This window comes from Pseudomonas sp. BN505, from assembly GCF_029873175.1.
In the GTDB taxonomy this organism is placed as follows: domain Bacteria; phylum Pseudomonadota; class Gammaproteobacteria; order Pseudomonadales; family Pseudomonadaceae; genus Aquipseudomonas; species Aquipseudomonas putida.
Genome location: NZ_SSOI01000068.1, coordinates 1 through 57671 on the forward strand (window position 1 = coordinate 1; position 57671 = coordinate 57671).

Below are 57671 nucleotides of genomic sequence, written 5' to 3' on the forward strand. Positions count from 1 at the left end.
TGTAGATACTCTGTTGGCGGTCAAGCTTTTCTAAGGTGTTCAGAGCTGAAAAGCTTGGCCGTATCAAATGGTTCATCGCCGCGCATGCATGCCCATATGCCTGTCAGGTACTTGCGCATGACAGCGGCGATCGCTTGCATTTTTTTCTTCCCCCTGCTGACCAGCGATTCATAAAAGGCCTTCGCGTAAGGATCGCAGCGCACCGCCGTCAGCGCCGGCATGTACATGGCCGCCCGTAAATAGGCATTCCCGCTTTTGCCGAGCCGACCAGGTTTATCAATGCTTGTCCCCGACTGTGTCTGTCGAACATCTAGACCAGCATGACGAGCGACCTGAGAGGACTTGAGCATTTGAGGAAGGGTGGTCAGCTCAGCCAAGGCAGCAAGTGCCGAGACTTCTCCCATTCCCGGGCCCGCTAGTAACTGCTTGTACTGCCGGTTAAGCGTCGGACACTGAGCGATCAACTCACGTCCGGCTTTGCGGAAACGCTCAATGCGATTGTCCAAAGTGGCAATCGCTTCCTCTTGATCTTCGATCAGCATCGACACGGTCGTAGCGGTCGCCTGCAATGCATGCAGCTCATTCTTCGCCCTGGTGCGGTGCCCGACCAGACGATTGATGTGCCGGCCAAGAGCCCTCAGCTCAAGCTGTACGGAGCTTGGCGGTGTCCACAAGCGCGGTGTCATACGTTCACCGTACTCGGACAGCAACTGAGCATCTATCGAGTCAGTTTTACTGTTCACCAGCATCAGCTTGGCGAAATTATGGAAGCTCTTGGGGTTGATCACCGAAACAGGAAGGTCCGCAGCATGCAGCTCAAGGGCCAGGTCCAGGTAATAGATTCCGGTCGCCTCCATCACGATCGACTTGGGCTTGAGCGCCTGCAGCTTTTTCACCGCTGCCTTACGACCAGCAGGGGTTTGAGCGATATCCCACTGTCCAGCGGGACGCCCATCTTTACGCACCCCAACGATCGACGTACGAGAACCAATATCCAGGCCCACACAGACATTCATTCTTCCCACTCCCAAGCGAGTTAGGTAACAATGGCCTCCGGTTCCCCGACCTCGAACTTCATGCCGCTGCAACCTTGTAATGCGAAGTCCGACTTGTCGGCTTCTCGATACTCTTCGTAGTGGGCAATGAGGCGGGGGGCCTCTCTACAGACAAGGTCAGGGGCAAACCCTGCCTTCAGGAGCGATCGGCCTCCCCGGAAGTGCTTCTATAGCCTGACGAGAATAACCTCTCTCATCAGGCTAGGCACAACATACAAGGAGCAGCCTTGTGCTGCGAAGAGGCCGGCACTGGCAACACACATCCAAATGAAAAACAAAAGCGCCAGATGGCCCGGTGGCGCGATCGGGCATGCCATTCGCGACATCTGGCGGTAATGGAACTGCCCTGTCGTGATCGAACAGTTCCGGGGCGTTCTCGTGTAATTTCCCGCAGCCCTGCGAGGCTTAAATGAAGCCCGAACCGCACGGACTCGTTGCTCTGTGATGCGCGCCAAAGATCAACAACAGCGCGCGAGCAACCTGTCGACTAACTGATTTGAAAGGAGATATTTTCGCCTACGCCTGCCCGTCCATCCTTGTGTCAGCAAAAAGAGAACAACATCAATGAGCACCGTGGGATCTGATGGCAACCTTGCACAAGGTTTCAAGCCTCGTCATGTAACGATGCTGTCCATCGCCGGCATCATCGGCGCTGGACTTTTCGTAGGCTCTGGTCACGCCATCGCGGCGGCCGGGCCAGCAACCATAGTTTCGTATTTCGTGGCCGGAACCCTGGTGGTACTGGTCATGCGCATGCTCGGCGAAATGGCCGTGGCACACCCTGATACCGGATCGTTTTCCACCTACGCCGACCAGGCCATCGGCCGCTGGGCCGGCTACACCATCGGCTGGCTGTACTGGTGGTTCTGGGTACTGGTAATCCCTATCGAAGCACTGGCTGCCGGGCATGTGCTGAACGCCTGGTTCCCGCAGGTGGACAGCTGGATCTTCGCCCTGGCCTCGGTACTGCTGCTGGCCTGCACCAACCTGTTCAGCGTGGCCAAGTACGGTGAGTTCGAGTTCTGGTTCGCCATCCTGAAAGTTACGGCGATTCTGGGTTTCATCGGCCTGGGCTTTGCCGCACTGATGGGCTGGCTGCCCAACCGCGAGGTCAGCGGCCTGAGCGGGCTGATGGCCGAGTACGGCGGCTTTGCGCCGAAGGGCTGGTCGGCAGTGGTCGGTGCGTTCATCACCGTGATGTTCAGCTTCATCGGCACCGAGGCGGTGACTATCGCCGCGTCCGAATCCAGCGACCCTTCGCGCAACATCGCCAAAGCCACCCGCTCAGTGATCTGGCGAATCAGCACCTTCTACATCCTGTCGATCTTCGTGATCATTTCGGTGGTGCCGTGGAACGACCCGCAGTTGGCGGTGGTGGGCTCGTACCAGCGTGCGCTGGAAATCATGAACATCCCCAACGCGGCGTTCATGGTCGACCTGGTGGTGCTGGTGGCTGTGACCAGCTGCATGAACTCGTCGATCTACATTGCTTCGCGGATGATGTATTCGCTGGCCAAGCGCGGTGACGCCCCGGCCTTCCTCAACAAGACCTCCAAGGTTGGCGTACCGCGCGCTGCAGTGTTTGGCAGCACCCTGATCGGCGCAGCCATCGCCGTGCTCAACTACTTCGCACCGAAGGGCGTGTTCGAGTTCCTGCTGGCCAGCTCCGGGGCCATCGCCCTGCTGGTGTACATGGTCATCGCCATTTCGCAGCTGCGCATGCGCCGCCGGCTGGAGCGCGAGAACACCGAGCTGAAGTTCCGCATGTGGCTGTTCCCGTACCTTACCTGGGCGGTGATCATCTTCATTGCCGGGGCGCTGGCAGTGATGATGTACACGCCCGAGCACCGGGTGGAAGTCAGCTCTACATTGGGCCTGGCGATCGTGATTTCCTTCCTGGGGATCGTGACCTCGCGCGGCCATGCGCAACCGGTGGGGGCGCGGTCGATGGGGTGACTGAGTTCACCTGGCGGTAGGGCGAAGGGCACCCGAGGAGGGTGCCCTTTGTTTTTCAGGGCGACTGTCAGGCCTTCATCATCTCGATGTACCTCATCACTGCCGGCGCTTTTTCGAACCGCCGGTGGATCAGGCTTAGCCACGAGCTGGCCTGGCAATCGACGACCCGCCGGTAATTCACCTGCGGCAGGTTGATGCGCTGCACCACCGATGCCGGGACTACGGCAATGCCTTGCCCAAGTGAGACCAGGGTAATCACGGCCACCAGGCTGCCGGGTTGTGGGCCAAGCCTGGGCACGAAACCACCTTGCGCGGCCACTTCCAGCGTGCCGGAAATCTGCTCGGGCAGGATGAAGGTTTCGTTGGCCAGGCGCGAGGCCGGGATGTGCGGTACTTCGTTGATCCGCGAGCTGGCGGGCAGGGCGAGGACGAAACCTTCCTGGTGCAGGGCGATGGTTTGCAGTTCGTCAGGCAGCTCCATCGGTGAGCGCACGTAGGCAAGGTCGAGCAAGCCGTCGCGGAGCATGCCGGGGAGTTCGGCCATGGGCAGTTCACGGATATTCAGGCGCACGCCAGGGCAGGTTTCGCTGTAGCGGCTGACGTGCTGCTGGAGCATGCCCGAGTAGGCGGCCGAGGCCACGTAGCCCAATTCGATACGCCCGCTTTCGCCACGGGCGGCCCTTTGTGCGCCCAGTTGCGCCGCATCGAACTGGCGCACGGCGTGCTCCGCCTCGATCAACAGTGCCTGGCCGGCGGCGGTGAGGTTGACTTCGCGCTGGCTGCGCTCGAACAAGCGCACACCCAGTTCGCGTTCCATGTCCTGGATCTGCCGGCTGAGGGTGGGCGGGGCGATGCCCAACTGCTCGGCGGCCCGGGTGAAATGGCCGTGGCGGGCGACGCAGAGAAAATAGCGGAAATGGCGGATTTCCATCAGGTGTTACCTGCAGGGTAATGACGCGAGCCGCCGGGGCTAACAAGCCTTGGCGCAGGCGGCGGTATGGTAAGGCCAACACTACAAGGCTGGTGGCTTGGCGGCAAAGCCTGCCTGTGCAATTGCAGGGTACCGCTTTGCACAGGGGCTGCAGCGCTTTCGAAGGTTACGCAAAACCTGTGGGAGCTGGCTTGCCTGCGATGGGCTGCAAAGCAGCCCCGGCGATGCAGCAAGCTGACAGTACCTCCGAGCCAGCCCGCTCAGCTTCCGGAGCCCCATCATGCCCTCTGCACGTTTCACCCTGCTCACTGCCTCCCTGGTCTGTGCCCTGATCATTCTCGACACCAACATCGTCGCGGTCAGCCTGCCCAGCATCGCCCGCGACCTGTCCGGCTCGTTCGCCGATATCGAGTGGGTGGTCAGCGCCTACCTGCTGGCCTTCGCCGCCTGCCTGTTGCCCGCCGGCAGCCTGGCCGACCGTTTTGGCCGGCGGCGCATGCTGCTGCTCGGCCTGGTGCTGTTCGGTTTGGCCTCGCTGGCGTGTGGTGCCGCGCCCAACCTGCTGTTCCTTGACCTGGCCAGGGCCGCCAAGGGTGTTGGGGCTGCGTTGTTGCTGACCTCGGCCCTGGCCGCGATCGGCAACCGCTTTCATGAGCCGCAGGAGCGCATGCGCGCGTGGGCTTTCTGGGGTGCCTGCATGGGCGCCACCATCACCTTTGCGCCGTTACTGGGCGGGGTGATCGCCAGCACCCTGGGCTGGCGCTGGATCTTCTACATCAACCTGCCGTTGGTGGGGCTGCTTGCCGTGATGGTAATGCGCAGTGTCGAAGAATCTCGCGACACCGACGCCGCCCGGCTCGACCCATGGGGCAGCCTGACCTTCGCCGGCAGCCTGGGCTACCTGATCTGGGCGATGATCGATGCCAACCAGGTGGGCTGGGACAGCGCGCAAACCCTTGGGCGGCTGGTGATCAGCGCCTTCCTGTTCGGCCTTTTCGTAATGGTGGAGCGCAGCCAGGCACGGCCGATGATCGACCTGCGGCTGATGCGCAGCGGGCGTTTCGTCGGCGCCCTGTTGGGCATGTTCGCGTACGCCGCTTGCGCCCAGGTGATGATGACCCTGCTACCGCTGTACCTGCAGAACGGCCTGCAGCTTTCGGCCCTGGCCGCTGGCGCAGGCATGTTGCCGTTCGCTATCGCCATGTTGGTGACGCCGCGCCTGGGCATGCGCCTGGCCACCCGCTTGAGCCCGGCGCAGGTGTTTGCGTTGGGCCTGGTGCTGGTGGGGGTGGGCAACCTGCTGTGTGCCTGGGCCGCCGGGTTTGGCGGCTATGCAGCCTTTGCCCTGGCTAGCCTGGTGCTGGGGGCGGGTGCCGGGCTGCTAAATGGCGACACCCAGAAAAACATCATGGCGTGTGTGCCACGCCAACGTACCGGGATGGCTTCCGGGTTAAGTACAACTACGCGCTTCGGGGCCATCGTCCTGGCTATCGGTTTACTGGGTGGCGTACTGGCCGCCCGCAGCGGGCAATTGCTTCACGAAGCCCTGGTTGCCGTAGCGCCATCGCAAGTGGGCCAGGTTGCTGCGATGGCCACGCGGGTAGCGGCGGGCGACCTGCAGGCGGCCCTGGCGCTGCTTGAGCCGGGCTTGCGTGAAGCGGTGGCACCCTTGGCCCGCCAGGCGTTCATGGGTGGCTTCGAGGCCGTGTTGCAGGTTGCGGGCCTTGCAGCGCTGGTGTTCGCGGTGGTGGTTGGCGTGCTGCTGAGCCGCCCGCTGCCCGCTACGCAGGAAACGCTACTGGCGCAAAGCCAACCCCTGTAAAAGGCCTGTATCCATACCGGCAAAACCGCTTTGAAACCGCACTCGGATGAGTAGGTAGCTGACCGCGGTTATTTCAGCCTTGCGCGCAACTAATACAACCGGAAAATGTCATTTCACTGCGCGCCAGCAATGGCGCGTGGATGATGCTGGCGCTGGCCAGTAAAACTACACCGAGGCAAGGAGCTTCCCGTGCACAACGACGACTATTCCGACCAGCTATCAATTCCGGCGGACCAACTACCGCCAGGCGTTTTTCCGCCGATGCCGGGCTTCACCATCGCCGACCTGCTTTATGTTGCTTATCAACCCACTGAAACGCTACTTGAAAAGCGCGATATCGACCCAGGCCTGATTCGCGAAACCAGCATCGCGTTTGCCAGCCATCTGTATCAGGCGCTGGAAAGAGAAGATATCCAGTATCAGATCGCGAGCTGGTACCAGAAGCCCTATGACCACCCTGAAAAGCGTGTGCACAGTGTGGAAATCATCGCTGAACAATCCGGGATCATAACGTTAAAAGCTGTCGCTGACTCATTGAAGGGCTCACCGCTGCGGCAACTGGGTAAAGACTTCTATATGGAATACATCGAGCTGGCCGGTTATGCCATCAAGAACCACATCCTGAAGTTGAACGACCCCGAGTTTGACCCGTTTGCGAGCCGCGATAGTGAATAAGGTTTAAGTGCTGGAGGCACCCGCGATGTGGTGCCTCCAGCTACCCGAAAAATAAATGAGGTGTTTTCTCATTCTCGTTCGGCTTGTAGAGAAGGCCGGAATACAGGCCAGCCCGCCGACCCCTCTACGGAGCGAGAAAATGAGTTTGACCCCGGTTTCACAGCGCCATCCATTGAGCCGTGCTGTGCACGCTGCTTTTCTGGGCCTGGTTGTCAGCAGCGCTGCGCTGCCTGCGCTTGCGCAAGCTGCAACCGCTGAGCACAACAACCAGGTCCAGCAATGGAATATTCCTGGGGGCCCGCTGGCGCCGGCGCTTGACCACTTTGCGCGCCAGGCCGGTATCAGCCTGTCCTTCGACGCACAGAGCGTAGCCAACCGCAACACGGCGGGCGTGCAGGGCGCGTTGGGCACGTCGGCTGCACTGTCGTCGTTGCTGCAGGGGACCGAGCTTCAAGCTGAGCAGCAAGGCCCGAGTGCTTACCTGGTGGTACCTCAGCCAAAGCCGACCGGCCCGCTGGAACTGGGCGCGACCGAGGACTACCGCCTGGCGCCCGTCATCATCAACGCCAAGGTCAAGGCCAGTGCCGACGACGACACCAACTCGGTGGTTGCCAAGGAACTGTGGGTGGGTGGCAAGGTGGCGACCAGCATCCTCAACACGCCAGCCTCCGTGTCGGTAGTGACCAACAAGGAAATGCAGCAGCGCAGCGTCAGCACCACGGAAGAGGCGCTGCAATACACCCCAGGTGTGGTCAGCGACTTCTACGGCTCGGACGACCGCAACGACTACTTCCAGATCCGCGGCTTCCAGGCCACCACTTACCGTGACGGCCTGACCTTGAGCTCGATGCGTGGTGTGCGCGAAGACCCGTTCGCCTATGAGCGCATCGAAATTCTGCGCGGCGCCAACTCCACCCTGTTCGGCCCGGCAGACCCAGGCGGCTCGGTCAACTTCGTGACCAAGCAGCCGCGCTTCGAAAAATTTGGCCAGGGCTATGTCACCTACGGCTCGTATGACCATGCCGAAACCGGTATCGATGTAGGCGACGCCCTGAACGACGAACAGACGCTGGCCGGCCGCTTTACTGCCAAGATGCAGAACAGCGACCGTGAGTACGACCACTCGCAGGACGATAACCGGTTCGTGATGGGCGGCCTGACCTGGGCGCCTACCGACTTCACTTCGGCTACCGTGATCCTCGACTACCTGAAGACCAACAGCTCGCCAAACAGCGGTGGCTACCCACTGGACAAGGAATACGACCGCAGCGATTTCTACGGCGAGCCCGGCTACAACTTCCACGATGTCGAGCGCACCAGCCTCAGCGGCAACATCACCCACGACTTCGACAACGGCTTCACGCTGCGCGGCAACCTGCGCTACAGCGAGCTGAGCGATGACTTTGGCTATGTCTACCTGAGCGACAGCGCTTCGCGGGTTGGCACCACCATACCGCGCTACGTGTTCGGCACCGACAGCGATGCCGATCAGCTCAACGGCAACCTGATGCTGCAATACGATGCCCAGTTCGAGCACATCGACAGCAGCACCCTGGTGGGTGTGGAATACCTCGACTCCACCACCAAACAGAGCTCCGTATATAGCCTGGCGCCCTCCATCGATATCGCCAACCCAGTGTTCACCGGCGTGCCTGGCGGCATCACGCCCTATACCCGCAAGAAGAACGACGCCACCACCAAGGCCGTGTTCCTGCAGCAGAACCTGTCCTTCCATGACCGGCTGATCGCTACAGCGGGTGTGCGTAATGACTCCATGGACCTGTCCAGCACGGAGTACGTCGGCGGGGTGAGCAAGCAAAGCGACAACTTCTCTGAAACGTCCTACCGTGGCGCGCTGACTTACATCGTCAACGATGAAGTCTCAACTTACGTCAGCATGGTGGAATCGGTTTCGCCTCCGCAGGTTGGCGTAACGCCGCAGACCGGGAGGCAGTACGAAGTGGGTGTGAAGTACTCGCCACTGGGCATGGATGCGTTGTTCTCTGCTGCCGTTTATGACCTGACCCAGGAAAACGTCACCATCGCCGTCGTGCTGCCGAGCGGCATCATCGAGCAGCAGACGGTGGGCGAGTCCCGTGCCCGCGGCCTGGACCTGGAAGCCAAGGCGCAAGTCACGCAAAACCTCAGCCTGATCGGTGCCTATTCCTACATGGAAACCGAGGTGCTGCGCGGCGCGCTGTATGACGGCAGTTCGCTCAAGGGCAAGGAATTCACTGTGGCGCCGAAGCATACGGCTTCGCTGTGGAGCTACTACGACATTGCCAACACTGATGTGAGCGTTGGTCTGGGTGCCAGGTACGTTGGTGGTTATTACATGGATGCTGCCAACACCAAGAAGAGCGACGGCACCACGCTGTTTGACGCGGCGCTGAACTACAAGATTGCCAAAGGGACTGACCTTGCCCTGAATGTCAGCAACCTGTTTGACGAGCAGCATGTGGTGGGGTCGGGGACGGCGAATTACTACAACCCGGGGCGTGAGGTTACGGCGAAGGTGAGTTACAGCTGGTAATACGGCTAGGGGATGGCACGGGTTGCGCCCTGTTCACGGGCAAACCCGTGCCCACAGGTGCGCAAATCCTGAAGTTTGCAAAGGCCCCGGTGTTTGTCAGGCGTTCAAATCGGCACTACTGAAACCGTTGCGCTGATAAAAGCGCTCCAGCTCACGGGCCTCCGGCTCCCGGCCGGTGAAAATCTTCAGGTACTCGGGGATATAGCGCATGCGCTGCGCCAACGGCTCCCGGGTTTTCATGCTGATGTAACCGATTTGCGTAAGGTAGATCGAACGGGCGCGGGTGATCGCAGCATCGTCTTCAAAGCCGAAACGGTCAAACATCTGCCGCAATGCCTCGACGCGCTGCGCGTCTGCCTCGCCGATTTCCTGCGCCACTTCCGGTGACTGCAGCGCCCAGCTGCGCATGGCGAACTCGAATTGCGAGTCGAACAATTCGCTGTTCAGCCAGCAGTCGAAGACGTTGAGAATCGCCTCGGTGATGGACTCGGCATAGGCCTGGGACTGGGTCACCAGATTGAAGGTGTTCTTGTTTTTCCACTGCTCGATCAAGGCTACGAGCAGTGCATCGCGGTCTTCGAAAAACCAGTAAAAGCTGGTGCGCGACAAATTCAGTTTTTTTGCCAGCGGCATCACGCGCACGGCATCGACACCTGACTCGGTCAGGCTTTCATAGGCCGCATTCAGCCAGCCTTCCAGTGAGCCTCGGCCTGCGGGTTCCGCCTTTGAGGTGGCGCCTTTCATGGGCATTTCTCCCTTTTCAATCTGCTATTTTTGCCAACTGTACACCATCGTCAAGAGTATTGACACCTGTGTACAGAGGGGCATATTGTCGGCTTGCCTGATGACCTGTTTGCGAGACCGATATGAAAAACGATCCGCTACTTCAGCCTTATCGCCTCAAGCATCTGACCCTGCGCAACCGCATCATCACCACTTCCCACGAACCGGCTTACCCGGAAGACGGGATGCCGAAAAAACTCTACCGGGCTTACCACGTCGAGCGTGCCAAAGCGGGCGTGGCCATGACCATGACCGCAGGCTCCGCCGCGATCTCCCGTGACAGCCCGCCCGTGTTCAACAACATTCTGGCCTACAAGGACGAAGTGGTCGGCTGGATGAAAGACCTGACCGATGAGTGCCACGAACATGGCGCGGCGGTGATGATCCAGCTCACCCATCTGGGCCGGCGTACCCGCTGGGACAAAGGCGACTGGCTACCGGTGGTGTCGCCCTCCCATAATCAGGAACCGGCACACCGCGCCTTCCCCAAGCAGCTTGAACATTGGGACATCGACCGCATCATTGGCGACTACGCTGATGCCGCCGAACGCATGAAGGCCGCCGGTCTGGATGGCATCGAGCTGCAAGCCTACGGCCACTTGATGGACCAGTTCTGGTCGCCCCTGACCAACGAACTGGAAGGGCCGTACGGCGGCTCGCTGCAAAACCGCCTGCGTTTCACCTTCGATGTGCTCACGGCCATTCGCAAACGTGTGGGCCCCGAATTTATTGTCGGCATCCGCTACACCGGGGACGAAGTGCTTGCCGGTGGCCTGCAAAAAGAGGAGGGCTTGCAGATCTCTCAACTGTTGAAAGACTGTGGCATGATCGACTTCCTCAATGTGATCCGCGGCAATATCGCCACCGACGCCGGGCTGACCGACATCATCCCGATCCAGGGCATGCGCAATGCGCCACACCTGGACTTTGCCGGTGAAATCAGGGCGCTGACCGGCTTCCCTACCTTCCATGCAGCGAAGATTCCCGACGTGGCCACAGCGCGTCATGCCATTGCCTCGGGGTTGGTGGACATGGTCGGCATGACCCGCGCGCACATGACCGACCCGCACATCGTGCGCAAGATCATCGAAGGCCGTGAAGACGATATCCGCCCATGCGTGGGCGCCAACTATTGCCTGGACCGCATTTACAACGCTGGCGCTGCGTACTGCATTCACAACGCTGCGACCGGGCGTGAAACCACCATGCCCCACGAAATACCCAAGGCGGTGCACAAGCGCAAAGTGGTAATTGTGGGCGCCGGCCCTGGTGGCCTGGAGGCGGCACGTGTGGCAGGGGAGCGCGGCCACGAGGTGGTGGTGTACGAGCTGGCGGACAAACCCGGCGGGCAGATTCGCCTGACCGCGCAGTCCGAGCGGCGCAAAGAAATGATCAGCATCATCGATTGGCGCATGGCGCAATGCGAGCGCCTTGGCGTGACGTTCCACTTCAACACCTGGGCAGACACCGCGGTTGTGCTTGATGAAAATGCCGACGTGGTGATTGTGGCCACCGGGGGCATGCCGCACATCGAAGTGCTGGCACACGGCAACCAGTTTCTGGTTTCAAGCTGGGACATCATTTCTGGCGACGTGAAGCCTGGGCGCAATGTGCTGGTGTACGACGATGCGGGCGACCACGCCGGCCTGCAAGCCGCCGAATTCATAGCCCGCAGTGGTGCCAAGACCGAAATCATGACCCCCGACCGCTCGTTCGCGCCAGAAGTCATGGGCATGAACCTGGTGCCCTACATGCGCTCGTTACAGCAACTGGACACCACCTTCACCGTCACCTACCGGCTCAAGGCTGTGGAAAAACAAGGCGACCAGTTGCTGGCCACGATCGGCACCGATTACAGCGACCTGACCAAAACGCGCCTGGTGGACCAGGTGGTGGTCAACCACGGCACCCGGCCGCTGGACGAGCTGTATTTCGAACTCAAACCCTTGGCCAGCAACGAAGGCGCCGTGGAGTACATGGACCTGATTGTCGGCAAGCCGCAAACCGTTGTCAGCAACCCCGAAGGGCGTTTCCAATTGTTCCGAATTGGTGATGCAGTGGCGTCGCGCAATACCCATGCGGCTATCTACGATGCCCTGCGGCTGGTCAAGGACCTGTAGCTACCGTGTGTTGCCCACAACAATAAAGACAGCCGTCACCCGATTTAGAAACCTTAAGTTACTGCCCCGAAGTTTGGTCTGACTGAATTTGATGAACATCAAACTCTTCCCAGCGGAGGTTGTTGCATGCAAACGGGTTCTGATTCCATTGAGCTGCTCACTGCGTTAACCGAACGCGACCTGCGTTTTCGCAGCGATGCCAAGGTCACTGAACATGCCATCGCGCCGGTCGACACGGCGTTACTCGATGCGTATGCCGCCATCGACCGCAAAGCCTTGCGCCATTACCGCCTGGAGCGCATTCGCGAGCAACTGCGCGCCCAGGATTACGCCGGCATTCTGCTGGCCGACCCGATCAATATTCGCTATGCCACCGACACCAATAACCTTGGTTTGTGGGTGATGCACTCGCCCAGCCGCTATGTGTTCGTGGCCACCGACGGCCCGGTGGTGCTGTTCGAGTTCACCAGCAGCCGACACAACAGCGAGCATGTAGAAACCATCGATGAAATTCGCCCGGCGATTCCCTGGCTGTATTTTCTTGCCGGCCCCCGCGTGCAGGAAAAAGCCGAGCGCTGGGCACAGGATGTGGCAGACCTGATGGCCCGCCACGGTGGCGGCAACCGCCGCTTGGCGGTGGACCGCTGCGACCCTTGGGGGGCGCAGCGCCTGACGCAACAGGGCATTGAGCTGTTCGATGCGCAGCCCTTGATGGAGCAGGCACGCCTGATCAAATCGGCCGAAGAAGTGGCCAGCCACCGGGTGTCCATGGGCGTGTGCGACCTGGCCATTGCCCGCATGCGCACAAGCCTGGTGCCGGGGGTTACCGAAAACCAGCTGTGGAGCATCATGCACGGCACCAACGTCGCGCACGGCGGCGAGTGGGCCGAAAGCCGCTTGCTCAGCTCCGGGCCGCGCACCAATCCGTGGTTTCAGGACGCCACCGACAAGGTCATCAAGGCAGGTGAAATGGTCTGCTTCGACACCGACATGGTCGGCCCTGGCGGTTACCTTTCAGACATCTCGCGCAGCTTCATCTGCCCCGGCAAGGCGCCGACCATGGCCCAACGCGACTTGCTCGACATCGCCTCGCAGCAGATCAACCACAACGTCGAGCTGCTGCGCCCGGGCCTGTCCTTTCGCGAGTTTGCCGAACACTGCTGGCCGGTGCCCAAGCGCTTTGAGCACAACCGCTACATGATGATGCTGCACGGCGTCGGCCTGGTGGACGAGTACCCCAGCGTCGCCTACGCCGTGGATTTCGCCGAGTGGGGCTACGACGGCCTGTTCCAGGAAAACATGGTGGTGTCGGTGGAAAGTTACATTGGTGAGCAAGGCGGTGGGGAAGGGGTGAAGCTCGAGGAACAGGTGCTGATCACCGCCAACGGGCCGATCAAACTCTCGCGCACGCCCTTAGTCGACGGCGATCGATAGCTGGAGCAAAACCATGAGCAGCATGACCGTGATTGAAACCGCACCCACCTTGGCGCCGCGGCCGGTGGCCAGCACCGAACCGTTCTTGCGCCTGGAGGGCATTCATAAACAGTTTGGCCCTTACCCCGTGTTGCACGACGTGTGTTTTGAAATGAACAAGGGGGAGGTGGTGGCCATTATCGGCCCCAGTGGGTCGGGCAAAAGTACCTTGCTGCGCTGCATCAACCAACTGGAGCCGCCGACCAAGGGGCGGGTCAGCATGGATGGCGTGCACATCGAAGCGGGCAAGGCGTTACCCCGTACCGAGCTGCTCAAGTTGCGCCGGCGCATTGGCATGGTGTTCCAGTCGTTCAATCTGTTCCCGCACCTGACAGTGCTGCGCAACGTCAGCCTGGCGCAAATCCGCACCCTGGGCCGCAGCGCCAAAGACGCCGACGCCCGCTCCTTGCAACTGCTCGAACGCGTCGGGCTGGCTGACAAGGCCCAGCATTATCCGGCGCGCTGCTCCGGTGGCCAGCAGCAACGCATCGCTATCGCCCGCGCCCTGGCACTGGACCCTGAGCTGATGCTGTTCGATGAGCCGACCTCGGCGCTGGACCCCGAGCTGGGCCTGGAGGTGCTGGCGGTGATGAAAGAGCTGGCCGGCGAAGGCATGTCGATGATTGTGGTAACCCACGAGATGCACTTCGCCGAAACCGTGTCTGACCGTGTGGTGGTGATGGCTGACGGGCGCATCATCGAGCACGGGCCAAGCCAGCAGGTGATGCGCGACCCCCAGCATGAACGGGTGGTGCAGTTTCTCCAGGCTGTGAGGAATCGCTGATGCAAGACATCCTGATGATGCTGTTGAACGGCGTACCCTGGACCATTGCCGTTACCGTGCTGGCATTCTGTGTCGGCGTAGTGCTGGGGTTTCCGATCTGTGCCTTGCGCATGTCCAGGGTCAAGGTGCTGAGTGTGCTGGCTGCCATGCTGGTACTGACCCTGCGCTCGATCCCCCCGATTGTCTGGCTGTTTTTCATCTTCTTCGGCATAGGTGGCGGCTATGTCAGCCTGTCGCCGTTTACCGCAGCGGTGGTTGGCTTGGGGCTGATTACGGCGGCGCACATGTCCGAGGTGTACCGCGGTGCGTTCGCGGCAATTCCCGCCGGCCAGTTCGAAGCCGCCTACGCGCTTAACCTGTCGGCGCCGCAACGGTTTTTCGATGTGGTGTTGCCGCAGTTGGTGCGTATCGCCATTCCCACCTCAGCCACCTACGCCATTGGCCTGCTGAAGGATTCGGCCGTGGCCTCGACCATTGGCGTGGGTGATATCAGCTTTCAGGCTTATCAGGTTTCACAGCAAACCTTTCAGGGCCTGAGCGTCTACAGCGCGGCGGCGGTGGTGTACCTGGTGCTCAGCGTGCCAGTGGCCCTGTGCTCACGTTGGCTGTCGGCCACGTTGAAACAGAGGATTGCCCGATGAGCGAACTGCTGACGATGTGGGCGCAATGGTTGCCGGAGTTGTGGAAGGGCTTTGTGCTGTCTATGCAGGTGACAGCGGTGAGCCTGGGCCTGGGCGTTGTACTGGGCCTGCTGCTGGCCCTGGGCGTTTCGGCGCCGAGCCGCTGGTTGCGTTACCCCTCCCTGGTTGTGGTGGAACTGGGGCGTGGTGCACCGGCGCTGATCCTGCTGCAGTACTTCTACTTTGGCCTGCCCAGCGTCAACCTGACCCTGACCTCGTTCTGGGCCGCTGCGCTGGCCATGGCGTACTGCACGGCGGCCTACACCAGTGAAATCATTCGCGGTGGCATCGAGTCGGTGGCCGCAGGGCAAACCGAGGCCGCCGAAGTGATCGGCCTCAACCGGTTCGACGCGCTGCGCTTTGTGATTCTGCCTCAGGCCTTGCGGGTGGCGCTGCCATCGCTGCTGGGGTTCTCGATCATGATGTTCCAGGCCTCGTCGCTGTGTTTCACCATCGCCCTGCCAGAAATTGTCAGCCGGGCATCGTCCATTGGCTCCTCCACGTTCGAGTACATGCCGGTGCTGATACTGGCCGGTTTGATGTATGCCGCTGTCTGTGCCCCGGCGACCCTGGGTGTGGCAGCGCTGGAAAAAAGACTGGCACCCAGCCAGCCATAACAACAAATGCCACTCGCGCCGATTTCGGCTGCTGCTCTCTTATTGCAAAGGTGACGTCATGACCCGCTCATTCAAACGTTTTACCCGTTGGATGTTGTTGTGCTCGACCCTGGCCGGCGCCCCTTACGCCCTGGCCGAATGCACCCCCGCGAACCAGTTTGAAACCATCACCCCGGGTGTGCTGACCGTGGCGGCGTACGTGTTCCCGCCCTACTCGATACCGGGGCCCAACAACCAGTTGAGCGGCGTGGATGGCGAGATCATCAAGCGCATCGCCGAGCGCGAATGCCTGAAAGTCAAAACCATGGTGGTGGACACTGCCGCCGTCGTGCAGGCGGTGGTGGCCAAGCGCGCCGATGTCGGCATTGGCGATTGGTACCGCACGGCAGAGCGCAGCAAGGCGTTGGGCTTGTCGGCACCGTTGTACCTGGACGTGATGGGCATTATTTCGGATGAGGGTTACACCAAGATCTCCGAACTGGATGGCAAGCGTATCGGCACCGTGCAGGGCTACCTGTGGGTGGACGATTTGAAGAAGGCTTTTGGCGATAACCTGGTGCTTTACCCAAACCCCGTGGCTATGGCCCAGGACTTGGCGTCCAGGCGCATCCAGGTTGGCGCGGATAGCTTCGCGGTGGCCGTTTCTTCGCAGCAAAAGGGCGGCTACCCCGGCAAGAGCATCAAGGTGTCCGAGCCCGATCAACGGGTCAAGGCCACGCTTGAGCCCGGGCAGAGCGCCTTCCCGTACACCAAGGCCAACGCAGCCTTGGGCGAGGCGCTGGGCAAGAACATCCAGGCCTTGCACGCCTCTGGCGAAATCGCAGAAATCCTCGCCACGTTTGGCCTGGACCGCGAGGCTGCAAAAGTGGGTGAGCCGAGGATGATTCAGTAAAGGTCATCAAATCCTGCAGGAGCGGCTAACGCCGCCCCTGCAGGTTCTCAGGCTGCGGCACACCTACAATCCGAGAACACCGAAGCCACCATGGACAACGACAAACCCGAAAAGCGCCTGTCTCTGGCCGATGCCACCGCCTTTGCCCACCAGCTCTGCCTCGCCCACGGCGCCAGCCACGCGGTGGCCTCGGCGCTTGCTGATGCCACGGTATCAGCCCAAGCCCATGGCCAACACGAACTCGGTTTCGGCCATTTGCCTGATTACCTCAGCGGCTTTGCCACCGGCCGAATCGCCCCGGCTGCCGAGCCCATCGTGACCCAGGTCGCGCCGGCCATGATCCGCTGCGACGCGGGCCGAGGGATCGCGCAACTGGGGTTTGATCGCGCTTTCCCAGCGCTGTGCAGCAATGCGCATCAACTGGGTATTGCCCTGTTTGCGCAGTTCAACGCTTTTACCTGTGGCGAGTTGGGTTATTACACCCGTCGCCTGGCGCGCGAGGGGCTGGTCGCGTTGGCGTTTACCAATGGCCCTCCGCTGCTCACCGTGGCGGGCCAGAGTCGGCCGCTGTATTCCACCAACCCCATCGCATTTGCCGCCGCCAGTGCAGCGGGGCGGTTATTGGCGATTGACCAAGCTAGCAGCGCCACGGCCTACGTGAACCTGTTGCGGGCGGCTGAGGCGGGGGAGGCGATACCGGCAGGCTGGGCGGTTGATGCACAAGGCAATGAAATGTGTAGTGCGCGGGAGGCATTGCGTGGGACGTTGCTGGCGTTTGGGGGCGGTCGGGGGGCTAACATTGCGTTGATGGTTGAGGTGCTTGCGGCGGGGGTGACGGGGGCCAATTGGTCGTTGGATGCAGCGGATTTCCGTGCTGGTAGCGAATCCCCTGGGGCTGGGATGCTGGTGCTTGGTATTGCCCCCAGGTTGCTGGATGAGTGCTTTGCTTTAAGGCTGGGCGAGCAGATGGCTCGGCTTGAGGCCTTGGGGGTTTACTTGCCGGGGAAGGGTAAAGAGCAAGCTTATGCTCGTGCGGTTCGTGAGGGGATTAGCTTGCCGTTAGCGGCGTACGATGCGTTTGAGGTGCAGGTGGGATAAAAAACCGAAATGGAGATCAACCATTGAGTGTTTGAAAGAACACTTTCCGCATTTTGATGATGTGGCCGCTACCTAGGTCGTGTGGTTGCGGCCACGTAACATGAGAGTTAGGCCTCAACGCATCATGCCGAGTTCGGCATCATCCAACAGGGCTTTGCCCAACGCACAGAGGTACTGCGCCGCCCAGATCAGTTTGGGCTTGTCTTCCATCAGGCCATCGATGGTCAGGTCCCGCGCGTAGCCCATCAGTTCCGAGGCCTGTTCGCGCGCGTTCTGGCAAGGGATGCCGGGTTCGATGCGGAACAGTGGGTGGGTCTGGTTTTCGCCTTGGAAGAAAATGGTTTTGCCGACTGTGCAGTTCGTGTCTTCGGTGGTCATTGATCAATCTCCCTGGTCTGGTGGTTGCCTGGGCTGGCCCTATCGCCGGCAAGCCGGGCTCCCACAGGTTTTTCGCTCGGTATGCGAATCAGTGCATCGGTTGGGGGTTGGCTGGCTGCTGTATTTGCGTCAGCGCTGATTCGAGTAATCGGCGTAGGGTTTCGAGCTCGTGCATCGAGGCCATGATCAACACCGATGCGGGCGACCTGGGCTGCATCAGCTCGCCTGCTGGGCTACGGCTTCTGCACAGAGCGCGTAGTCCGAGGCCATCATGATCGTGTCTTCCAGGGAGTGGAGGTGGTGGGGTGGGTCAGGAACGATCTTTAGCATTTTACTGTGTTCTCGGTAGGGGCCACCTCCAAACCGCTGTCAAACGGAATGGTGGCAGCTGTGCATGGGTTGACAGACCGGCGAACACAGAAACCGGCGCACGCGAGCGTGCCCCATGCACAACCGCCATGAACGGTTATGCGCGCTGTGTATCGTTGCGGCCTGTCAAAGCCGGTCGTTGATGAGCAACGACCCCACGAGACTAAAACCCTGAAAATGACCGCAACGGAAAACAGGCGCTGGGAGTATCTTTGGGAAACGCCCTACAAGAAAGGGGGTAAATCCGATTTTTCGGCCCGCAGGTCCCAAAATCCAGACACAAAAAAAGACGCCCGAGGGCGTCTTCTTCTTTGGATTTGGTGGAGCCGGGGGGATTTGAACCCCCGTCCGCCAGTACTCCGCTGTCGGTACTACATGCGTAGCCGTGTCTACTGATTTAATCCGCAGCCGCCCGACGGGCAGGGTGCTTTGGATGAGTTGTGTAAGTTTTAGTCACTTCGCCCACAACGTGCTACGCGACGATCCTGTTCTGTATGACAATCAGTTCGGGTTTACAGGCATCCCCTAGTGATTGCTGGAGCCGAAGCTACCAGAAGCAAAGGTCACTTACGCTGCGAGAGCGTAGGTTTCCTCGCCGTAGGTTTCGTCATTGGCAACTATAGAAAGTTGCAACAGTGGATTTACGAGTTCTGTTACCAACTCGGCATGCACCTAGAGTTTCGCTACCGGCGTCGAATCCTAATCGGCCCCACACTAGCGTTACGCTAACGCACCTTACGGCACGTGGGACGGAGTATACGCCATTGAGCGGGCGACGTCGACAGCTGGTCCTGTCGCCCGCGTCAAGGCTCACGCGCCGCCGCCGCCGCTGCCGGAGCTGCTGCCTTTTTCGGTTTTTTCCAGGCGCTCCAGCACTTTGCTGGTGATGGCGATGCATTCCTTGGTGTCGCCCGAAGCCTGGGCGGCCTTGGCTTTGTCGACGTGCTCGGTGAGGGCCTTGTCCAGGCCTTCGGAGGTGGCGCCGGCGGTGGCCATGCTGTCGTCGATCTTTTGCAGGTTGGTGGTGCAGAGGTCATCGACGGCAAACACCGGCGAAGCCAGCAGGGTGGCGGCCGCGAACAGGGCCGAAAGCGCGGTACCTTTCATGGGTGTCTCCTCTGGGGCCTCTGGAAGGTGGGCCTGTAGGGTGGACTGTGGGGGATTGGCGGGGTTCAATCGGGATGGTGGCGGGGCGATATTGAGGTGGGGGATGGCACCGGCTTTGCCGGTGTTCGCGGCTGAAGCCGCTCCCACAGGGATCGTGCTTGGCATCGGGGATGCGCGGTAGCGGGGGCTTTAGGGGGTTGTGGGGATTGGTCTGTCGGGGTGGCGGCGGGGCGGTATGGGGGGGATGGCACCGGCTTTGCCGGTGTTCGCGGCTGAAGCCGCTCCCACAGGGATCGTGCTTGGCTCGGGGATGCGCTGTACCTGTGGGAGCGGCCTTGTGTCGCGAAAGGGCTGCAGGGCAGCCCCCGATCTATGCAGCGCTGCTGAGGACCTGGGGCCGCTTTGCGGCCCGATCGCGACACAGGGCCGCTCCTGCAAAGGTGAAGGTGTCTGCCTTTAGATGCTGCGTGGGCGGGTGACGCGGTCTACCAGGTAGACCAGGCCGTGGTAGTCGATGCCGCTGTGGCTCGACAGGCCTATCTCGCAGGTGCGGCTGGTGGAGATGCCTTCGCTGCAATACTGCACCGCGTCCTTCAGGCTGCGCAGCGAGTGGGCGTTGAGTTCGGGGGTGGTGAAGCCTTTGTCACCTGCAAACCCGCAGCAATGGATGCCTTCGGGGATTACCACCTGTTTGCTGCAGCGCCGCGCCAGGTCGATCAGCGCCTGGCTTTCGCCCAGGTGCTGGGTGCTGCAGGTCACGTGCACGGCCACCGGCTCGTCCTGGGGGGTGAACTCCAGGCGGTCGAGCAGGTGGGTGCGGATGAAGCGCACCGGGTCGTACAGGTCGAGGCGGGTTTCGCCCAGGTCTTGCACCAGGCGCAGGGTGCAGGGGCTGGTGTCGCAGTAGATCGGGTCCAGGCCGCCGCGGCTGGCGTGCAGCAGGGCGGCGATCAGTTCCTGGCGCTTGTGCTCGGCCTGTTCGGGGTAACCCTTGGAGGCGAAGGGCTGGCCGCAGCACAGGCTGTCGGCGTTGTCGGGGAACACCACCTGGTAGCCGGCCTTTTCCAGCAGACTGCGGGTTTTGTCCAGCAGCGAACTTTGTTCGCGGTCGGCGTAGGCCGGGCCCATGACACGTGAAACGCAGGCGGCCAGGTACACCACGCGGGGGCGGGCGTCGTTGCTGGCCGGGCCGAAGCTGATCGGGCGCAGGGGTTGTGGCATGGCCGGTGTCCACTGCGGCAGGCGGCCTTTGCTGGCATTGCTCAGCGAGGTGCTCAGGCGGCCCAGGCGCGGGGCGCCGAGCAGCTTGCGTGCAGTGTTGGCGGCCGTGAGGGTAAGGCGGGCGCCACCCAGTGCCGTGTGGAAGTGCTCGGCTAGCCAGTCGGCGGTCTTGGTGTGTTCGGCGGCCTGGCTGCGCAGTTTCTTCACCAGCTCGCCGGTGTTGATACCGACCGGGCAGCGCTGGGCACACAGACCGGTGGCGGCGCAGGTGTCGAGGCCTTGGTACTGGTAGGTCTGCATCAGTTCGCGGGTATCGATGCCGGCGCGTTGCTTGGCCTGGATGTCCCGCCACATGACGATGCGCTGGCGCGGGCTGAGGGTAAGCCCTTTGGACGGGCACACCGGTTCGCAGAAGCCGCATTCGATGCACTTGTCGACGATTTCGTCGGCGGCTGGCAGCGGCTTCAGGTTTTTCAGGTGGATGTCGGGGTCTTCGCTCAGCACCACGTCGGGGTTGAGGATGCCGTTGGGGTCGAGCAGGCGCTTGAGCTTCCACATCAACTGGTAGGCGTCATGGCCCCATTCCAGTTCCACGAACGGTGCCATGTTGCGGCCGGTGCCGTGCTCGGCTTTCAACGAGCCGCCAAACTCCACCGCCACCAGTTGCGCCACGTCGTCCATGAAGGCCTGGTAACGGGCGACTTCCGCAGCGCTGTTGAAGCCTTGGGTGAAGACGAAATGCAGGTTGCCTTCCAGCGCGTGGCCAAAAATGATCGCTTCGTCGTAGCGGTGCTTGTCGAACAGCAGGATCAGGCGGTTGACTCCTTCGGCCAGTTGCTCGACGGGGAAGGTCACGTCTTCGATGATCACCGTGGTGCCAGTCTGGCGCACGGCGCCGACGGCAGGGAAGGTGTCCTTGCGGATTTTCCACAGCTGGTTGTACACGGCTGGGTCTTCGCTGAAGTCCACTTGCTGTTCCAGCGGGAAGTCGGCAATCGAGGCCATCACCTGGCGCAGTTGCTCGTGCAGCAGGCTCTGGCTGGCGGCGCGGGACTCGATCAGCAGGGCGCAGGCATTGTCCGACAGGCCTTTTACCCAAAGCGGCATGCCGGGCATGTTCTGCACCGAGCGCAGGCTGCGGCGGTCGAGCAGTTCCACGGCCGAGACTGGCTGCTGCTTGAGCACGGGCACCGCGCGGCAGCAGCTTTCGACGCTGGGGAACACCAGCAAGGCGCTGGCCTTGTGCGGGTGGTCGGGCACGGTATCGTAGGTGACGGCGCTGATGAAGCCCAGCGTGCCTTCGGAACCGACCAGCAGGTGCTGCAGGATGTCCAGCGGCTGGTCGTAGTCCACCAGTGCGTTCAGCGACAGGCCGGTGGTGTTCTTCAGCCGGTATTTGTGCCGGATGCGCTCGGCCAGCGCGGTGTTGGCGCGGGTCTCGCGGGCCAGGCGGGCCAGCGATTCCAGCAGCTCGGCGTGGCTGCGTTCAAAGGCGGCAACGCTGGCCGGGTCTTCGCTGTCGAGGCGGGTGCCGTCGGCCAGCACCAGGCGCAGGCCGGCCAGGGTGTGGTAGGTGTTCTGCGCGGTGCCGCAGCACATGCCGCTGGCGTTGTTGGCAACGATGCCGCCAATCTTGCAGGCGTTGATCGACGCAGGGTCGGGCCCGATCTTGCGCTCGAAGGGGGCCAGCCAGGCGTTGGCCTGGGCGCCGATCACGCCAGGTTGCAGGCGGATCTGCTCGCCCTGGCCACGGATTTCGCGGCCGTTCCAGTTATCGCCGAGCACTATCAGCACCGAGTCGGTGATGGCCTGGCCAGACAGGCTGGTGCCGGCTGCGCGGAAGGTGACCGGCACCCGCTCGCGCTGGGCCAGTTTGATCAGGCCGACCACTTCGTCCTCGGACTCGACGCGCACCACCAGCTTTGGGATCAGCCGGTAGAAGCTGGCGTCTGTGCCGAAGGCCAGGGTGGACGTGGGGTCGTCGAAGCGGCGTTCGGCGGGTATCAGGCGCTCGGCATCACGCAGGAACGCGGCGGGCAAGCTCATGCAGTCTCCTCGCGGGGCCGTGGCGTCTTTGCGCCACATGCCCCGGGTCAATCAGGCGGTGTTTCTGGCAGGCGGTCAGGCGCCCAGTTCGCGTACCAGCGAGTCGCGGGTGATCTCGCTGATCGACTTGGCGCCGGTCAGCACCATCGCCACGCGCATTTCCTTCTCGAACAGCTCCAGCAGGTTCTTCACCCCAGCCTCGCCGTGCACGGCAAGGGCGTAGAGGAAGGCGCGGCCGATCAGTACGGTGTCGGCGCCCAGGGCGATCATGCGCACCACGTCGAGGCCACTGCGGATGCCGGAGTCGGCCAGAATTTTCAGGTCGCCTTTGACGGCGTCGGCAATGGCCGGCAGGGCGCGGGCGCTGGACAGCACGCCATCGAGCTGGCGGCCGCCGTGGTTGGACACCACGATGCCGTCGGCGCCGAACTTGACCGCGTCGCGGGCGTCATCGGCATCGAGAATGCCCTTGATGATCATCGGGCCGTCCCAGTACTCGCGGATCCACTCCAGGTCTTTCCAGGAGATGGACGGGTCGAAGTTGTTGCCCAGCCAGCCGATGTAGTCGGCCAGGCCGGTGGGGTTGCCGCGGTACTTGGAGATGTTGCCCAGGTCGTGCGGGCGGCCCATCACGCCGACATCCCACGCCCACTCGGGGTGGGTCATGGCTTGCAACACACGGCGCAGCGGGCCGTTGCGGCCGCTCATGCCCGAGTGGGCATCGCGGTAGCGGGCGCCGGGTACGGGCATGTCGACGGTGAACACCAGGGTCTTGACCCCTGCGGCCTTGGCCCGCTCCAGGGCGTTGCGCATGAAGCCGCGGTCCTTGAGCACGTACAGCTGGAACCACATCGGCCGGTTGATCGCCGGGGCCACTTCTTCGATCGGGCACACCGACACGGTAGACATGGTGAACGGGATGCCATGGGCCGCGGCTGCACGCGCCGCCTGCACTTCGCCGCGGCGCGCGTACATGCCGGTGAGGCCGACCGGGGCCAAGGCCACCGGCATGCTCAGAGTTTCGTCGAACAGCTTTGTTTCCAGGCTGAGTTCGGACATGTTGTTCAGCACGCGCTGGCGCAGGGCAATGCCGGCCAGGTCCGACACGTTGTGGCGCAGGGTGTGCTCGGCGTAGGCGCCGCCGTCGGCGTAGTGGAACAGGAAGGGAGGCAGCTTGCGTTGGGCCGCGGCGCGATAGTCGGTAGAGGCAGAAATGATCATGGATTCTCGCAGCGTTGCTTGTGGGGAGTGCCGGGCGCGCAATGGCGCCCGGCCCCTTTCACTTTAGTGATGAACCAGCATGCCGGTCAGCCAGTAAGCCTGCACCAAGGTGATCAGGCCGACGATGGTGGCAAAGAACAGGCTGTGCTTGACGGTGAAGCGGAATAGGTCGGATTCCTTGCCCACCAGGCCGGTGGCAGCGCAGGCCACGGCGATGGACTGTGGCGAGATCATCTTGCCGGTCACGCCGCCGCTGGTGTTGGCCGCTACCAGCAGGGTGTCGTTTACCCCGATCTGGTGAGCAGTGGTGGCCTGCAGCGAGCTGAACAGGGCGTTGGACGAAGTGTCCGAGCCGGTCAGGAATACGCCCAGCCAGCCAAGGAACGGCGAGAAGAACGGGAACGCGGCACCGGTGCCGGCCAGTACCAGGGCCATGGTCGAGGACATGCCCGAGTAGTTGGTGACGAAGGCGAAGGCCAGCACCATGCCGATCGACAGGATGGGCCAGCGAAGCTCCCAGAAGGTCTCTTTGAAAGTGGTCAGACCAGTTTTGAAGTTGATCTTCAGCACTGCCATGGAAATCAGCGCCGAGAGGAAGATCGCGGTGCCGGTGGCGGAGATCGGGTCGAGCTTGAACACCGCTGGCATGGCAGTGGGCGCGGCAACGATCGGTGCGGTCTTGATCACCAACTGGTCGAGGTGCGGGATGGCGAAGTTGAAGACGAAGTTGTACATGGCACCGCCCGGGGCAAACGCTGCCTTGAACGGCTTCAGGGTCCAGATGGTGACCAGTACGGTCAGGATCAGGAACGGCGACCAGGCCTTGAAGATTTCGCCAAAGCTGTAAGGGCTAGGCTGGCTGCCACTTGGCTGCACAACGGCTGCGCCGACGCTACCTTTGGCTTCGCTGAACGAACGCTTTGGCTGCCAGACTTTCAGGAACAGGGTGAGGCAGATAAGGCTGGCCAGTGCCGAGGTGATGTCGGGCAGTTCCGGGCCGATGAAGTTCGACGTGAAGTACTGGGTAACGGCGAAGCTCAGGCCGGCGACCAGGGCGGCAGGCCAGGTTTCCTTCACGCCACGCAGGCCGTCCATCATGAACACCAGCCAGAACGGTACGAACAGCGACAGCAGCGGCAGCTGGCGGCCGGTCATGGCGCCGATGTGGAAGGCGTCGATGCCGGTGACCTGGCCGGCCACGATGATCGGGATGCCCAGGGCACCGAATGCCACCGGTGCGGTGTTGGCGATCAGGCAAAGGCCGGCGGCGTATAGCGGGTTGAAGCCCAGGCCCACCAGCAGCGCGGCAGTGATTGCCACGGGGGCGCCGAAGCCCGCCGCGCCTTCGAGGAAGGCACCGAAGCAGAAGCCGATCAGCAGCACTTGCAGGCGCTGGTCGTCGGTAATCGACAGCACCGAGCTGCGGATCACTTCGAACTGGCCACTCTTGACCGTGAGTTTGTACAGGAACACCGCGGCAACGATGATCCAGGCGATAGGCCAGAGGCCGTAGAGGAAGCCATAACCCGCGGCAGCGAGGGCCATGTCGACAGGCATCTGGAAGGCGAAGATCGCCACCAGGATCGACAGCGCGAGGGTGATGCTGCCCGCTACGTGGCCTTTCAGGCGGAACACGGCGAGGGCAAGGAAGAAGAACACGATAGGGATGACTGCCGCCAGTGCGGACAGGCCAAGACTACCAAGCGGGCTATAGAGTTGTTGCCAGGTTTGCATATGGGGTGGCCCCTAATTGTTGTTGGTCAGCACTGGCATTGGATAATTGGTAAGACCAATTTACAATGACTGGCCGCTAGGTTAAAAGCGCTGTCGTGGGTGTGTCAATTTGTCCTGTGCAAAACTTTGGTCGTGTGCCGATGAGCGGGCGCCTGATGCGCAGGCAAAATCGTGGCTTGATGGGTGTTTGCGCGGCCTGGATCGGCGAGAATAGGCGCCCCTGAAATTTGCCGGGGGTTTGTGGAGAGCATGTGATGGTTTTTGATCAGGTCCGCCAACGGCGCCTGTCCGACGACATCGTCGATCGGTTGGAAGGGATGATTCTGGAAGGCACGCTGACCTCGGGGCAGCGGCTGCCGGCCGAACGCGCCCTCGCCGAGCAGTTCGGCGTGTCCCGCCCGTCACTGCGTGAGGCGATCCAGAAGCTGGTGGCCAAAGGGCTGCTGGTCAGCCGCCAGGGCGGCGGCAATTTTGTTGCCGAGTCACTGGGCTCTACATTCAGCGACCCATTGCTGCAGTTGCTCGAGCACAGTGCCGAGGCGCAGCGCGACCTGCTTGAATTTCGCCATACCCTGGAGGCGTCGTGTGCCTATTACGCCGCCCAGCGTGCCACCGAGCCGGACCGGGCACGCCTGAAGGCGGCCTTCGATGCGTTGCAGGACTGCTACACCCGGGTCGATGAAGTCACTCGGGCGGAGGAGGGGGTGGCCGATGCGCGTTTCCACCTGGCGATTGCCGAGGCCAGCCATAACGCGGTGCTGCTGCACACCATTCGTGGTTTGTTCGACCTGCTCAAGCGCAACGTGGTGACCAATATTGGTGGCATGTACCAGCAACGGACCGAGACCCGGGACATGCTGATCAGCCAGCACCGGGAGCTGTACCTGGCGATTGTCGAGGGCAGGGCGGAGGATGCGCGGGAGGTGTCCAGCCGGCACATTCTGTATGTGCAGGAGGTGCTGCAAGAGGCACACGAAGAAGCGCAGCGGGTGGCGCGTGCAGAGCGGCGCAGCGGGCGCTGAGATCGGTGCTGGATTCTTCGCGGGCACGCCCGCTCCCACAGGATGGGCGCCGGGTTTGAACCTGGCGCCGGTCCCTATGGGAACAGGCTAAAGACCGATTAGTCTTCCTTGCCCTTGTTCCGCACGACCCGCTGCAGCTCGCGGTTGGAATCGCGTTCGCGCACGGTGTCGCGCTTGTCGTATTCCTTCTTGCCCTTGCCCAGCGCAATTTCGCACTTGATCAGGTGCTTGCTCCAGTACAGCGACAACGCCACGCAGGTGTAGCCCTTTTGCGCTACAGCCGCTTCCAGCCGCTCGAGCTCGCGCTTGTTCAGCAGCAGCTTGCGGGTGCGGATGGGGTCGGCGATGACGTGGGTGCTGGCAGTGGTCAGCGGGGTGATGTGGCTGCCGAACAGCCAGGCTTCACCGTCCTTGAGCAGCACGTAACTGTCAACGAGGTGAGCCTTGCCAGCTCGCAGGCTTTTTACTTCCCAGCCGGACAGGACCAGCCCGGCCTCGAACTTGTGTTCGATGAAGTAATCGTGTCGCGCTTTTTTATTTTGCGCGATGGTCCCGGTCGGATGTTTTTTTTGCTTAGCCATAGGGGCGGCATTATAGGCAAGTCCGTGCGTCGTCCGCTATGGGATTTCGGTGTGCTTGAGCCACCGGAATGAATACCGGACAATACCAACCCTGTCATACGCACAGAACCTGTTTTCGGCACGCTGCGAAGCGTCGCCACCCAGCCTTGGAAGTGACGCCTGGATGACTACCCATATTCAACGCTCCGCCCTGCTGCCATACCCCGCCCAGGCGCTCTACGATCTGGTCAACGATGTGGCCAGCTACCCAGAGTTTTTGCCGTGGTGCTCGGCCTCGACGGTGATCGACGCCAGCGACACGCACATGCACGCCAAGCTGGAGGTGGCCAAGGGCGGCATGAGCCAGTACTTCGTCACGCGTAACGTGCTGGTGCCGGGGCAGTCTATCGAGATGAACCTGGAGGAAGGGCCGTTCACGCAGCTGCATGGCGTGTGGGTGTTCAAGCCGCTGGGTGAAAAGGCCTGCAAGATCAGCCTGGACCTGTCCTTCGATTATGCCGGGCCGATTGTGCGCGCCACGTTGGGCCCGCTGTTCAATCAGGCGGCCAACACACTGGTCGATGCCTTCTGCCAGCGTGCCAAGCAATTGCATGCCTGACGAATAGCCCGCAAACAAAAAGCCCGGACCAGGTCCGGGCTTTTTTGTGACTGCTGTTCCCGCCTAGCGGGTTTCCAGCGGAGCCGGCGTCGGGACCGGGGTGGTCTCGATGGTGTCGATTTCGCGCTGGATGGATTCTTCCACCGAGCCTGGCTTCGCTGGTTTTTCTTCAGGCTGAGCCGCTGGCTGCGCTGTCTGGCCTGGCTCGGTGGCCGGGCTGATCGTGGTGTCGCTGCTGCCCCCCAGGATTTCCTGGTCGCGGCTGACGCCTGGCATGAAGTCGCCCGACAAGCTGACCAGTTGGTCGCTCTCGTTGAAGAAGATGCTCATGCGCTCTTGCTGGCGTTTACCACCACCAGGCTGCAGGCTGTACAGGTAATCCCAACGATTGGTGTGGAAGGTATCCTGAATTAGCGGGTTGCCCATGATAAACCTTACTTGCCGGCGGGTCATTCCCGGGCGTAATTGGTCTATCATGTCCTGCGTGACGACATTGCCCTGCTGGATGTCGATTTTGTAAACCCCGGGAAACGAGCAACCGGCGAGTGCGAGCAGTCCCACTAGGGTGAGGCTGGTTAGCAAGAGCTTGGTGTTTTGCATCGGTGGGCGACTTCCACTATCTTGGCTGGACAACGTAAACCCCGATCATACCCGTATTAAGAGAAGCTGCGAAGCAGCATCGGCGAGAAAGCTGACCATGGTTGAAAATAGCGAATTACGCAAAGCCGGTCTCAAGGTGACCCTGCCTCGAGTCAAGATCCTTCAGATGCTCGATTCCACCGAGCAGCGTCACATGAGTGCCGAGGATGTTTACAAGGCACTGATGGAAGCAGGCGAGGACGTAGGCCTGGCCACCGTCTATCGCGTACTGACCCAGTTCGAAGCAGCGGGTCTGGTGGTTCGCCACAACTTCGACGGCGGCCACGCAGTGTTTGAGCTGGCCGATGGCGGTCACCACGACCATATGGTGAACGTGGATACCAGTGAAGTCATCGAATTCATGGATGCCGAAATCGAGAAGCGCCAGCGCGAAATCGTAGCCGAGCATGGCTTCGAGCTGGTAGACCACAATCTGGTCCTGTATGTGCGTAAGAAGAAGTAACGATTTTTCATCGTTATGAATGACAAAGGCGACCTTCGGGTCGCCTTTGTGCTTTCTGCTTCGGCAGATTAATTGGGTTGTCTGCACTGGCCCTATCGCCGGCAAGCCAGCTCCCACAGGTACACCACATATTTCAGGGCCTGTGATCACCTTGTGGGAGCTGGCTTGCCGGCGATAGGGCCAGTACCGGTAGCATCAGGCCTTGCCAGAAACCACCATCTTGCGCGCATGCGCCAGGGATTCCTTGGTCAGGTCAATGCCGCCCAGCATCCGCGCCACTTCTTCTACCCGCTCACGCTTGCCCAGGCTGGCCACGGCGGTGTGGGTGGTGTCGCTGTTGCGCACCTTGTGTACAAACAGGTGGTGATGCCCTTGCGCCGCAACCTGTGGCAGGTGAGTCACGGTCAGCACTTGGCCGCGCTCGCCCAGGCGGCGCAACAACTGGCCGACGATTTCGGCAGTAGGGCCGCCGATACCCACATCGACTTCGTCGAACACCAGGGTAGGAATGCGCGATGTCTGTGCGGTAATCACCTGGATCGCCAGGCTGATACGCGACAGTTCGCCCCCCGAAGCCACCTTTGCCAGGCCCTTGAGCGGTTGGCCGGGGTTGGCGCTGACCAGCAGTTCGATCTGCTCCAGGCCATGCGGTGACAGGTCTGCCCCCTCGGTGGGCGTCAGCTCGATGCGGAAACGCCCGCCGGGCATGCCCAGGCGCTGGATTTCCTGCTCGACGGCGCCCGCCAGTTGCTGGGCGGCTTGCTGGCGCAGGGCGCTGAGTTCACGGGCCCGCTCTTTATAATGCTGTGCGAAAGCAGCCAGTTCTTCGCCCAGCCGCTCGATCGACTCGTCGCTGGCGTTCAGGCCTTCGATTTCTTCCATCAGTTGTTGCTGCAGGTGCGGCAGTTCAGTGGGGTGCACGCGGTGTTTGCGCGCCAGTGTATAGATGGTGTCGAGGCGTTCTTCCAAAGCCTGCAGGCGCATCGGGTCGGCGTCGAAGTTGTCGAGGAAGCGGTTGAGCTCGCCTACGGCTTCTTCTACCTGGATCTGAGCGCTGGCGATCAGGTTGGCGGCCTCGCCCAAGGCCTTGGGCGAGTGGGTGGCAGCGCCCAGCCGGTTGAGGCTGGAGGTGAGGGCGCTGAGCACGTTGCCCGAGTCGCTTTCACTGCACTGGTCGATCACCTGGCGACAAATGCCGAACAGCGCTTCGGCGCTGGTCAGGTTCTTGTGCTCCTGCTCCAGTTGCTCCAGTTCGTGCTCGCCCAGGCCCAGGTTGTCCAGCTCTTCCAGCTGGTAGCTGAGCAACTGATGGCGGGCGCGCTGCTCATCACCTGAATTGGACAGCCGCTCCAGCTCCAGGCGGGTCTGGTTCCAGCGCTTGGCCGCCAGATGCACCTGGCGGGCCAGGTCGACGGCGCCGGCGTACTCGTCGAGCAGGCGGCGGTGGGTGTCGGTTTTCAGTAGCGACTGGTGCTCGTGCTGGCTGTGGATATCGATCAGCAGCTCGCCCAGCGCCTTGAGGTCGCCCAGCGGGCACGGCGTGCCGTTGATGTAGCCGCGGCTACGGCCTTCGGCGGTGATGACCCGGCGCAGTATGCACAGCCCGTCGTTGTTCAGGTCGCGTTCGGCCAGCCAGGCGTGGGCCTCGGGGATGTCTACCAGGTCGAAGGTGGCGAGGATGTCTGCCTTGTCGGTGCCAGGGCGCACCACGCCACTGTCGGCCCGATCGCCCAGGGCCAGGCCGAGGGCGTCGAGCATGATCGATTTGCCGGCACCGGTCTCGCCCGTGATGACGGACATGCCGCGGGCAATTTCGAGGTCGAGGTGCTCGACGATGGCGTAGTTGTGAATGGACAGGTGCACCAGCATGAGGGGCGGCTCCCGAAAGTCAGGTCTGGTTATTTATACAGTACTTTTTTCAGGCCTGCCAATGCCCCTTGGCAGATTCTGTTGTAACCGGGAAAACCACCTTGCCCCTTGAAGCTGGTTTTTCCGGCCCCATATAGCCGACATCACAGGCGAGCCTGGCTCGCAGTCCACAAAATTGCGCAGGAGAGACCCCATGGCTGATGAACAGCTGAACGAGAAAGACCTTAACGTGGAAGAAACCGGTGCAGGCACTGCAGCTGACACCCGTGTTCTGGAGCTCGAGGAACAGCTGGCCGCAGCCAAGGACCAGGCGCTGCGCGCCGTTGCCGACGTGCAGAACGTGCGCCGTCGTGCCGAGCAGGATGTCGAGAAAGCCCACAAGTTCGCCCTGGAGAAGTTCTCCAACGACTTGCTGCCGGTGATCGACAGCCTGGAATTGGCCCTGGCGCACTCCAGTGATGAAGATGAGCAGGTCAAGGCCATCCGCGAAGGCGTCAAACTGACCCTCAAGATGTTCCAGGACACCCTGAAGCGCTACAACCTCGAAGTCGTCGATCCGCACGGTGAACCGTTCAACCCTGAGCATCACCAGGCGATGGCCATGCAGGAAAGCGCCGAAGTCGAGCCGAACAGCGTGCTGAACGTGTTCCAGAAGGGTTACCTGCTGAACGGCCGTCTGCTGCGCCCCGCCATGGTGGTGGTCAGCAAGGCGCCGAGCGCTGCGCAACCCTCGATCAATGAAAAGGCTTGAAATCCGTCTGGGCAACCCCATCTAGGTGTCAAGCCTTCAAGTATTACCGCAGTTGGCCAAAGTAGTCGCTGCTACCAAATTCAAGTTTCGGGAGAGTTAACATGGGCAAAATCATCGGTATCGACCTGGGGACCACCAACTCGTGTGTCTCCATCCTGGAAAACGGTAACGTCAAAGTCATCGAAAACGCCGAAGGTGCGCGTACCACCCCTTCGATCGTGGCCTACGCCAACGATGGCGAAATCCTGGTAGGTCAGTCGGCCAAGCGCCAGGCTGTTACCAACCCGCACAACACCCTGTTCGCGGTAAAGCGCCTGATCGGCCGCCGCTTTGAAGAGCAGGTCGTGCAGAAAGACATCCAACTGGTTCCGTACAAGATCGCCAAGGCTGACAACGGTGACGCCTGGGTTGAAGTGAACGGCCAGAAAATGGCACCGCCGCAAATCAGCGCCGAAGTGCTGAAAAAGATGAAGAAAACCGCCGAAGACTACCTCGGCGAGCCAGTTACCGAAGCGGTCATCACCGTTCCGGCCTACTTCAACGACAGCCAGCGTCAGGCGACCAAAGACGCCGGCCGCATCGCCGGTCTGGACGTGAAGCGCATCATCAACGAACCGACCGCTGCTGCGCTGGCCTACGGCATGGACAAGGCCAAGGGCGACCACACTGTCATCGTTTATGACCTGGGTGGCGGTACCTTCGACGTTTCGGTCATCGAAATCGCCGAAGTCGACGGTGAGCACCAGTTCGAAGTACTGGCTACCAACGGCGACACCTTCCTGGGTGGCGAAGACTTCGACATGCTGCTGATCGACTACCTGGTCGAAGAGTTCAAGAAAGAGTCCGGCATGAACCTGAAGGGCGACCCTCTGGCCATGCAGCGCCTGAAGGAAGCGGCCGAGAAGGCCAAGATCGAGCTGTCGTCTGCTCAGTCGACCGATGTCAACCTGCCGTACATCACTGCAGATGCCACCGGTCCTAAGCACCTGAACGTGAAGATCTCCCGCGCCAAGCTGGAGTCGCTGGTTGAGGAGCTGGTGCAGCGCACCATCGAGCCTTGCCGTATCGCCCTGAAAGATGCCGGCATCGACGCCAGCAAGATCGACGACGTGATCCTGGTCGGTGGCCAGACCCGTATGCCGCTGGTGCAGAAAACCGTTGCCGACTTCTTCGGTAAAGAAGCGCGCAAGGACGTCAACCCGGACGAAGCCGTCGCCATGGGCGCCGCCATCCAGGCTGCTGTTCTGGCCGGCGATGTGAAAGACGTGCTGCTGCTGGACGTCAGCCCGCTGACCCTGGGTATCGAAACCATGGGCGGCGTGATGACTGCGCTGATCGAGAAAAACACCACCATTCCGACCAAGAAGTCGCAGGTGTTCTCGACTGCCGACGACAACCAGGGCGCCGTGACCATTCACGTGCTGCAAGGTGAGCGTAAGCAGGCCGCGCAGAACAAATCGCTGGGCAAGTTCGACCTGGCTGACATTCCGCCAGCTCCACGTGGCGTGCCTCAGATCGAAGTTACCTTCGACATCGATGCCAACGGCATCCTGCACGTCAGCGCCAAAGACAAGGCGACCGGTAAGTCGCAGTCGATCGTGATCAAGGCCAACTCCGGCCTGTCGGACGAAGAGATCGAGCGCATGGTGCGTGACGCCGAGGCCAACGCCGAGGAAGACCGCAAGTTCGAAGAGCTGGCCGCTGCCCGTAACCAGGGTGATGCGCTGGTTCACTCGACCCGCAAGATGGTCGCTGACGCGGGTGACAAGGTCACCGCTGAAGAGAAAACTGCCATCGAGGCTGCCGTTGTTGCCCTGGAAACCGCTGTCAAAGGCGATGACAAGGCTGCAATCGATGCCAAGGTCGAAGAGCTGTCCAAGGTCTCTGCCCCGGTTGCCCAGAAGATGTACGCCGAGCAGTCGGCCGAACAGCCTCAGGGGGGCGCGCAGCAGGCCGAGCCGGAAGCCAAGCACGATGACGTGGTTGACGCCGAGTTCGAAGAAGTAAAAGGCGACGACAAGAAGTAATCGTTGCATGTTGTCGGCCAGCTCACCGCCGTTTGGCGGTGAGCTGGTAGGATGTCGCCGCGCGGGGGCTTGCTCCCGCGTTGGCGTATCTGGAATTCGAGAATTTTTACAGCATCTGTCAGCGGCCCTTGGTGGCGCAGGCAGGTGCTGACGGCGCGGCGCAGATGCCAGACGCCCAACAAGGTGCAAATGACCTATGTCCAAGCGTGATTACTATGAGGTTCTGGGTGTCGAGCGCGGCGCCAGTGAAGCTGACCTCAAAAAGGCTTACCGCCGTTTGGCGATGAAGTACCACCCGGACCGCAACCCGGGTGACAAAGAGTCGGAAGACATGTTCAAGGAGGCCAACGAGGCCTACGAAGTACTGTCTGATGCCAGCAAGCGCGCGGCGTTCGACCAGTATGGCCATGCCGGTGTCGACCCAAGCATGGGCGGCGGCGGTGCCGGCTTCGGTGGCGCCAACTTCTCCGACATCTTCGGTGATGTATTCAGCGACTTCTTTGGTGGCGGTGGCCGTGGTGGCGGACGTGGCGGTGCCCAGCGCGGCAGCGACCTGCGCTACACCCTGGAGCTGAACCTGGAAGAAGCGGTGCGTGGCACCACGGTCAGCATCCGCGTTCCTACCCTGGTCAATTGCCAGCCTTGCGACGGTTCCGGTGCCAAGAAGGGTTCGACCCCGTCGACCTGCCCGACGTGCGGCGGCATCGGTCAGGTGCGCATGCAGCAAGGCTTCTTCTCGGTGCAGCAAACCTGCCCGCGCTGCCATGGCCAGGGCAAGATCATTACCGACCCGTGCACCTCGTGCCACGGCGAAGGGCGTGTCGAAGAATACAAGACGTTGTCGGTCAAGGTGCCGGCAGGTGTCGATACCGGCGACCGCATCCGCCTCTCGGGCGAGGGCGAGGCTGGTACCCATGGTGGCCCGACTGGCGACCTGTACGTGGTGATCAGTGTGCGTGAGCACGAGATCTTCCAGCGCGACGGCAAGCACCTGTACTGCGAAGTGCCCATCAGCTACACCGATGCCGCCTTGGGTGGTGAGCTGGAAGTGCCGACCCTCGATGGTCGCGTGAAGCTGAAGATTCCGGAAGGCACCCAGACTGGCAAGCAGTTCCGCCTGCGTGGCAAGGGTGTGGCGCCGGTGCGCGGTGGTGGTGCGGGTGACCTGCTGTGCCGTGTGGCGGTGGAAACCCCGGTCAACCTCAGTCGCCGTCAGCGCGAGCTGCTCGAAGAGCTGCGTGACTCGCTGGAAGGCGACAGCTCCCACTCGCCCAAGGCCAGTGGCTGGTTCGATGGCGTGAAGCGCTTCTTCGGCGATCTCTGACAAGGAAAAGGCTATGCGACGTATTGCAGTGATGGGCGCGGCAGGGCGGATGGGCAAGACCCTGATCGAGGCTGTGCAGCAAACCCCGGGTGCCGGCCTGACGGCAGCGATCGATCGCCCTGACAGCTCGCTGGTCGGGGCGGACGCCGGTGAATTGGCGGCCCTCGGCCGGATCGGTGTGCTGCTGTCCGATGACCTGGCCAAGGTTGCCGACGAGTTCGACGTGCTGATCGATTTCACGCACCCTTCGGTCACCCTCAAGAACCTGGCGTTCTGCCGCAAGCACGGCAAGGCGATGATCATCGGTACTACGGGCTTCTCTGTTGAAGAGAAGCAGCTGCTGGCCGAGGCGGGCAAGGACATTCCGATCGTGTTTGCCGCCAACTTCAGTGTCGGCGTCAACCTCAGCCTCAAGCTGCTGGATATGGCGGCGCGGGTGCTGGGTGATGATGTTGATATCGAGATCATCGAGGCGCACCACCGGCACAAGGTCGATGCGCCGTCGGGTACTGCGCTGCGCATGGGTGAAGTGGTTGCCAATGCGCTGGGCCGGGACCTGCAGGAAGTGGCTGTGTATGGCCGCGAAGGGCAGACCGGTGCACGTGATCGCAAGACCATTGGTTTCGCGACTGTGCGTGCCGGTGATGTGGTGGGTGATCACACTGTATTGTTCGCTGCCGAAGGCGAGCGTCTGGAAATCACTCACAAGGCCTCCAGCCGCATGACCTTCGCCAAGGGCGCCGTGCGTGCGGCGCTGTGGCTGGATGGGCGCGAGCCTGGCCTGTACGACATGCAGGATGTGCTCGAGCTGCGCTAAGCCGTTCGAGTGGTGTTGGTTTCTTCGCGGGCTTGCCCGCTCCCACGGGTATTGCGCCGGTCTTGTGGGAGCGGGCAAGCCCGCGAAGAAGCCACCGCCGATGTCGGTCTGTCGCATTCATGTGTTTTAGAGACACATATGCGGTAGACCGAAAACGCACTTTTCTGTAAGCTACAGCTTTAGTGTGTCCACTAAAAGCGCGCAGCGAATTGAATTCAGCACATGAAAGCGGGGTGACGTGTCCATACGTCACTCCGCTTTTTTGCAACCTGCGATCGCCCTTTCATGCTTGATTTACGGGAGGTCTTCTTGACAAAGCCAGCCATACTCGCCCTTGCCGACGGCAGTATTTTTCGCGGTGAAGCCATTGGTGCCGACGGTCAGACCGTTGGTGAGGTGGTATTCAACACCGCTATGACCGGCTACCAGGAAATCCTTACAGACCCTTCCTATGCGCAGCAAATCGTTACCCTGACCTACCCGCACATCGGTAACACCGGTACTACGCCGGAAGATGCCGAGTCGAATCGCGTCTGGTCCGCTGGCCTGGTCATCCGTGACCTGCCGCTGCTGGCCAGCAACTGGCGTAACACCCAGTCGCTGCCTGAATACCTCAAGGCCAACAACGTCGTTGCCATCGCTGGTATCGACACCCGTCGCCTGACCCGTATCCTGCGTGAAAAGGGCGCCCAGAACGGTTGCATCCTCGCCGGTGACAACATCAGCGAAGAAGCCGCCATCGCCGCTGCCCGTGGTTTCCCGGGCCTGAAGGGCATGGACCTGGCCAAGGTCGTTTCCACCAAAGAGCGCTACGAGTGGCGCTCCAGCGTGTGGGAGCTGAAAACCGACAGCCACCCGACCATCGAAGCTGCCGACCTGCCTTACCACGTGGTTGCCTTCGACTACGGCGTCAAGCTGAACATCCTGCGCATGCTGGTTGCCCGTGGCTGCCGCGTGACCGTGGTGCCGGCCCAGACCCCGGCCAGCGAAGTGCTGGCCCTCAACCCGGACGGCGTGTTCCTGTCCAACGGCCCTGGTGACCCTGAGCCGTGCGACTACGCCATCCAGGCGATCAAGGAAATCCTCGAAACCGAGATTCCGGTATTCGGCATCTGCCTCGGCCACCAGCTGCTGGCCCTGGCCTCCGGCGCCAAGACCGTGAAAATGGGCCACGGTCACCACGGTGCCAACCACCCGGTCCAGGACCTGGACAGCGGTGTGGTCATGATCACCAGCCAGAACCACGGTTTTGCTGTTGATGAAGCTACCCTGCCGGGCAACGTTCGCGCCATCCACAAGTCGCTGTTCGACGGCACCCTGCAGGGTATCGAGCGCACCGACAAGAGCGCGTTCAGCTTCCAGGGCCACCCTGAAGCGAGCCCTGGCCCGACCGACGTCGCGCCACTGTTCGATCGTTTCACCGATGCCATGGCCAAGCGCCGCTGAGCATCCTGCTTCAAGGCCCCGGGCCGGCTCGCGCCGCGCCCGGAAGCGCCTGACCCAGATTGTTCTAAGCGGCTTGCCGACTGACCCCGGATTTGAGTGACCACCATGCCAAAACGTACAGACATCAAAAGCATCCTGATTCTCGGTGCCGGCCCGATCGTGATCGGCCAGGCCTGTGAATTCGACTACTCCGGCGCCCAGGCCTGCAAGGCCCTGCGCGAGGAAGGTTTCCGCGTCATCCTGGTGAACTCCAACCCAGCCACCATCATGACCGACCCGGCCATGGCCGACGCCACCTACATCGAGCCGATCAAGTGGCAGTCGGTGGCCAAGATCATCGAGAAAGAGCGCCCGGACGCCGTTTTGCCGACCATGGGGGGGCAGACCGCCCTGAACTGCGCCCTGGACCTGGAGCGCCACGGCGTTCTGGAGAAGTTCGGCGTAGAGATGATCGGTGCCAACGCCGACACCATCGACAAGGCTGAAGACCGCTCGCGCTTCGACAAGGCCATGAAAGACATCGGCCTGGAATGCCCGCGCTCGGGTATCGCCCACAGCATGGAAGAGGCCAATGCGGTCCTCGAAAAGCTCGGCTTCCCGTGCATCATTCGCCCGTCGTTCACCATGGGTGGCACCGGCGGTGGTATCGCTTACAACCGTGAAGAATTCGAAGAAATCTGCACCCGTGGTCTGGACCTGTCGCCGACCAAAGAGCTGCTGATCGACGAATCGCTGATCGGCTGGAAAGAGTACGAGATGGAAGTGGTCCGCGACAAAAAGGACAACTGCATCATCGTCTGCTCGATCGAAAACTTCGACCCGATGGGCGTGCACACCGGTGACTCGATCACCGTTGCTCCCGCGCAGACCCTGACCGACAAGGAATACCAGATCATGCGCAACGCCTCGCTGGCGGTGCTGCGTGAAATCGGTGTTGAAACCGGCGGTTCCAACGTGCAGTTCGGTATCTGCCCGGACACCGGCCGTATGGTCGTCATCGAGATGAACCCGCGCGTATCGCGTTCGTCCGCCCTGGCTTCCAAGGCCACCGGCTTCCCGATCGCCAAGATCGCCGCCAAGCTGGCCATTGGCTACACCCTCGACGAACTGCAGAACGACATCACCGGCGGCCGCACCCCGGCTTCCTTCGAGCCGTCGATCGACTACGTCGTCACCAAGCTGCCGCGCTTTGCCTTCGAGAAATTCCCGAAAGCCGACGCCCGCCTGACCACCCAGATGAAATCCGTGGGTGAAGTCATGGCCATCGGCCGTACCTTCCAGGAATCCCTGCAGAAAGCCCTGCGCGGCCTGGAAGTCGGTGCCTGCGGTCTGGACCCGAAAGTGGACCTGGCCAGCCCTGAAGCTGCCGGCATCCTCAAGCGCGAGCTGACCGTACCGGGCGCCGAGCGTATCTGGTACGTCGCTGACGCCATGCGTTCGGGCATGACCTGTGAAGAAATCTTCGCACTGACCGGCATCGACATGTGGTTCCTGGTGCAGATGGAAGATCTGATCAAGGAAGAAGAGAAGGTCAAGACCCTGGCCCTGTCGTCCATCGACAAGAGCCTGATGCTGCGCCTCAAGCGCAAAGGTTTCTCGGACCAGCGCCTGGCCGTGCTGCTGGGTATCACCGACAAGAACCTGCGCCGTCACCGCCACAAGCTGGAAGTGTTCCCGGTGTACAAGCGCGTCGACACCTGCGCCGCCGAGTTCGCCACCGACACCGCCTACCTGTACTCCACCTACGAGGAAGAGTGCGAGGCGAACCCGTCGACACGCGACAAGATCATGATCCTGGGTGGCGGCCCGAACCGTATCGGCCAAGGTATCGAGTTCGACTACTGCTGCGTACACGCCGCCCTGGCGCTGCGTGAAGACGGTTACGAGACCATCATGGTCAACTGCAACCCGGAAACCGTCTCCACCGACTACGACACCTCCGACCGCCTGTACTTCGAGCCGCTGACCCTGGAAGACGTGCTGGAAGTGTGCCGTGTCGAGAAGCCGAAAGGCGTGATCGTCCATTACGGCGGCCAGACCCCGCTGAAACTGGCACGTGCCCTGGAAGAAGCCGGCGTACCGATCATCGGTACCAGCCCGGATGCCATCGACCGCGCCGAAGACCGTGAGCGCTTCCAGCAGATGGTTCAGCGCCTGAACCTGCTGCAGCCGCCAAACGCCACCGTACGCAGCGAAGAAGAAGCCATCCGTGCTGCTGGCGGCATCGGCTACCCGCTGGTGGTGCGCCCGTCGTACGTACTGGGCGGCCGCGCCATGGAAATCGTCTACGAACTGGACGAGCTCAAACGCTACCTGCGTGAAGCGGTACAAGTGTCGAACGACAGCCCGGTACTGCTCGACCACTTCCTCAACTGCGCCATCGAGATGGACGTGGATGCGGTGTGCGATGGCACTGACGTTGTGATCGGCGCCATCATGCAGCACATCGAACAGGCCGGCGTTCACTCCGGCGACTCGGCGTGCTCGCTGCCACCTTACTCGCTGAGCAAGGAAGTGCAGGACGAAGTCCGCGTACAGGTCACCAAAATGGCCCTGGAGCTGGGCGTTGTCGGCCTGATGAACGTGCAGCTGGCCCTGCAAGGCGACAAGATCTACGTGATCGAAGTCAACCCGCGCGCCTCGCGTACCGTGCCGTTCGTGTCCAAGTGCATCGGCACTTCCCTGGCCATGATCGCCGCCCGCGTGATGGCCGGTAAAACCCTGAAAGAGCTGGGCTTCACCCAGGAAATCATCCCGAACTTCTACAGCGTCAAGGAAGCCGTCTTCCCGTTCGCCAAGTTCCCGGGGGTTGACCCGATCCTCGGCCCTGAGATGAAATCGACCGGTGAAGTCATGGGTGTCGGTGACACCTTCGGTGAAGCGTTCGCCAAAGCCCAGATGGGTGCCAGCGAAGTGCTGCCGACCGGTGGTACCGCGTTCATCAGCGTGCGTGACGACGACAAGCCACAAGTGGCTGGCGTTGCCCGCGACCTGATCGCCCTGGGCTTCGAAGTGGTTGCAACTGCTGGCACCGCCAAGGTTATCGAGGCGGCTGGCCTGAAAGTGCGCCGTGTGAACAAGGTGACCGAAGGCCGCCCGCACGTGGTCGACATGATCAAGAACGACGAAGTGTCGCTGATCATCAACACCACCGAAGGCCGTCAGTCGATTGCCGACTCCTACTCGATTCGTCGCAATGCGCTGCAGCACAAGATTTACTGCACCACTACCATTGCGGCTGGTGAAGCCATCTGCGAGGCGCTGAAATTTGGTCCTGAAAAGACCGTTCGTCGCCTGCAAGATCTGCATGCAGGACTGAAAGCATGAGCATTACCAAGTACCCGATGACCGTCCAGGGCGCTCGCGCCCTGGAAGAGGAGCACCTGTTCCTGAGCAAGACCGAGCGCCCGCGCCTGAGCCAGGCGATCGGTGAAGCGCGCGAACTGGGCGACCTCAAGGAAAACGCCGAATACCATGCCGCCCGCGAAGAGCAGGGCATGGTCGAGGCGCGTATCCGCGATATCGAAGGCCGTCTGCAGAACTCGGTCGTGATCGACGTGACCACCATTGCCCATACCGGCAAGGTCATCTTCGGCACCACCGTTGAGCTGGCCAACACCGAAACCGACGAGCGGGTCAAGTACCAGATCGTTGGCGAGGATGAAGCCAACATCAAGCTCGGCAAGCTTTCGGCAAGCGCGCCGATTGCCCGTGCCATTATCGGCAAGGAAGAAGGCGACATCGTCGTCATCAAGACGCCAAGCGGCACGGTCGAGTACGAGATTGTCGAAGTCCAGCACATCTGACCGGCGCCTGCGGGCGCCATCCCTTGAGGGGATCCTCTGGCAACTGGCCCAGGTTTTCTGGGTTGGTGGCCTGTGGGTGTTCCATGTGGGGCTGGTGCCTGCGCTCAAGGTCAGTGGTCTGGCACCCTTGCTGGTGCAAGACATTGCCGGGCAGATCGACCGCTGGTTGATTGGCGTGGCGCTGCTTGGGCTGTTGACTCAGCTGGCGGTACTGGCGAGGGTGGACGGCCTGGCGGCCTGGTGGCGGCAATTTCGCGGCCAGATGCTGTTGCTGGGGTTTTCAGCCTGCGTGGGGTACTACACCTTGCGCTACGGCATTTCGGTCGGCGAGCGCTGGCAGATGTTCTGTTTCCTGGTGCTGGGTTTTTCCGGCATCGTGCTGGTGGCCCAGCCGGTACCGATCAGGGCGCGCAAACCGCGCCACTGATCGGAGCCACCGTTACTTGTAGCGGTGGATATTGGACAGCTGCTTGTTGGGCTGTGGGTTCTTACGGTAGATCAGCGCTTTCTTGCCGATGGTCTGCACCAGCTCGGCACGGCCGGCCTTGCACAGTTCTGCAATGGTTGCGGCACGTTCTTCGCGGTCTTCCGAGCGAATCTCGACCTTGATCAGCTCATGGTCGACCAGGGCGCGTTCCAGTTCGGCAACTACGCCTTCATTCAAACCGTTGCCAGCAACGATCAAAACCGGCTTCAGGTCATGACCAATGGACTTGTACTGCTTCTTCTGCTCGTTATTGAGCGGCATAATCTGACCCTTTCCGTCTGATTCTGTAAAATTGACCGGCATTTTACCCGAGGGCCACCGGCTCCGCCCAGTCAATCACGACGCATATCATCGAGGTGCCCCGTGGTACAACGTTCCAAAAGCAGCGCAAACTGGCTGCGAGAGCATTTTAACGACCCTTTTGTGAAACAAGCGCAGAAGGATGGCTACCGCTCGCGTGCGAGCTACAAACTGCTGGAGATCCAGGAAAAGGACCGCCTGATCCGTCCTGGCATGAGTGTAATCGACCTTGGCGCAGCCCCTGGCGGCTGGTCGCAGGTGACCAGTCGTCTGATTGGTGGTCAGGGCCGGTTGATCGCTTCAGATATCCTGGAAATGGACTCGATCCCCGACGTGACCTTCATCCAGGGTGACTTCACCGAGGATGCAGTGTTGCAGCAGATCCTCGCGGCGGTCGGTGATTCGCACGTAGACCTTGTGATTTCGGACATGGCCCCCAATATGAGTGGTACGCCCGAAGTGGACATGCCGCGCGCCATGTTCCTCTGCGAGCTGGCTCTGGATCTGGCAACCCGCGTGCTGAAGCCCGGCGGTGATTTCCTGATCAAGATTTTCCAGGGCGAAGGCTTTGATATGTACCTGAAGGATGTGCGCACCAAGTTCGACAAGGTGCAAATGCGCAAGCCGTCTTCTTCGCGGGACCGTTCCCGTGAGCAGTACCTGTTGGGCAAGGGTTTCAAAGGCGTTTGAACAGCGTGCTGCGGGTGGTCGATAGTTATTTCCAATCGGCCCTCCCGTCTGGATCGTCCGAACTTCGTGTAGTCTAGCTTTCACAAAGGGTTACAGACGGTGCCTGCGGCTGCGTAGGTAATGTAGTAAGTTAGGGCGATGAATATCATGCGAGGCACGGCTGCGTCGTGCGCCGGCCTCAGAGGGTAGCGAATTGAACGACATGGCAAAGAATCTGATCCTGTGGTTGATCATCGCAGCTGTCCTGGTGACAGTGATGAACAACTTCTCCAGCCCTAACGAGCCGCAGACCCTCAACTATTCCGACTTCATCCAGCAGGTCAAGGATGGCAAGGTCGAGCGTGTGACCGTCGACGGCTACATCATTACCGGCAAGCGCGCCGACGGCGACAACTTCAAGACCGTGCGCCCGGCCATTACCGACAATGGCCTGATCGGTGACCTGGTCGACAACCACGTGGTTGTCGAAGGCAAGCAGCCAGAGCAGCAGAGCATTTGGACGCAGTTGCTGGTCGCCAGCTTCCCGATCCTGGTCATCATCGCCGTGTTCATGTTCTTCATGCGCCAGATGCAAGGTGGTGCGGGTGGCAAGGGCGGGCCGATGAGCTTTGGCAAGAGCAAGGCGCGCCTGCTGTCCGAAGACCAGGTCAAGACCACATTGGCTGACGTTGCAGGTTGCGACGAAGCCAAGGAAGAAGTGGGCGAGCTGGTCGAGTTCCTGCGCGATCCGGGCAAGTTCCAGCGCCTGGGTGGTCGTATCCCGCGCGGTGTGCTGATGGTTGGCCCGCCCGGTACCGGTAAGACCCTGCTGGCCAAGGCCATTGCGGGCGAGGCGAAAGTACCGTTCTTCACCATTTCCGGTTCGGACTTCGTGGAAATGTTCGTCGGTGTCGGTGCCAGCCGTGTGCGCGACATGTTCGAACAGGCCAAGAAGCACGCCCCGTGCATCATCTTCATCGACGAGATCGACGCCGTTGGTCGCCACCGTGGTGCTGGCATGGGCGGTGGTCACGACGAGCGTGAGCAAACCCTCAACCAGTTGCTGGTAGAGATGGACGGCTTCGAAATGAACGATGGCATCATCGTCATTGCCGCTACCAACCGCCCTGACGTACTCGACCCGGCGCTGCTGCGTCCAGGCCGTTTCGACCGCCAGGTAGTGGTAGGCCTGCCAGACATCCGCGGTCGCGAACAGATCCTCAAGGTGCACATGCGCAAGGTGCCGATTGGCGAAAACGTCAACCCGGCGGTCATTGCCCGTGGTACCCCTGGCTTCTCCGGTGCCGACCTGGCCAACCTGGTCAACGAGGCCTCGCTGTTTGCCGCGCGTTCCAACAAGCGCCTGGTCGAAATGAAAGAGTTCGAGCTGGCCAAGGACAAGATCATGATGGGCGCCGAGCGCAAGACCATGGTCATGTCCGAGAAAGAAAAGCGCAACACTGCCTACCACGAGGCGGGTCATGCCATCGTTGGTCGCCTGGTGCCTGAGCACGACCCGGTCTACAAGGTTTCGATCATTCCGCGCGGTCGCGCCTTGGGCGTGACCATGTTCCTGCCGGAAGAAGACCGCTACAGCCTGTCCAAGCGTGCACTGATCAGCCAGATCTGCTCGTTGTACGGCGGCCGTATCGCCGAAGAGATGACCCTGGGCTTCGACGGCGTCACCACCGGTGCCTCCAACGACATCATGCGGGCCAGCCAGATCGCTCGCAACATGGTCACCAAGTGGGGCTTGTCGGAAAAACTCGGCCCGCTGATGTACGCAGAAGAAGAGGGTGAAGTGTTCCTCGGCCGCAGCGCGGGCAGCCAGCACGCCAGTGTTTCCGGCGAGACTGCCAAGCTGATCGACTCCGAAGTACGCAGCATCATCGACCAGTGCTACGCCACTGCCAAGCAGCTGCTGATCGAGAATCGCGACAAGCTCGAAGCGATGACCGAAGCGCTGATGAAGTATGAGACCATTGATGCCGATCAGATCGATGACATCATGGCTGGCCGTACGCCACGCGAACCGCGTGATTGGGACGATGACAAGCATTCGGGCACCCCTGCTGCCCAGGATGATCGCCCTGAATCGCCAATCGGCGGCCCGGCCGCTCAACTCTAAGGGCGTCTATGAGCTCAGTGCAGTACCCGACCCGGTTGCCTTGCGGCAACCGGGTTCTTGATTTGTCGCGTACCCATGTCATGGGTATTCTCAATATCACCCCCGATTCCTTCTCCGATGGCGGGCGCTTCAGCCAGCGCGACGAGGCCCTGCGCCATGCCGAAGCGATGGTTGCGGCCGGTGCCACGCTGATCGACATTGGCGGTGAGTCCACCCGCCCTGGCGCGCGGGCGGTATCGGTGACCGAGGAGCTGGAGCGTGTGGCGCCGATGGTCGAGGCCATCAACAGCCGCCTCGACGTCGTCATTTCGGTCGATACCTCCACGCCTGCCGTCATGCGTGAATCGGCGCGCCTCGGTGCCGGGTTGATCAATGATGTGCGTGCCCTGGAGCGTGATGGCGCCCTGGACGCCGCTGCCGATACCGGGCTACCGGTGTGCCTCATGCACATGCGCGGCGAGCCGGGTAACATGCAGGACGACCCGTATTACGATGATGTGACCGCTGACGTCACGCGTTATCTGGAGCAGCGGATGGCCGCCTGCGCTGCAGCGGGCATCGACGCGAACAGAGTAATCCTTGACCCTGGCTTTGGTTTCGCCAAGACCCTGGCGCACAACCTGAGCCTGTTCAAACACATGGAAGCGCTCTATCGCCTTGGGCGCCCGCTACTGGTGGGCGTATCACGAAAGAGCATGATCGGCCTGACGCTGGAACGTCCGGTCGGCGAGCGCTTGTACGGCAGCCTTGCGCTGGCGGCGTTGGCCATGACCAAGGGGGCGAGCATCCTTCGTGTCCATGACGTGGCCGAAACTGTCGATGTGGTACGCATGATTGCTGCGGTACAAAACGCCGAATAAGTACATTGGAGTCCCTATGAGCAGAAAATACTTTGGTACCGACGGCATTCGTGGCCGCGTCGGCGAATACCCGATCACGCCTGACTTCATGCTGAAGCTTGGCTGGGCGGCCGGAATGGCCTTCCGCAAGCAGGGCAATTGCCGGGTGCTGGTGGGCAAGGACACACGTATCTCCGGCTACATGTTCGAGTCCGCACTCGAAGCTGGTTTGGCCGCCGCAGGTGCTGATGTCATGCTGCTGGGGCCAATGCCTACACCGGCCATCGCCTATCTGACTCGCACCTTCCATGCCCAGGCGGGCATTGTCATCAGTGCTTCGCACAACCCGCACGAAGACAACGGCATCAAGTTTTTCTCGGGTCAGGGCACCAAGCTGCCGGACGAAATCGAGCTGATGATCGAAGAGTTGCTCGACCAGCCGATGACCGTTGTCGACTCAGGCAAGCTGGGCAAGGTCTCGCGCATCAACGATGCTGCTGGTCGATACATCGAATTCTGCAAGAGCAGCGTGCCTAGCAGCACCAGTTTCGATGGCCTGAAGCTTGTGGTCGACTGTGCCCACGGTGCCACCTACAAGGTCGCGCCAAGCGTGTTCCGCGAGCTGGGTGCTGACGTGACTGTGCTGCATGCCCAGCCGGACGGTCTGAACATCAACGAAGGTTGCGGCTCGACCCACATCGAATCGCTGCAGGCCGCCGTGCTGGTTGGCCATGCCGACCTCGGCATTGCCTTCGACGGTGACGGTGATCGTGTGTTGATGGTCGACCACACTGGCGCCATCGTCGACGGTGACGAGCTGCTGTTCATCATTGCCCGCGACCTGCACGACCGTGGCAAGCTGCAGGGCGGGGTAGTGGGTACGCTGATGAGCAACCTGGGCCTGGAGCTTGCGCTGAAGGATCTGGATATCCCGTTCGTGCGGGCGAAGGTCGGCGACCGTTACGTCATGGCCGAACTGTTGGAGCGCGAGTGGCTGGTCGGGGGTGAAAACTCCGGCCACGTCGTGTGCTGCAACCACACCACCACCGGTGACGCGATCATTGCCGCGCTGCAGGTGCTGATGGCGCTCAAGCGTCGTGGTGAAACCCTGGCGCAGGCCCGTCAGGCCCTGCGCAAGTGCCCGCAGGTGCTGATCAACGTGCGCTTTGGCGCCAGCAAGGTCGACCCGCTGGAGCACCCAGCAGTCAAGGAAGCCAGCGCCAAGGTGACCGAGGCCCTGGCGGGGCGTGGTCGTGTTCTGTTGCGCAAGTCGGGTACCGAGCCGTTGGTGCGGGTCATGGTCGAGGGCGAAGACGAAAGCCAAGTGCGCACGCACGCTGAAGCGCTGGCCCGACTGGTCGGCGAAGTTTGTGTCTGAAGGCGCTTGCCAGCGCAGATCTGGTTGGGTAAGATCTGCGCCCACTTTGACCGACGAGGTAAAGCATGCGTCGCCCTATGGTAGCTGGTAACTGGAAGATGCACGGTACCCGCGCTAGCGTCGCTGAGCTGACCGAAGGCTTGAGCAATCTCGCCTTGCCGAGCGGAGTGGAAGTCGCGGTGTTTCCACCGGCTTTGTTCATCAATCAGGTGATTGATGGCCTGGCAGGTAAAGAAATAACTGTCGGCGCACAGAATTCTGCTGTACAACCCGAACAGGGTGCGCTGACCGGGGAAGTTGCTCCGGAGCAGCTGGTTGAAGCAGGTTGCAAGTTGGTGTTGGTGGGTCACTCGGAGCGTCGCCAGATCATTGGTGAAACCGACGAAGTGCTCAATCGCAAGTTTGCAGCGGCCCAGGCCAAAGGTTTGAAGCCAGTGCTTTGCATTGGGGAAACCCTTGAAGAGCGCGAGGCAGGCAAAACGCTTGAAGTTGTCGGGCGTCAACTAAGCAGTATCATCGAAGCATTCGGTGTTAAGGCTTTTGCCAATGCAGTAATTGCCTATGAGCCTGTTTGGGCCATCGGCACCGGCCTGACGGCCACGCCACAGCAGGCCCAGGATGTGCACGCCGCCATCCGCGGCCAGCTGGCGGCAGAAGATGCTGAAGTAGCTGCGAAGGTGCAGCTGCTCTACGGCGGCAGCGTGAAGGCGGCCAATGCGGCCGAACTGTTCGGCATGCCGGATATCGATGGGGGGCTCATTGGTGGGGCTTCCCTGAACGCAGACGAATTCGGTGCAATTTGTCGCGCCGCAGGAAACTGAACAAATGCTGGAAACAGTCATCGTTGTTTTTCATCTGTTGGCAGCGCTGTCGCTTGTAGTGCTGGTACTGTTGCAACAGGGTAAGGGTGCCGAAGCAGGTGCATCTTTCGGCGCGGGTGCTTCAAATACCGTGTTCGGGAGCCAGGGCTCTGCAACGTTCCTAAGTAAATTCACTGCTATACTCGCTGCCACTTTCTTTTTGACAGCACTTGGGTTAGGATACTTCGCGAAGCAACAAGCTCACCAGCTTAGCCAAGCAGGTCTTCCAGATCCAGCAGTGCTAGAAGTGAAAGAGCAGCAGAAGCCGGCAGTTAATGATGATGTACCGGTGCTCCAACAGCAGAAGAGCGAAACCACCAATAATACGGGTGATGTACCTCCTCCGGCTCCAGAGCAGAAGTAACGGGTTTCAAGTAGTAGTATTGCCGAGGTGGTGGAATTGGTAGACACGCAACCTTGAGGTGGTTGTGCCCATAGGGTGTAGGGGTTCGAGTCCCCTTCTCGGTACCATATTGAAGCTTGAGAGCCCGCTTTAGCGGGCTTTCTTGTAGGTGAAGGTTTGGATTTGACCCTCAATGGGGTTCGGTCTTATACTTTCGCCCCAGCTTTGTCGCGGGGTGGAGCAGCTTGGTAGCTCGTCGGGCTCATAACCCGAAGGTCGTTGGTTCAAATCCAGCCCCCGCAACCAGCTTCAGCGGAGCCCCTTTTCAGGGGCTTTTTGCTAACCGAACAGTTTTCGGCGTCGTTGTCCAACGGCGCTTTCAGGGATGGGCGCTTCGCCCATTTTTCATTTGCACAGCATGCACGAGGGGGTTCAGGTGTCGAGCAAGCTAGAACAGTTGCAGGCCTTGTTGGCCCCGGTGGTCACGGGGCTGGGCTTCGAATGCTGGGGGATTGAATTCGTCTCCCAAGGCAAGCATTCGGTACTACGTGTCTACATCGACAAGGAAGGCGGGATTCTGGTGGACGACTGCGCAGAAGTCAGCCGTCAGGTCAGCAGCGTTCTCGATGTGGAAGATCCGATCAGCTCTGAATATACCCTAGAGGTTTCTTCTCCTGGCATGGAACGCCCGCTGTTCACGCTTGAACAGTTTGCCTCGCATGCCGGCGAACAAGTGAAGATCAAGCTGCGCTCACCCTTCGAGGGTCGTCGTAACTTCCAGGGCCTTCTCCGCGGTGTGGAGGAGCAGGATGTGGTGGTCCAGGTGGACGACCAAGAGTTCCTGTTGCCGATCGACTCGATCGACAAGGCCAATATTATTCCCAGTTTTGACTGAGACGTGCCGGGCCCGGCGGACTATCCGGGCCCAATGGCTTGCGCAAGGCGAGGCGTACGATGAGCAAAGAAGTACTGCTGGTTGTTGAATCGGTATCCAACGAAAAAGGTGTACCGCCCGGCGTCATTTTCGAAGCGCTGGAAGTGGCCCTGGCCACTGCGACCAAAAAACGTTTTGAAGATGAAGTCGATCTGCGTGTGGAAATCAATCGTCACACCGGTAGCTACGAGACCTTCCGTCGCTGGACCGTGGTCGATGAAGCCGATCTTGATGATCCGGCGATCGAAACCTGGCTGGACAAGATCAAGGACACTCATCCGGAAGCCAAGATTGGTGACGTGATCGAGGAGAAGATCGAGTCCATCGAGTTCGGTCGTATCGCCGCCCAGACCGCCAAGCAGGTCATCGTACAGAAGGTCCGTGAGGCCGAGCGTGCCCAGGTGGTTGATGCTTACCGCGAACGCGTAGGCGAGATCATTTCCGGTACCGTTAAAAAGGTTACCCGCGACAACGTCATCGTTGACCTGGGTAACAACGCCGAGGCCTTGCTGGCCCGCGAAGATATTATTCCGCGCGAAACCTTCCGTGTGGGTGTGCGCCTGCGTGCACTGCTCAAGGAAATTCGCACTGAAAACCGTGGTCCTCAGCTGATCCTGTCGCGCACCGCGCCACAGATGCTGATCGAGCTTTTCCGCATTGAAGTGCCGGAAATTGCCGAGGGCCTCATTGAAGTCATGGCTGCCTCCCGTGATCCGGGTTCGCGAGCCAAGATCGCCGTCCGCTCCAAGGACAAGCGCATCGACCCGCAAGGCGCCTGTATCGGCATGCGTGGTTCGCGCGTCCAAGCTGTATCCGGGGAGTTGGGTGGTGAGCGTGTGGATATCGTCCTCTGGGACGATAACCCGGCGCAGTTCGTCATCAACGCCATGTCGCCGGCTGAAGTCGCGGCGATCATCGTTGATGAAGATGCCCATGCCATGGACATCGCCGTCGCCGAGGATAACCTGGCCCAGGCCATTGGCCGTGGCGGTCAGAACGTTCGTCTTGCCAGTCAGTTGACCGGCTGGACCCTGAACGTGATGACCGAGAAGGACATTCAGGCCAAGCAGCAGGCCGAAACAGGTGACATCCTGCGCAATTTCATCGATGAACTGGAAGTCGACGAGGAGCTGGCCCAAGTGCTGGTCGACGAAGGCTTCACCAGCCTCGAAGAAATTGCCTACGTACCGTTGGAAGAAATGCTCAACATCGATGGCTTTGACGAAGATATCGTCAATGAGCTCCGCGCTCGAGCCAAGGACCGTTTGTTGACCAAGGCCATCGCTACCGAAGAAAAACTGGCAGACGCCCACCCGGCCGAAGACCTGCTCTCTCTTGAGGGTATGGACAAGGACCTGGCGGCTGAACTGGCGGTGCGCGGCGTGGTTAACCGCGAAGACCTGGCCGAGCAGTCGATCGACGATCTGCTCGACATCGACGGCATCGACGAAGAGCGTGCCGGCAAGTTGATCATGGCCGCCCGAGCCCATTGGTTCGAGTAATTAGGCGCGGCCTGAGGAGAGAAGTGCATGACGCAAGTCACGGTGAAAGAACTGGCCCAAGAGGTCGAGGCACCGGTAGAGCGCCTGCTGCAGCAGATGCGTGAGGCAGGTCTGCCGCACACCGACGCCGGTCAGGTAGTGACCGACAATGAGAAGCAGACCCTGCTGACTCATTTGAAAAGCAGCCACAAGAGCAAGGCGGAAGAGCCGCGCAAGATTACCTTGCAGCGCAAAACCACCAGCACCCTGCGTGTCGCCGGTAGCAAGAGCATTAGCGTAGAAGTACGCAAGAAGAAAGTATTCGTGCAGCGCAGCCCGGAAGAAGTCCAGGCTGAGCAGAAGCGTGAAGTGGAAGAGCGCCGCGCGGCTGAAAACGCCGTTCGTGACAAGGTTGATGCCGAAGTCCGCCAGCGCAACGAAGATCAGGCTCGCCGTCAGGCAGCCGACTCTGCTGTAGCCGCTCCTGCGCCTGCCGCCAAGCCAGAGCCGGCACCTGCCGCTGCCCCGGCTCCGGTAGTCGCCGACGCCCCGGCCTCCGAAGACGCTGCAGCCCGTGCTGCCGAGCGCAAGAAGGACGAGACCCGTCGCAACGAAAGCCGTACTCGCGATGACGATCGTCGTCGTGGCGAGGCGCCTCGTGTGTCGATCAAGGTCAAGGTCAAGGAAAAGGAAAAGGCGCCGACTCCGCGTGCCGCTCCGCGTACCACCGACGAAGAGAGCGATGGCGCTCGTCGCGGTCGTGGTGGCAAGGGCAAGCTGAAGAAGCGTAACCAGCATGGCTTCCAGAACCCGACCGGCCCCGTCATCCGTGACGTGACCATCGGCGAGACCATCACGGTCTCCGAACTGGCCAACCAGATGTCCGTCAAGGGCGCTGAAGTTGTCAAGTTCATGTTCAAGATGGGCACCCCGGTTACCATCAACCAGGTACTCGACCAGGAAACCGCTCAGCTGATCGCAGAAGAGCTGGGCCACAAGGTCACTCTGATCAGCGACAGCGCCCTGGAAGACTCCCTGGCCGAATCGCTGAAATTTGAAGGCCAGTCCGAGTCGCGTGCGCCGGTGGTAACTGTCATGGGTCACGTTGACCATGGTAAGACCTCGCTGCTCGACTACATCCGTCGTGCCAAGGTTGCCGCTGGCGAAGCCGGTGGTATCACCCAGCACATCGGTGCCTACCACGTCGAAACCGACCGCGGCATGGTCACCTTCCTCGACACCCCGGGCCACGCAGCTTTCACTCAGATGCGTGCACGTGGTGCCAAGGCGACCGACATCGTCATCCTGGTGGTGGCGGCGGACGACGGCGTGATGCCGCAAACCCGCGAGGCCGTTCAGCATGCCAAGGCAGCTGGCGTTCCGCTGGTGGTCGCGGTGAACAAGATCGACAAGCCAGGCGCTGACCTCGATCGCATCCGCAACGAACTGTCCGTCGAAGGCGTGACCTCCGAGGAATGGGGTGGTGACACGCCGTTCGTCAAGGTTTCGGCGAAGATGGGTACTGGTGTCGACGAACTGCTCGAAGCCGTCCTGCTGCAGGCCGAGGTTCTCGAACTGACCGCTACGCCGACCGCCCCAGGCCGTGGTGTCGTGGTTGAATCGCGCCTCGACAAGGGCCGTGGTCCGGTTGCTACCATCCTGGTCCAGGACGGTACGCTGCGTCAGGGCGACATGGTCCTGTGTGGCTCCAACTATGGCCGTGTTCGCGCCATGCTCGACGAGAACGGCAAGCCTGTGAAGGAAGCTGGCCCGTCGATCCCGGTCGAGATCCTCGGCCTGGATGGCACGCCGGAAGCTGGTGACGAGCTGTCGGTAGTGGCCGACGAGAAGAAAGCCCGCGAAGTTGCCCTGTTCCGTCAAGGCAAGTACCGCGAGGTCAAGCTGGCCCGTGCTCACGCCGGCAAGCTGGAAAACATCTTCGAGAACATGGGCCAGGCCGAGAAGAAAACCCTCAACATCGTTCTCAAGACCGATGTTCGCGGTTCGCTCGAGGCGCTCAACGGTTCGCTCGGCGCTCTGGGCAACGACGAAGTACAGGTCCGTGTGATCGGTGGCGGCGTCGGTGGTATCACCGAGAGCGACGCCAACCTGGCGCTGGCTTCGAATGCAGTACTGTTCGGCTTCAACGTGCGTGCCGATGCCGGCGCGCGCAAGATCGTCGAGCAGGAAGGTCTGGATATGCGTTACTACAACGTGATCTACGACATCATCGAAGACGTCAAGAAGGCCCTGACCGGCATGCTCGGCAGCGATGTTCGCGAGAACATCCTGGGTGTCGCCGAAGTACGTGACGTGTTCCGTTCGCCGAAATTCGGCGCCATCGCTGGCTGTATGGTCATCGAGGGTACCGTGTACCGTAACCGTCCGATCCGCGTACTGCGCGAAGACGTGGTTATCTTCGAAGGCGAGCTGGAATCGCTGCGTCGCTTCAAGGACGACGCCGCCGAAGTGCGTAACGGCATGGAGTGCGGTATTGGCGTCAAGAGCTACAACGACGTCAAGGTCGGTGACAAGATCGAAGTGTTCGAGAAAGTCCAGGTGGCTCGTACCCTCTAAGGGCGAGCTAGCCGCAAACGCCCGCTACAGGGCGGTTTGCGGCACCTCTTCAGGTAGCGCCCGGTCAGGCATTCGTCTGACCGGGCGTTTGCCGCTTTAAGTTACAGGTAGCAAGAATGGCCAAAGAATACAGCCGTACCCAACGTATCGGCGATCAGATGCAGCGCGAGCTGGCCGAGCTGATCCGTCGCGAAGTCAAGGATCCACGTGTCGGTCTGGTCACCATCACCGCCGTGGACGTCAGCCGTGACCTGGGCCATGCCAAGGTGTTCATCACCGTCATGGGCGAGGAAACGCCAGACGCCGTGAAGCAGTCGTTGAAGGCACTCAACAGTGCTGCCAGCTTCCTGCGTCTGCACCTGGGCCGCTCGATGCAGCTGCGCAGCGTGCCGCAGTTGCACTTCCACTTCGATGAAAGCGTCAGCCGCGGTGTGCACCTGTCGGCGCTGATCGAGCGTGCAGTGGCCGAAGACCGCCTGCACAAGGATACCGACGAGCTGGACACCAAGGAGTAAGCGGTGGCCCAGGTCAAACGTATCCGCCGCAATGTCAGCGGCATCATCCTGCTCGACAAGCCTCTGGGCTTCACGTCCAACGCCGCCCTGCAAAAGGTGCGCTGGCTGCTCAACGCGGAAAAGGCCGGTCACACCGGTAGCCTCGACCCGTTGGCAACCGGCGTGCTGCCGCTGTGCTTCGGCGAGGCGACCAAGTTTTCGCAGTACCTGCTCGATTCCGACAAGGGCTACGAAACCGTCATGCAGATGGGGCAGACTACCAACACCGGCGATGCTGAAGGTGAGGTGCTGCAGACCCGCGAAGTGACCGTTGGTCGTGCCGACATCGAAGCGGTGCTGCCACGTTTTCGTGGCCCGATCAGCCAGATACCGCCGATGTACTCGGCGCTCAAGCGTGACGGCCAGCCGTTGTACAAGCTGGCACGTGCAGGAGAGGTAGTGGAGCGCGAGGCGCGTTCTGTTACTATTAACCGCTTGGAGTTGCTGGAGTGCGAAGGCACTCGTGCACGGTTGACCGTAGGGTGCAGCAAAGGCACCTATATCCGCACCCTGGTGGAGGATATCGGCGAGGCCCTTGGTTGCGGTGCCTATGTTGCCGAGTTGCGCAGGACCCAGGCCGGGCCCTTCGCGCTGGCACAAACGGTCACGCTCGAAGCGCTTGAACAGGCCCATGCCGAAGGCGGTAACGAAGCGCTCGATCGCTTCCTGATGCCCTCGGACAGCGGCCTGCAGGACTGGCCCATGGTGAGCCTGTCCGAGCACAGCGCATTCTACTGGCTGCATGGTCAGGCGGTACGCGCGCCGGACGCGCCACAATTTGGCATGGTCCGGGTACAGGATCACAATGCGCGCTTCATCGGTATCGGTGAAGTGAGCGAAGACGGGCGTATTGCGCCGCGTCGGCTGATTCGGTCGGAATGACCGAAACCGCAGGGTGAGGCTTTGGCCGAACCCTACGGAATCAAGGGTGGCTGTCAGTAGGCACGGTCACACCTTTTTTATTAATACAGGGATTTGTCCCTGGCCTATTGGACCCCGCTTGCGGGATCCGTTATCAGGAGAAGCCAAATGGCCCTCAGCGTTGAAGAAAAAGCTCAAATCGTTACCGACTTCCAGCAAGCCGCTGGCGACACTGGTAGCCCGGAAGTTCAGGTTGCTCTGCTGACCGCGAACATCAACAAGCTGCAAGGCCACTTCAAGGCCAACGGTAAAGACCACCACTCGCGTCGTGGCCTGATCCGTATGGTAAACCAGCGTCGTAAGCTGCTGGACTACCTGAAGGGTAAAGACACCACTCGTTACAGCGCCCTGATCGGTCGCCTGGGCCTGCGTCGCTAATAGCGGCCTGGTCAGTGGTGTGCATGGCGTGTCTCATGCAGTGGCAGCGCTGCCTGGCAGCGTTGTCTATGGGCACGCCATGCGTATCTCCGAGGTTGGCAGCCTGGTGAAGTGGAGCGGTTTTCCGCTCTTCAGCCAGGCTCCCAGCCTCGTGTTGTATCTGGACGGTCAATGGGGCCGATTCCCCGTTCTGCCCACAAATTCGCAAGAAACCAGTTCCCCCAGAGCCACTGAAAAAGGTAGGAAACCGTGAACCCGGTAATCAAGACATTCCAGTTCGGTCAGTCGACCGTTACTCTCGAAACGGGCCGTATTGCCCGTCAGGCAACCGGCGCCGTGCTGGTTACCGTCGACAACGACGTCACCGTGCTGGTGACTGTGGTAGGCGCCAAACAGGCTGATCCAGGCAAGGGTTTCTTCCCGCTGTCGGTTCACTACCAGGAAAAGACCTACGCCGCCGGCAAGATCCCAGGTGGTTTCTTCAAGCGTGAAGGTCGTCCTTCCGAGAAAGAAACCCTGACCTCGCGCCTGATCGACCGTCCGATCCGTCCGCTGTTCCCGGAAGGCTTCATGAACGAAGTGCAGGTCGTCTGCACCGTGGTTTCCACCAGCAAGAAGACCGACCCGGACATCGCTGCGATGATCGGTACCTCGGCTGCCCTGGCCATCTCGGGTATCCCGTTCGAAGGCCCGATCGGCGCCGCCCGCGTTGCCTTCCACGAAAGCACCGGCTACCTGCTGAACCCGACCTACGAGCAACTGGCTGCCTCGAGCCTGGACATGGTCGTTGCCGGTACCTCCGACGCCGTACTGATGGTTGAATCGGAAGCCCAAGAGCTGACCGAAGACCAGATGCTGGGTGCCGTACTGTTCGCCCACGACGAATTCCAGGCCGTTATCCAGGCTGTCAAAGAGCTGGCCGCCGAAGCTGCCAAGCCTACCTGGGACTGGAAACCAGCCGTTGCCAACACCGAGCTGTTCAACGCCATCCGCGCCGAATTCGGCGAGGGCGTTTCGCAGGGCTACACCATCACCGTCAAGGCTGACCGCTACGCCCGCCTGGGCGAGCTGCGTGATCAGGCCATCGCCAAGTTCTCCGGTGAAGAAGGCCAGCCATCGGCTGCCGAAGTCAAAGAAATCTTCGGCGAAATCGAATACCGCACCGTTCGCGAAAACATCGTAAACGGCAAGCCACGTATCGACGGCCGCGACACCAAGACCGTTCGTCCGCTGAACATCGAAGTAGGTGTTCTGCCGAAGACCCACGGCTCGGCGCTGTTCACCCGTGGCGAAACCCAGGCTCTGGTCGTTGCGACCCTGGGTACTGCCCGTGACGCCCAGCTGCTGGACACCCTCGAAGGCGAGAAGAAAGATCCCTTCATGCTGCACTACAACTTCCCGCCGTTCTCGGTGGGCGAGTGTGGTCGTATGGGCGGTGCTGGCCGTCGCGAAATCGGCCACGGCCGTCTGGCCCGTCGCTCGGTCCAGGCCATGCTGCCGGCTGCTGACGTGTTCCCGTACACCATTCGCGTGGTTTCGGAAATCACCGAATCCAACGGTTCCAGCTCCATGGCTTCGGTCTGCGGTGCATCCCTGGCCCTGATGGACGCCGGTGTGCCAATGAAGGCGCCGGTTGCCGGTATCGCCATGGGCCTGGTCAAGGAAGGCGAGAAGTTTGCCGTTCTGACCGACATCCTGGGTGACGAAGACCACCTGGGCGACATGGACTTCAAGGTAGCCGGTACCGCCAAAGGTGTTACCGCGCTGCAGATGGACATCAAGATCAACGGCATCACCGAAGAGATCATGGAAATCGCCCTGGGCCAAGCCCTGGAAGCGCGCCTGAACATCCTCGGCCAGATGAACCAGATCATTGGTCAGTCGCGTACCGAGCTGTCGGCCAACGCCCCGACCATGATCGCGATGAAGATCGACACCGACAAGATCCGTGACGTCATCGGTAAAGGCGGCGCCACCATCCGTGCCATCTGTGAAGAGACCAAGGCTTCGATCGATATCGAAGACGACGGCTCGATCAAGATCTTCGGCGAAACCAAGGAAGCGGCAGAGGCTGCCAAGCAGCGCATCCTGGGCATCACCGCCGAGGCCGAAATCGGCAAGATCTACGTGGGTAAGGTTGAGCGTATCGTCGACTTCGGCGCCTTCGTGAACATCCTGCCTGGCAAGGACGGCCTGGTGCACATTTCGATGCTGAGCGATGCTCGCGTCGAGAAAGTCACCGACATCCTGAAAGAAGGCCAGGAAGTTGAAGTGCTGGTACTGGACGTGGACAACCGCGGCCGTATCAAACTGTCGATCAAAGACGTTGCCGCGGCCAAGGCCTCGGGCGTCTAAGCGACTGCACCGCAACAGAAAAAGGGCCCTTCGGGGCCCTTTTTTCATGGGTGGCGGGAACCTTTTGCGGACTTGCATCTTGCATGCAGGTTTACCGCGCAGATTGCAAAATGCACGACCGCCCAACTGATGGCTGTGTGCTAACTAATTGATTTATAAGGGTTAAATAGAAGTCTCAAAGCTGGCACAGCACATGCAACTACCTTTATACCTGCCGCCAGGACACAGGCGCAGACCTTTCGAAAAAACAGGAGTGACCCACATGAAGAAGTTCGCCATTGCTGCCGCTACTGCTACCGCTCTGACCCTGACCATGGCTAACGCGGCATTCGCCCAACAGTCCACCCAGGCCCCCATGACGCTGGCGGCCGGTGAGGTGACCCAAGCCAAGGAAGCTACCTCTGATACCTGGATCACCACCAAGGTCAAAGCTGACCTGATGACCGAGAAAGGCGTGCCAGGCAGCGACATCAAGGTTGAAACCAACAAAGGCGTTGTGTCGCTGTCGTCCGATGTTGCCGTTACCGATTCACAGAAAGAGATGGCAGTCGCCATCGCCAAGAAAATCAAAGGCGTCAAGGCCGTGTCGGCTGATGGCCTGAAGTCCGAATAAGGGATGTCCCGTCGGC

The 57671-nt window shown here is 61.0% G+C and carries 48 protein-coding genes, 2 tRNA genes, 1 other RNA gene and 1 pseudogene; 38 read left to right on the forward strand and 14 right to left on the reverse strand.

The window, feature by feature from the left end; all coding sequences use genetic code 11:
- Positions 1 to 20: 20 nt before the first annotated feature.
- Entirely contained in the window at positions 21 to 1016 is a 996-nt protein-coding gene (locus E8E78_RS25695) for an IS110 family transposase (protein ID WP_016497900.1), read from the reverse strand.
- Positions 1017 to 1619: 603 nt separating this feature from the next.
- Between E8E78_RS25695 and E8E78_RS25700 the strand changes: the two genes are divergently transcribed.
- Positions 1620 to 3011 (forward strand): amino acid permease, encoded by a 1392-nt coding sequence (locus E8E78_RS25700; RefSeq protein ID WP_016501678.1) that lies wholly within the window; start codon positions 1620 to 1622, stop codon positions 3009 to 3011.
- A 67-nt stretch (positions 3012 to 3078) separates the two neighbouring features.
- Here the strand turns inward: E8E78_RS25700 and E8E78_RS25705 are convergent, their stop codons facing one another.
- The gene (locus E8E78_RS25705) at positions 3079 to 3942 is read right to left on the reverse strand and encodes a LysR family transcriptional regulator (protein WP_049275843.1); all 864 of its coding nucleotides are present in this window, start codon (positions 3940 to 3942) and stop codon (positions 3079 to 3081) included.
- Positions 3943 to 4222: 280 nt separating this feature from the next.
- Between E8E78_RS25705 and E8E78_RS25710 the strand changes: the two genes are divergently transcribed.
- The 3 genes from E8E78_RS25710 (at position 4223) to E8E78_RS25720 (ending at position 8972) form a co-directional block, all read left to right on the forward strand.
- On the forward strand, positions 4223 to 5764 hold the full coding sequence (locus E8E78_RS25710; protein ID WP_049275844.1) for an MFS transporter: 1542 nt from the start codon (positions 4223 to 4225) through the stop codon (positions 5762 to 5764).
- A gap of 189 nt (positions 5765 to 5953) precedes the next feature.
- A complete protein-coding gene (locus E8E78_RS25715; RefSeq protein ID WP_049275845.1) occupies positions 5954 to 6439 on the forward strand; it encodes a hypothetical protein in 486 nt (161 codons plus the stop codon).
- A 139-nt stretch (positions 6440 to 6578) separates the two neighbouring features.
- The gene (locus E8E78_RS25720; protein ID WP_049275846.1) at positions 6579 to 8972 is read left to right on the forward strand and encodes a TonB-dependent siderophore receptor; all 2394 of its coding nucleotides are present in this window, start codon (positions 6579 to 6581) and stop codon (positions 8970 to 8972) included.
- A gap of 96 nt (positions 8973 to 9068) precedes the next feature.
- Here the strand turns inward: E8E78_RS25720 and E8E78_RS25725 are convergent, their stop codons facing one another.
- A complete protein-coding gene (locus E8E78_RS25725) occupies positions 9069 to 9716 on the reverse strand; it encodes a TetR/AcrR family transcriptional regulator (protein WP_016501671.1) in 648 nt (215 codons plus the stop codon).
- Positions 9717 to 9838: 122 nt separating this feature from the next.
- On the opposite strand from E8E78_RS25725, the gene E8E78_RS25730 reads away from it, so the two are divergent.
- From E8E78_RS25730 to E8E78_RS25760, 7 genes are all read left to right on the forward strand, one after another.
- A complete protein-coding gene (locus tag E8E78_RS25730) occupies positions 9839 to 11875 on the forward strand; it encodes an NADH:flavin oxidoreductase (protein WP_049275847.1) in 2037 nt (678 codons plus the stop codon).
- A gap of 126 nt (positions 11876 to 12001) precedes the next feature.
- Positions 12002 to 13309 (forward strand): Xaa-Pro peptidase family protein, encoded by a 1308-nt coding sequence (locus tag E8E78_RS25735; protein WP_049275849.1) that lies wholly within the window; start codon positions 12002 to 12004, stop codon positions 13307 to 13309.
- A gap of 13 nt (positions 13310 to 13322) precedes the next feature.
- Entirely contained in the window at positions 13323 to 14132 is an 810-nt protein-coding gene (locus E8E78_RS25740; protein ID WP_049275850.1) for an amino acid ABC transporter ATP-binding protein, read from the forward strand.
- Positions 14132 to 14773 carry an amino acid ABC transporter permease gene (locus E8E78_RS25745; protein WP_016489256.1) on the forward strand — a complete coding sequence of 214 codons (642 nt, stop codon included), beginning with the start codon at positions 14132 to 14134 and terminating at the stop codon, positions 14771 to 14773. Before E8E78_RS25740 ends, E8E78_RS25745 begins: the two co-directional genes overlap by 1 nt.
- Positions 14770 to 15429, forward strand: coding sequence for an amino acid ABC transporter permease (locus tag E8E78_RS25750; RefSeq protein ID WP_016501666.1), 660 nt, complete (start codon positions 14770 to 14772; stop codon positions 15427 to 15429). Before E8E78_RS25745 ends, E8E78_RS25750 begins: the two co-directional genes overlap by 4 nt.
- Before the next feature lie 58 nt (positions 15430 to 15487).
- Positions 15488 to 16321 carry a transporter substrate-binding domain-containing protein gene (locus E8E78_RS25755; RefSeq protein WP_049275851.1) on the forward strand — a complete coding sequence of 278 codons (834 nt, stop codon included), beginning with the start codon at positions 15488 to 15490 and terminating at the stop codon, positions 16319 to 16321.
- A 90-nt stretch (positions 16322 to 16411) separates the two neighbouring features.
- On the forward strand, positions 16412 to 17419 hold the full coding sequence (locus E8E78_RS25760; RefSeq protein WP_049275852.1) for an Ldh family oxidoreductase: 1008 nt from the start codon (positions 16412 to 16414) through the stop codon (positions 17417 to 17419).
- A 114-nt stretch (positions 17420 to 17533) separates the two neighbouring features.
- Here the strand turns inward: E8E78_RS25760 and E8E78_RS25765 are convergent, their stop codons facing one another.
- From E8E78_RS25765 to E8E78_RS25795, 7 genes and pseudogenes are all read right to left on the reverse strand, one after another.
- Positions 17534 to 17797: a DUF3077 domain-containing protein gene (locus E8E78_RS25765; RefSeq protein ID WP_049275853.1), complete on the reverse strand. Its 264-nt coding sequence runs from the start codon at positions 17795 to 17797 to the stop codon at positions 17534 to 17536.
- A gap of 88 nt (positions 17798 to 17885) precedes the next feature.
- Positions 17886 to 18127: pseudogene (locus tag E8E78_RS25770) on the reverse strand (hypothetical protein).
- A gap of 357 nt (positions 18128 to 18484) precedes the next feature.
- Positions 18485 to 18877, reverse strand: a transfer-messenger RNA (tmRNA) gene (gene ssrA, locus E8E78_RS25775).
- A gap of 99 nt (positions 18878 to 18976) precedes the next feature.
- Positions 18977 to 19273 carry a hypothetical protein gene (locus E8E78_RS25780; protein WP_049275873.1) on the reverse strand — a complete coding sequence of 99 codons (297 nt, stop codon included), beginning with the start codon at positions 19271 to 19273 and terminating at the stop codon, positions 18977 to 18979.
- Positions 19274 to 19729: 456 nt separating this feature from the next.
- Positions 19730 to 22540: an FAD-binding and (Fe-S)-binding domain-containing protein gene (locus E8E78_RS25785; RefSeq protein ID WP_059395880.1), complete on the reverse strand. Its 2811-nt coding sequence runs from the start codon at positions 22538 to 22540 to the stop codon at positions 19730 to 19732.
- 75 nt (positions 22541 to 22615) lie between these two features.
- Positions 22616 to 23761 (reverse strand): FMN-dependent L-lactate dehydrogenase LldD, encoded by a 1146-nt coding sequence (gene lldD / locus E8E78_RS25790; RefSeq protein WP_043202589.1) that lies wholly within the window; start codon positions 23759 to 23761, stop codon positions 22616 to 22618.
- Positions 23762 to 23824: 63 nt separating this feature from the next.
- Positions 23825 to 25495: a lactate permease LctP family transporter gene (locus E8E78_RS25795; RefSeq protein ID WP_016489185.1), complete on the reverse strand. Its 1671-nt coding sequence runs from the start codon at positions 25493 to 25495 to the stop codon at positions 23825 to 23827.
- 254 nt (positions 25496 to 25749) lie between these two features.
- Between E8E78_RS25795 and E8E78_RS25800 the strand changes: the two genes are divergently transcribed.
- Positions 25750 to 26517 carry an FCD domain-containing protein gene (locus E8E78_RS25800; protein ID WP_016501656.1) on the forward strand — a complete coding sequence of 256 codons (768 nt, stop codon included), beginning with the start codon at positions 25750 to 25752 and terminating at the stop codon, positions 26515 to 26517.
- A 98-nt stretch (positions 26518 to 26615) separates the two neighbouring features.
- Here E8E78_RS25800 and smpB read toward each other — a convergent pair whose 3' ends face one another.
- A complete protein-coding gene (smpB, locus tag E8E78_RS25805) occupies positions 26616 to 27098 on the reverse strand; it encodes an SsrA-binding protein SmpB (RefSeq protein WP_016501655.1) in 483 nt (160 codons plus the stop codon).
- A 163-nt stretch (positions 27099 to 27261) separates the two neighbouring features.
- Between smpB and E8E78_RS25810 the strand changes: the two genes are divergently transcribed.
- Complete coding sequence (locus E8E78_RS25810; protein WP_016501654.1) at positions 27262 to 27696, forward strand: type II toxin-antitoxin system RatA family toxin; 435 nt, start codon at positions 27262 to 27264, stop codon at positions 27694 to 27696.
- 63 nt (positions 27697 to 27759) lie between these two features.
- Here E8E78_RS25810 and E8E78_RS25815 read toward each other — a convergent pair whose 3' ends face one another.
- The gene (locus tag E8E78_RS25815; RefSeq protein ID WP_049276694.1) at positions 27760 to 28296 is read right to left on the reverse strand and encodes an outer membrane protein assembly factor BamE; all 537 of its coding nucleotides are present in this window, start codon (positions 28294 to 28296) and stop codon (positions 27760 to 27762) included.
- 97 nt (positions 28297 to 28393) lie between these two features.
- On the opposite strand from E8E78_RS25815, the gene fur reads away from it, so the two are divergent.
- Complete coding sequence (fur, locus tag E8E78_RS25820) at positions 28394 to 28798, forward strand: ferric iron uptake transcriptional regulator (RefSeq protein ID WP_003249922.1); 405 nt, start codon at positions 28394 to 28396, stop codon at positions 28796 to 28798.
- Positions 28799 to 28993: 195 nt separating this feature from the next.
- Here fur and recN read toward each other — a convergent pair whose 3' ends face one another.
- The gene (gene recN / locus E8E78_RS25825) at positions 28994 to 30667 is read right to left on the reverse strand and encodes a DNA repair protein RecN (RefSeq protein WP_059395881.1); all 1674 of its coding nucleotides are present in this window, start codon (positions 30665 to 30667) and stop codon (positions 28994 to 28996) included.
- A gap of 193 nt (positions 30668 to 30860) precedes the next feature.
- On the opposite strand from recN, the gene grpE reads away from it, so the two are divergent.
- The 8 genes from grpE (at position 30861) to E8E78_RS25865 (ending at position 41265) form a co-directional block, all read left to right on the forward strand.
- Positions 30861 to 31418, forward strand: a complete 558-nt coding sequence (grpE, locus tag E8E78_RS25830) for a nucleotide exchange factor GrpE (RefSeq protein ID WP_016501651.1) — start codon at positions 30861 to 30863, stop codon at positions 31416 to 31418.
- Positions 31419 to 31519: 101 nt separating this feature from the next.
- Complete coding sequence (gene dnaK, locus E8E78_RS25835) at positions 31520 to 33445, forward strand: molecular chaperone DnaK (RefSeq protein ID WP_049277387.1); 1926 nt, start codon at positions 31520 to 31522, stop codon at positions 33443 to 33445.
- Between the two features lie 196 nt (positions 33446 to 33641).
- A complete protein-coding gene (gene dnaJ, locus E8E78_RS25840) occupies positions 33642 to 34769 on the forward strand; it encodes a molecular chaperone DnaJ (protein WP_049277388.1) in 1128 nt (375 codons plus the stop codon).
- A gap of 13 nt (positions 34770 to 34782) precedes the next feature.
- Positions 34783 to 35586, forward strand: coding sequence for a 4-hydroxy-tetrahydrodipicolinate reductase (gene dapB / locus E8E78_RS25845; protein ID WP_016501648.1), 804 nt, complete (start codon positions 34783 to 34785; stop codon positions 35584 to 35586).
- 309 nt (positions 35587 to 35895) lie between these two features.
- On the forward strand, positions 35896 to 37032 hold the full coding sequence (carA, locus tag E8E78_RS25850; RefSeq protein WP_016501647.1) for a glutamine-hydrolyzing carbamoyl-phosphate synthase small subunit: 1137 nt from the start codon (positions 35896 to 35898) through the stop codon (positions 37030 to 37032).
- A 105-nt stretch (positions 37033 to 37137) separates the two neighbouring features.
- Entirely contained in the window at positions 37138 to 40359 is a 3222-nt protein-coding gene (gene carB, locus E8E78_RS25855) for a carbamoyl-phosphate synthase large subunit (protein WP_016501646.1), read from the forward strand.
- Positions 40356 to 40838, forward strand: coding sequence for a transcription elongation factor GreA (gene greA / locus E8E78_RS25860; RefSeq protein ID WP_016501645.1), 483 nt, complete (start codon positions 40356 to 40358; stop codon positions 40836 to 40838). Before carB ends, greA begins: the two co-directional genes overlap by 4 nt.
- A complete protein-coding gene (locus E8E78_RS25865; RefSeq protein ID WP_080983737.1) occupies positions 40816 to 41265 on the forward strand; it encodes an MFS transporter in 450 nt (149 codons plus the stop codon). The genes greA and E8E78_RS25865 overlap by 23 nt, the downstream gene beginning before the upstream one ends.
- Before the next feature lie 12 nt (positions 41266 to 41277).
- Here the strand turns inward: E8E78_RS25865 and E8E78_RS25870 are convergent, their stop codons facing one another.
- Positions 41278 to 41586, reverse strand: a complete 309-nt coding sequence (locus tag E8E78_RS25870; protein ID WP_016489174.1) for a YhbY family RNA-binding protein — start codon at positions 41584 to 41586, stop codon at positions 41278 to 41280.
- Positions 41587 to 41688: 102 nt separating this feature from the next.
- On the opposite strand from E8E78_RS25870, the gene rlmE reads away from it, so the two are divergent.
- The 16 genes from rlmE (at position 41689) to E8E78_RS25950 (ending at position 57655) form a co-directional block, all read left to right on the forward strand.
- Positions 41689 to 42315, forward strand: a complete 627-nt coding sequence (gene rlmE / locus E8E78_RS25875) for a 23S rRNA (uridine(2552)-2'-O)-methyltransferase RlmE (RefSeq protein WP_041167880.1) — start codon at positions 41689 to 41691, stop codon at positions 42313 to 42315.
- 202 nt (positions 42316 to 42517) lie between these two features.
- Positions 42518 to 44422 (forward strand): ATP-dependent zinc metalloprotease FtsH, encoded by a 1905-nt coding sequence (gene ftsH, locus E8E78_RS25880; RefSeq protein WP_049277390.1) that lies wholly within the window; start codon positions 42518 to 42520, stop codon positions 44420 to 44422.
- A gap of 8 nt (positions 44423 to 44430) precedes the next feature.
- Positions 44431 to 45282 (forward strand): dihydropteroate synthase, encoded by an 852-nt coding sequence (gene folP, locus E8E78_RS25885; protein ID WP_049277392.1) that lies wholly within the window; start codon positions 44431 to 44433, stop codon positions 45280 to 45282.
- Between the two features lie 16 nt (positions 45283 to 45298).
- Positions 45299 to 46639 carry a phosphoglucosamine mutase gene (glmM, locus tag E8E78_RS25890; RefSeq protein ID WP_049277394.1) on the forward strand — a complete coding sequence of 447 codons (1341 nt, stop codon included), beginning with the start codon at positions 45299 to 45301 and terminating at the stop codon, positions 46637 to 46639.
- 65 nt (positions 46640 to 46704) lie between these two features.
- Positions 46705 to 47460 (forward strand): triose-phosphate isomerase, encoded by a 756-nt coding sequence (gene tpiA / locus E8E78_RS25895; protein ID WP_043202566.1) that lies wholly within the window; start codon positions 46705 to 46707, stop codon positions 47458 to 47460.
- Between the two features lie 4 nt (positions 47461 to 47464).
- Entirely contained in the window at positions 47465 to 47863 is a 399-nt protein-coding gene (secG, locus tag E8E78_RS25900) for a preprotein translocase subunit SecG (protein WP_049277396.1), read from the forward strand.
- A 21-nt stretch (positions 47864 to 47884) separates the two neighbouring features.
- A tRNA-Leu gene (locus E8E78_RS25905) sits at positions 47885 to 47970 on the forward strand.
- A gap of 101 nt (positions 47971 to 48071) precedes the next feature.
- A tRNA-Met gene (locus E8E78_RS25910) sits at positions 48072 to 48148 on the forward strand.
- A gap of 130 nt (positions 48149 to 48278) precedes the next feature.
- Complete coding sequence (gene rimP, locus E8E78_RS25915; RefSeq protein ID WP_033702568.1) at positions 48279 to 48737, forward strand: ribosome maturation factor RimP; 459 nt, start codon at positions 48279 to 48281, stop codon at positions 48735 to 48737.
- A gap of 59 nt (positions 48738 to 48796) precedes the next feature.
- A complete protein-coding gene (gene nusA / locus E8E78_RS25920; RefSeq protein WP_016489167.1) occupies positions 48797 to 50278 on the forward strand; it encodes a transcription termination factor NusA in 1482 nt (493 codons plus the stop codon).
- Positions 50279 to 50305: 27 nt separating this feature from the next.
- On the forward strand, positions 50306 to 52834 hold the full coding sequence (gene infB, locus E8E78_RS25925; RefSeq protein ID WP_049277398.1) for a translation initiation factor IF-2: 2529 nt from the start codon (positions 50306 to 50308) through the stop codon (positions 52832 to 52834).
- 116 nt (positions 52835 to 52950) lie between these two features.
- Entirely contained in the window at positions 52951 to 53349 is a 399-nt protein-coding gene (gene rbfA / locus E8E78_RS25930; RefSeq protein ID WP_016489165.1) for a 30S ribosome-binding factor RbfA, read from the forward strand.
- Between the two features lie 3 nt (positions 53350 to 53352).
- The gene (gene truB, locus E8E78_RS25935; RefSeq protein ID WP_016501634.1) at positions 53353 to 54270 is read left to right on the forward strand and encodes a tRNA pseudouridine(55) synthase TruB; all 918 of its coding nucleotides are present in this window, start codon (positions 53353 to 53355) and stop codon (positions 54268 to 54270) included.
- A gap of 147 nt (positions 54271 to 54417) precedes the next feature.
- Positions 54418 to 54687: a 30S ribosomal protein S15 gene (gene rpsO / locus E8E78_RS25940; RefSeq protein WP_012274241.1), complete on the forward strand. Its 270-nt coding sequence runs from the start codon at positions 54418 to 54420 to the stop codon at positions 54685 to 54687.
- A 249-nt stretch (positions 54688 to 54936) separates the two neighbouring features.
- Positions 54937 to 57042: a polyribonucleotide nucleotidyltransferase gene (gene pnp, locus E8E78_RS25945; RefSeq protein ID WP_016501633.1), complete on the forward strand. Its 2106-nt coding sequence runs from the start codon at positions 54937 to 54939 to the stop codon at positions 57040 to 57042.
- Between the two features lie 262 nt (positions 57043 to 57304).
- A complete protein-coding gene (locus E8E78_RS25950; protein ID WP_016501632.1) occupies positions 57305 to 57655 on the forward strand; it encodes a BON domain-containing protein in 351 nt (116 codons plus the stop codon).
- The last annotated feature ends 16 nt before the right edge of the window (positions 57656 to 57671 follow it).

Coding starts and splice junctions, on each gene's coding strand:
- E8E78_RS25730 (WP_049275847.1), top strand. CDS start 9,839: ATGAAAAACGATCCGCTACTTCAGCCTTATCGCCTCAAGCATCTGACC.
- E8E78_RS25720 (WP_049275846.1), top strand. CDS start 6,579: ATGAGTTTGACCCCGGTTTCACAGCGCCATCCATTGAGCCGTGCTGTG.
- dnaK (WP_049277387.1), top strand. CDS start 31,520: ATGGGCAAAATCATCGGTATCGACCTGGGGACCACCAACTCGTGTGTC.
- E8E78_RS25765 (WP_049275853.1), bottom strand. CDS start 17,797: ATGACCACCGAAGACACGAACTGCACAGTCGGCAAAACCATTTTCTTC.
- E8E78_RS25705 (WP_049275843.1), bottom strand. CDS start 3,942: ATGGAAATCCGCCATTTCCGCTATTTTCTCTGCGTCGCCCGCCACGGC.
- rpsO (WP_012274241.1), top strand. CDS start 54,418: ATGGCCCTCAGCGTTGAAGAAAAAGCTCAAATCGTTACCGACTTCCAG.
- greA (WP_016501645.1), top strand. CDS start 40,356: ATGAGCATTACCAAGTACCCGATGACCGTCCAGGGCGCTCGCGCCCTG.
- E8E78_RS25760 (WP_049275852.1), top strand. CDS start 16,412: ATGGACAACGACAAACCCGAAAAGCGCCTGTCTCTGGCCGATGCCACC.
- E8E78_RS25735 (WP_049275849.1), top strand. CDS start 12,002: ATGCAAACGGGTTCTGATTCCATTGAGCTGCTCACTGCGTTAACCGAA.
- E8E78_RS25755 (WP_049275851.1), top strand. CDS start 15,488: ATGACCCGCTCATTCAAACGTTTTACCCGTTGGATGTTGTTGTGCTCG.
- ftsH (WP_049277390.1), top strand. CDS start 42,518: ATGGCAAAGAATCTGATCCTGTGGTTGATCATCGCAGCTGTCCTGGTG.
- E8E78_RS25700 (WP_016501678.1), top strand. CDS start 1,620: ATGAGCACCGTGGGATCTGATGGCAACCTTGCACAAGGTTTCAAGCCT.
- grpE (WP_016501651.1), top strand. CDS start 30,861: ATGGCTGATGAACAGCTGAACGAGAAAGACCTTAACGTGGAAGAAACC.
- E8E78_RS25800 (WP_016501656.1), top strand. CDS start 25,750: ATGGTTTTTGATCAGGTCCGCCAACGGCGCCTGTCCGACGACATCGTC.
- dnaJ (WP_049277388.1), top strand. CDS start 33,642: ATGTCCAAGCGTGATTACTATGAGGTTCTGGGTGTCGAGCGCGGCGCC.
- fur (WP_003249922.1), top strand. CDS start 28,394: ATGGTTGAAAATAGCGAATTACGCAAAGCCGGTCTCAAGGTGACCCTG.
- nusA (WP_016489167.1), top strand. CDS start 48,797: ATGAGCAAAGAAGTACTGCTGGTTGTTGAATCGGTATCCAACGAAAAA.
- E8E78_RS25725 (WP_016501671.1), bottom strand. CDS start 9,716: ATGAAAGGCGCCACCTCAAAGGCGGAACCCGCAGGCCGAGGCTCACTG.
- E8E78_RS25795 (WP_016489185.1), bottom strand. CDS start 25,495: ATGCAAACCTGGCAACAACTCTATAGCCCGCTTGGTAGTCTTGGCCTG.
- E8E78_RS25950 (WP_016501632.1), top strand. CDS start 57,305: ATGAAGAAGTTCGCCATTGCTGCCGCTACTGCTACCGCTCTGACCCTG.
- tpiA (WP_043202566.1), top strand. CDS start 46,705: ATGCGTCGCCCTATGGTAGCTGGTAACTGGAAGATGCACGGTACCCGC.
- rbfA (WP_016489165.1), top strand. CDS start 52,951: ATGGCCAAAGAATACAGCCGTACCCAACGTATCGGCGATCAGATGCAG.
- E8E78_RS25810 (WP_016501654.1), top strand. CDS start 27,262: ATGACTACCCATATTCAACGCTCCGCCCTGCTGCCATACCCCGCCCAG.
- E8E78_RS25785 (WP_059395880.1), bottom strand. CDS start 22,540: ATGAGCTTGCCCGCCGCGTTCCTGCGTGATGCCGAGCGCCTGATACCC.
- smpB (WP_016501655.1), bottom strand. CDS start 27,098: ATGGCTAAGCAAAAAAAACATCCGACCGGGACCATCGCGCAAAATAAA.
- folP (WP_049277392.1), top strand. CDS start 44,431: ATGAGCTCAGTGCAGTACCCGACCCGGTTGCCTTGCGGCAACCGGGTT.
- E8E78_RS25780 (WP_049275873.1), bottom strand. CDS start 19,273: ATGAAAGGTACCGCGCTTTCGGCCCTGTTCGCGGCCGCCACCCTGCTG.
- E8E78_RS25695 (WP_016497900.1), bottom strand. CDS start 1,016: ATGAATGTCTGTGTGGGCCTGGATATTGGTTCTCGTACGTCGATCGTT.
- recN (WP_059395881.1), bottom strand. CDS start 30,667: ATGCTGGTGCACCTGTCCATTCACAACTACGCCATCGTCGAGCACCTC.
- lldD (WP_043202589.1), bottom strand. CDS start 23,761: ATGATCATTTCTGCCTCTACCGACTATCGCGCCGCGGCCCAACGCAAG.
- secG (WP_049277396.1), top strand. CDS start 47,465: ATGCTGGAAACAGTCATCGTTGTTTTTCATCTGTTGGCAGCGCTGTCG.
- E8E78_RS25815 (WP_049276694.1), bottom strand. CDS start 28,296: ATGCAAAACACCAAGCTCTTGCTAACCAGCCTCACCCTAGTGGGACTG.
- infB (WP_049277398.1), top strand. CDS start 50,306: ATGACGCAAGTCACGGTGAAAGAACTGGCCCAAGAGGTCGAGGCACCG.
- E8E78_RS25745 (WP_016489256.1), top strand. CDS start 14,132: ATGCAAGACATCCTGATGATGCTGTTGAACGGCGTACCCTGGACCATT.
- glmM (WP_049277394.1), top strand. CDS start 45,299: ATGAGCAGAAAATACTTTGGTACCGACGGCATTCGTGGCCGCGTCGGC.
- E8E78_RS25710 (WP_049275844.1), top strand. CDS start 4,223: ATGCCCTCTGCACGTTTCACCCTGCTCACTGCCTCCCTGGTCTGTGCC.
- E8E78_RS25740 (WP_049275850.1), top strand. CDS start 13,323: ATGAGCAGCATGACCGTGATTGAAACCGCACCCACCTTGGCGCCGCGG.
- E8E78_RS25870 (WP_016489174.1), bottom strand. CDS start 41,586: ATGCCGCTCAATAACGAGCAGAAGAAGCAGTACAAGTCCATTGGTCAT.
- dapB (WP_016501648.1), top strand. CDS start 34,783: ATGCGACGTATTGCAGTGATGGGCGCGGCAGGGCGGATGGGCAAGACC.
- carB (WP_016501646.1), top strand. CDS start 37,138: ATGCCAAAACGTACAGACATCAAAAGCATCCTGATTCTCGGTGCCGGC.
- E8E78_RS25750 (WP_016501666.1), top strand. CDS start 14,770: ATGAGCGAACTGCTGACGATGTGGGCGCAATGGTTGCCGGAGTTGTGG.